Annotated in this window: 45 protein-coding genes and 8 tRNA genes (2 of these 53 running past the window's edge); 10 read left to right on the top strand and 43 right to left on the bottom strand. The window is 60.8% G+C overall.

What is annotated here, in order from left to right:
- The 22 genes from K5Y35_RS25460 to leuC all read right to left on the bottom strand — a co-directional run.
- Positions 1-454: the beginning of a c-type cytochrome gene (locus K5Y35_RS25460; RefSeq protein WP_222833276.1), read on the bottom strand. The gene continues 782 nt to the left of window position 1, outside the view; the window shows 454 of its 1236 coding nt (coding positions 1-454); the start codon lies at positions 452-454; the stop codon falls past the left edge of the window.
- A 2-nt stretch (positions 455-456) separates the two neighbouring features.
- Positions 457-996, bottom strand: a complete 540-nt coding sequence (locus K5Y35_RS25465; protein WP_025111196.1) for a (2Fe-2S)-binding protein — start codon at positions 994-996, stop codon at positions 457-459.
- The gene (locus K5Y35_RS25470) at positions 989-3820 is read right to left on the bottom strand and encodes a xanthine dehydrogenase family protein molybdopterin-binding subunit (RefSeq protein WP_222833277.1); all 2832 of its coding nucleotides are present in this window, start codon (positions 3818-3820) and stop codon (positions 989-991) included. The genes K5Y35_RS25465 and K5Y35_RS25470 overlap by 8 nt, the downstream gene beginning before the upstream one ends.
- A 482-nt stretch (positions 3821-4302) precedes the next feature.
- A tRNA-Asp gene (locus K5Y35_RS25475) sits at positions 4303-4379 on the bottom strand.
- 94 nt (positions 4380-4473) lie between these two features.
- Positions 4474-4550: transfer RNA gene (locus K5Y35_RS25480), tRNA-Asp, on the bottom strand.
- A 55-nt stretch (positions 4551-4605) separates the two neighbouring features.
- Positions 4606-4681, bottom strand: a tRNA-Val gene (locus K5Y35_RS25485).
- A gap of 168 nt (positions 4682-4849) precedes the next feature.
- On the bottom strand, positions 4850-5626 hold the full coding sequence (locus K5Y35_RS25490) for an SDR family oxidoreductase (RefSeq protein WP_123463399.1): 777 nt from the start codon (positions 5624-5626) through the stop codon (positions 4850-4852).
- On the bottom strand, positions 5623-6834 hold the full coding sequence (locus tag K5Y35_RS25495) for an O-succinylhomoserine sulfhydrylase (RefSeq protein ID WP_222833278.1): 1212 nt from the start codon (positions 6832-6834) through the stop codon (positions 5623-5625). Before K5Y35_RS25495 ends, K5Y35_RS25490 begins: the two co-directional genes overlap by 4 nt.
- Before the next feature lie 73 nt (positions 6835-6907).
- Positions 6908-8413, bottom strand: coding sequence for an amidophosphoribosyltransferase (gene purF, locus K5Y35_RS25500; protein ID WP_016773943.1), 1506 nt, complete (start codon positions 8411-8413; stop codon positions 6908-6910).
- Positions 8414-8454: 41 nt separating this feature from the next.
- Entirely contained in the window at positions 8455-9015 is a 561-nt protein-coding gene (locus tag K5Y35_RS25505) for a CvpA family protein (protein ID WP_007913461.1), read from the bottom strand.
- Positions 9016-9113: 98 nt separating this feature from the next.
- Positions 9114-9752: an SPOR domain-containing protein gene (locus K5Y35_RS25510; protein WP_222833279.1), complete on the bottom strand. Its 639-nt coding sequence runs from the start codon at positions 9750-9752 to the stop codon at positions 9114-9116.
- Entirely contained in the window at positions 9736-11043 is a 1308-nt protein-coding gene (gene folC, locus K5Y35_RS25515; RefSeq protein WP_222833280.1) for a bifunctional tetrahydrofolate synthase/dihydrofolate synthase, read from the bottom strand. Before folC ends, K5Y35_RS25510 begins: the two co-directional genes overlap by 17 nt.
- Positions 11040-11960 (bottom strand): acetyl-CoA carboxylase, carboxyltransferase subunit beta, encoded by a 921-nt coding sequence (gene accD, locus K5Y35_RS25520; RefSeq protein WP_222833281.1) that lies wholly within the window; start codon positions 11958-11960, stop codon positions 11040-11042. The genes folC and accD overlap by 4 nt, the downstream gene beginning before the upstream one ends.
- A gap of 204 nt (positions 11961-12164) precedes the next feature.
- A complete protein-coding gene (locus K5Y35_RS25525; protein ID WP_123463408.1) occupies positions 12165-12791 on the bottom strand; it encodes a phosphoribosylanthranilate isomerase in 627 nt (208 codons plus the stop codon).
- Positions 12792-12856: 65 nt separating this feature from the next.
- A complete protein-coding gene (gene truA / locus K5Y35_RS25530; RefSeq protein ID WP_177490526.1) occupies positions 12857-13681 on the bottom strand; it encodes a tRNA pseudouridine(38-40) synthase TruA in 825 nt (274 codons plus the stop codon).
- Between the two features lie 277 nt (positions 13682-13958).
- Entirely contained in the window at positions 13959-16592 is a 2634-nt protein-coding gene (locus tag K5Y35_RS25535; RefSeq protein ID WP_222833282.1) for a FimV/HubP family polar landmark protein, read from the bottom strand.
- 209 nt (positions 16593-16801) lie between these two features.
- The gene (locus K5Y35_RS25540; RefSeq protein ID WP_222833283.1) at positions 16802-17812 is read right to left on the bottom strand and encodes an aspartate-semialdehyde dehydrogenase; all 1011 of its coding nucleotides are present in this window, start codon (positions 17810-17812) and stop codon (positions 16802-16804) included.
- Between the two features lie 246 nt (positions 17813-18058).
- The gene (gene asd / locus K5Y35_RS25545; RefSeq protein WP_064363920.1) at positions 18059-19171 is read right to left on the bottom strand and encodes an aspartate-semialdehyde dehydrogenase; all 1113 of its coding nucleotides are present in this window, start codon (positions 19169-19171) and stop codon (positions 18059-18061) included.
- Between the two features lie 66 nt (positions 19172-19237).
- A complete protein-coding gene (leuB, locus tag K5Y35_RS25550; RefSeq protein ID WP_123463416.1) occupies positions 19238-20320 on the bottom strand; it encodes a 3-isopropylmalate dehydrogenase in 1083 nt (360 codons plus the stop codon).
- A gap of 55 nt (positions 20321-20375) precedes the next feature.
- Entirely contained in the window at positions 20376-21143 is a 768-nt protein-coding gene (locus K5Y35_RS25555; RefSeq protein ID WP_222833284.1) for a class I SAM-dependent methyltransferase, read from the bottom strand.
- A gap of 147 nt (positions 21144-21290) precedes the next feature.
- Positions 21291-21935 carry a 3-isopropylmalate dehydratase small subunit gene (gene leuD, locus K5Y35_RS25560; protein WP_123463419.1) on the bottom strand — a complete coding sequence of 215 codons (645 nt, stop codon included), beginning with the start codon at positions 21933-21935 and terminating at the stop codon, positions 21291-21293.
- Positions 21936-21948: 13 nt separating this feature from the next.
- A complete protein-coding gene (leuC, locus tag K5Y35_RS25565) occupies positions 21949-23367 on the bottom strand; it encodes a 3-isopropylmalate dehydratase large subunit (protein ID WP_123463421.1) in 1419 nt (472 codons plus the stop codon).
- A gap of 141 nt (positions 23368-23508) precedes the next feature.
- Here leuC and K5Y35_RS25570 point away from each other — a divergent pair, with 141 nt between their 5' ends.
- The 3 genes from K5Y35_RS25570 (at position 23509) to K5Y35_RS25580 (ending at position 29533) form a co-directional block, all read left to right on the top strand.
- Positions 23509-24393, top strand: coding sequence for a LysR family transcriptional regulator (locus tag K5Y35_RS25570; RefSeq protein WP_123463423.1), 885 nt, complete (start codon positions 23509-23511; stop codon positions 24391-24393).
- Positions 24394-24467: 74 nt separating this feature from the next.
- The gene (locus K5Y35_RS25575) at positions 24468-27746 is read left to right on the top strand and encodes a PAS domain S-box protein (protein ID WP_222833285.1); all 3279 of its coding nucleotides are present in this window, start codon (positions 24468-24470) and stop codon (positions 27744-27746) included.
- Between the two features lie 95 nt (positions 27747-27841).
- Positions 27842-29533, top strand: coding sequence for a molecular chaperone HscC (locus tag K5Y35_RS25580; RefSeq protein ID WP_186744691.1), 1692 nt, complete (start codon positions 27842-27844; stop codon positions 29531-29533).
- Here the strand turns inward: K5Y35_RS25580 and K5Y35_RS25585 are convergent.
- The 12 genes from K5Y35_RS25585 to gltX form a co-directional block, all read right to left on the bottom strand.
- The gene (locus K5Y35_RS25585) at positions 29530-32223 is read right to left on the bottom strand and encodes a DUF805 domain-containing protein (protein ID WP_222833286.1); all 2694 of its coding nucleotides are present in this window, start codon (positions 32221-32223) and stop codon (positions 29530-29532) included. The genes K5Y35_RS25580 and K5Y35_RS25585 overlap by 4 nt on opposite strands.
- A complete protein-coding gene (locus K5Y35_RS25590; RefSeq protein WP_123463431.1) occupies positions 32220-32915 on the bottom strand; it encodes a DUF1266 domain-containing protein in 696 nt (231 codons plus the stop codon). Before K5Y35_RS25590 ends, K5Y35_RS25585 begins: the two co-directional genes overlap by 4 nt.
- A gap of 186 nt (positions 32916-33101) precedes the next feature.
- A complete protein-coding gene (locus tag K5Y35_RS25595; RefSeq protein WP_123463433.1) occupies positions 33102-33548 on the bottom strand; it encodes an Hsp20 family protein in 447 nt (148 codons plus the stop codon).
- A gap of 121 nt (positions 33549-33669) precedes the next feature.
- Positions 33670-34629 carry a tRNA dihydrouridine synthase gene (locus K5Y35_RS25600; RefSeq protein WP_222833287.1) on the bottom strand — a complete coding sequence of 320 codons (960 nt, stop codon included), beginning with the start codon at positions 34627-34629 and terminating at the stop codon, positions 33670-33672.
- Between the two features lie 87 nt (positions 34630-34716).
- On the bottom strand, positions 34717-35166 hold the full coding sequence (locus K5Y35_RS25605; protein WP_222833288.1) for an acyl-CoA thioesterase: 450 nt from the start codon (positions 35164-35166) through the stop codon (positions 34717-34719).
- A 46-nt stretch (positions 35167-35212) separates the two neighbouring features.
- A complete protein-coding gene (locus tag K5Y35_RS25610; protein ID WP_123463437.1) occupies positions 35213-36046 on the bottom strand; it encodes an alpha/beta fold hydrolase in 834 nt (277 codons plus the stop codon).
- Between the two features lie 30 nt (positions 36047-36076).
- A complete protein-coding gene (locus K5Y35_RS25615; RefSeq protein WP_123463439.1) occupies positions 36077-36616 on the bottom strand; it encodes a TetR/AcrR family transcriptional regulator in 540 nt (179 codons plus the stop codon).
- 181 nt (positions 36617-36797) lie between these two features.
- A tRNA-Glu gene (locus K5Y35_RS25620) sits at positions 36798-36873 on the bottom strand.
- 78 nt (positions 36874-36951) lie between these two features.
- Positions 36952-37027, bottom strand: a tRNA-Ala gene (locus K5Y35_RS25625).
- 53 nt (positions 37028-37080) lie between these two features.
- Positions 37081-37156 (bottom strand) — tRNA-Glu (locus K5Y35_RS25630).
- A 79-nt stretch (positions 37157-37235) separates the two neighbouring features.
- Positions 37236-37311: transfer RNA gene (locus K5Y35_RS25635), tRNA-Ala, on the bottom strand.
- A gap of 203 nt (positions 37312-37514) precedes the next feature.
- A complete protein-coding gene (gltX, locus tag K5Y35_RS25640) occupies positions 37515-38996 on the bottom strand; it encodes a glutamate--tRNA ligase (RefSeq protein ID WP_123463440.1) in 1482 nt (493 codons plus the stop codon).
- A gap of 228 nt (positions 38997-39224) precedes the next feature.
- Here gltX and K5Y35_RS25645 point away from each other — a divergent pair, with 228 nt between their 5' ends.
- Both K5Y35_RS25645 and K5Y35_RS25650 read left to right on the top strand, forming a co-directional pair.
- Positions 39225-40274 carry an HlyD family secretion protein gene (locus K5Y35_RS25645; RefSeq protein ID WP_222833289.1) on the top strand — a complete coding sequence of 350 codons (1050 nt, stop codon included), beginning with the start codon at positions 39225-39227 and terminating at the stop codon, positions 40272-40274.
- Between the two features lie 49 nt (positions 40275-40323).
- Positions 40324-41814, top strand: coding sequence for an MDR family MFS transporter (locus K5Y35_RS25650; RefSeq protein ID WP_177490498.1), 1491 nt, complete (start codon positions 40324-40326; stop codon positions 41812-41814).
- Between the two features lie 210 nt (positions 41815-42024).
- Here K5Y35_RS25650 and uvrB read toward each other — a convergent pair whose 3' ends face one another.
- A complete protein-coding gene (gene uvrB / locus K5Y35_RS25655) occupies positions 42025-44040 on the bottom strand; it encodes an excinuclease ABC subunit UvrB (protein WP_123463446.1) in 2016 nt (671 codons plus the stop codon).
- A 337-nt stretch (positions 44041-44377) separates the two neighbouring features.
- On the opposite strand from uvrB, the gene K5Y35_RS25660 reads away from it, so the two are divergent.
- Both K5Y35_RS25660 and K5Y35_RS25665 read left to right on the top strand, forming a co-directional pair.
- A complete protein-coding gene (locus K5Y35_RS25660; protein ID WP_123463448.1) occupies positions 44378-45574 on the top strand; it encodes an amino acid aminotransferase in 1197 nt (398 codons plus the stop codon).
- A 224-nt stretch (positions 45575-45798) separates the two neighbouring features.
- Complete coding sequence (locus tag K5Y35_RS25665) at positions 45799-45999, top strand: hypothetical protein (protein ID WP_123448639.1); 201 nt, start codon at positions 45799-45801, stop codon at positions 45997-45999.
- On the opposite strand, the gene K5Y35_RS25670 is transcribed toward K5Y35_RS25665, so the two are convergent.
- Positions 45996-46226, bottom strand: a complete 231-nt coding sequence (locus tag K5Y35_RS25670) for a hypothetical protein (protein ID WP_123463450.1) — start codon at positions 46224-46226, stop codon at positions 45996-45998. The two genes, K5Y35_RS25665 and K5Y35_RS25670, sit on opposite strands and share 4 nt — an antisense overlap.
- A 220-nt stretch (positions 46227-46446) precedes the next feature.
- Between K5Y35_RS25670 and K5Y35_RS25675 the strand changes: the two genes are divergently transcribed.
- Positions 46447-46522 (top strand) — tRNA-Asn (locus tag K5Y35_RS25675).
- Between the two features lie 119 nt (positions 46523-46641).
- Here the strand turns inward: K5Y35_RS25675 and K5Y35_RS25680 are convergent.
- From K5Y35_RS25680 to xth, 3 genes are all read right to left on the bottom strand, one after another.
- The gene (locus K5Y35_RS25680) at positions 46642-48165 is read right to left on the bottom strand and encodes a nucleobase:cation symporter-2 family protein (protein ID WP_123463452.1); all 1524 of its coding nucleotides are present in this window, start codon (positions 48163-48165) and stop codon (positions 46642-46644) included.
- Positions 48166-48375: 210 nt separating this feature from the next.
- Entirely contained in the window at positions 48376-49203 is an 828-nt protein-coding gene (locus K5Y35_RS25685; protein ID WP_222833290.1) for an arylamine N-acetyltransferase family protein, read from the bottom strand.
- 100 nt (positions 49204-49303) lie between these two features.
- Positions 49304-50098 carry an exodeoxyribonuclease III gene (gene xth, locus K5Y35_RS25690; protein ID WP_123463455.1) on the bottom strand — a complete coding sequence of 265 codons (795 nt, stop codon included), beginning with the start codon at positions 50096-50098 and terminating at the stop codon, positions 49304-49306.
- A 128-nt stretch (positions 50099-50226) separates the two neighbouring features.
- On the opposite strand from xth, the gene K5Y35_RS25695 reads away from it, so the two are divergent.
- Positions 50227-50808 (top strand): GNAT family N-acetyltransferase, encoded by a 582-nt coding sequence (locus tag K5Y35_RS25695; protein ID WP_123463457.1) that lies wholly within the window; start codon positions 50227-50229, stop codon positions 50806-50808.
- A 10-nt stretch (positions 50809-50818) separates the two neighbouring features.
- Here K5Y35_RS25695 and K5Y35_RS25700 read toward each other — a convergent pair whose 3' ends face one another.
- Together K5Y35_RS25700 and K5Y35_RS25705 are read right to left on the bottom strand one after the other, a co-directional pair.
- Positions 50819-52261, bottom strand: a complete 1443-nt coding sequence (locus K5Y35_RS25700; RefSeq protein ID WP_186744702.1) for a mechanosensitive ion channel domain-containing protein — start codon at positions 52259-52261, stop codon at positions 50819-50821.
- 134 nt (positions 52262-52395) lie between these two features.
- Entirely contained in the window at positions 52396-53262 is an 867-nt protein-coding gene (locus K5Y35_RS25705; RefSeq protein ID WP_222833291.1) for a pirin family protein, read from the bottom strand.
- 263 nt (positions 53263-53525) lie between these two features.
- Between K5Y35_RS25705 and dkgB the strand changes: the two genes are divergently transcribed.
- On the top strand, positions 53526-54329 hold the full coding sequence (gene dkgB / locus K5Y35_RS25710) for a 2,5-didehydrogluconate reductase DkgB (protein ID WP_222833292.1): 804 nt from the start codon (positions 53526-53528) through the stop codon (positions 54327-54329).
- A gap of 4 nt (positions 54330-54333) precedes the next feature.
- On the opposite strand, the gene K5Y35_RS25715 is transcribed toward dkgB, so the two are convergent.
- Complete coding sequence (locus K5Y35_RS25715; RefSeq protein ID WP_222833293.1) at positions 54334-57552, bottom strand: ATP-binding protein; 3219 nt, start codon at positions 57550-57552, stop codon at positions 54334-54336.
- A gap of 9 nt (positions 57553-57561) precedes the next feature.
- Positions 57562-57671: the end of a response regulator transcription factor gene (locus K5Y35_RS25720; RefSeq protein WP_222833294.1), read on the bottom strand. 517 nt of this gene lie beyond the right edge of the window; only the last 110 of its 627 coding nucleotides appear in the window; its start codon lies off the right edge, out of view — the gene reads right to left on this strand; its stop codon occupies positions 57562-57564.

Raw genomic sequence — 57671 nt, forward strand, 5'->3', positions numbered from 1 at the left:
AGCCCATCAGGCCCAGGCGCACGTTGAACGGAAAGCTCAGGCTGGTGACCGGCGCGGCGCGCTCGATCGGCTCGATGGTTTTCAGGTATGCGTGGATCGCGTCGGAATCTTCCCGCGGCATCAGGTGGTACGAGGTGTACGGCATCGCCGGATACAGATTCGCCCCGTCGCGGCGCTTGCCTTCGGTCAGCGCAGCGAAGAACTCGTCATCGCTGTACAGGCCGATGCCGTGCTCTTTGCTCGGGGTAATGTTGGTGCCGTAGATCGTGCCGAACGGCGACACGATCGGTAGCCCGCCAGCAAACGGCGCGCCGCCCGGTGCGGTGTGGCACGCCATGCAGTCGGCAGCGCGGGCGAGGTATTCGCCGCGCTTGACCTGGTCGTCGGCGTGGGCAAACAGCACCGGCGCAGCCAGTCCGACCGCCAGGGTCAGACGGGTCAATAGATGCTTCATGCTCAACCCTCCTTGACCAGGCCGAGATCGGTCAGCACGTTACGGGTCGCGTTGTAGTAACGCACGTACCCGGTGCAACGGCAGACGTGATGGCCGAGGCTGTCCTCGATGACCTGTTCCAGCTTGCTCTTGGCGATCGGCTGGCGCTGCAGCTTCTCCACCAGCACGGTCGCAGCATTGACGAAGCCCGGCGCGCAGTAGCTGCACTGGAAGGCAAATTCGTCGACGAAGCGTTGCTGGATCGGGTTCAGCTCAGTGACCTGACCCTGCTCGTCACGCTTGGCGTGAGCTTCGATGGTGCGCACTTTCTTGCCTTCGAAGTAATGCGCACCGGTGATGCAGGTGCGTACTTCTTCGCTGGTGCCGTCCGGGTTATCGACAATCACCACGCAGGCGTGGCAGATGCCCTGGCCGCAGCCCAGGCGCGAACCGGTGAGGTTCTTGTATTCGTGCAGGTAGTCGATCATCGGCAGGTCATCAGGGATGTCCACCGGGCCGACGGATTGACCGTTGAGGGTCAGTTGAAGCGGACGGTTAGCCATTGAGGGCCTCCTTGATGCGCGCAGCAGTGATTGGCAGATCGCGAACACGTTTACCGATGGCGTGCGCCACGGCGTTACCGATGGCACCCACCACCGGGATCATCACCACCTCGGCGATGCCTTTGGACGGATCGCTTGGCGACAGCGGCGGCAGAATCTCCGCAGTCTGCTTCCACACCGCCACGTGGCGGGCCATCGGCAGGCGATAACGGTTGAAGTTCCAGTCACCCTCCCCCGGCCCGCCTTCATACAGCGGCATCTCTTCCATCAGCGCGTGACCGATGCCCATGGCGATGCCGCCTTCGAGCTGGCCCTTGACCAGCTCTTCGACCAGCACCCGACCGCACTCGACCCACGAATGGTGGTTGAGCACTTCGACTTCCGCCGAACCTTTGTTGACCTTCAGCTCCACCAGCGTGGCCACCGGGCTGTAGTAAGTCACCGCAGCGTTGTTCAACTGAACCACCGGGTAGTTGATGTTCTGGCGATCCAGCAGGTGGAAACCGGCGCTGTTCATCTGCGCTTTCTTCGCTTGCGGCGCACCATCGCCGTACTTCACCGCCAGACCATCGAGCGGCAGACGCTCGCGCACGCCGTCGATGCTGTACTCGGCCTCGGCCCAGCTCCAGCGATTGAAACCGTGGACGGTGGCAGCGGTGACCAGACCCCGCTCGTGAGCGCGCTTGGCCAGCTCTTCAAAGCTCAGCGGCTGCATGCCGTTAGCTGTGAGTTTGCCATCGACCCAATGCGCATCTTCGCGACGCACCACATAGGGGTTGGCCTGCCCGCCATACGGGCCCTGACGCCAGATCTCCAGCGCCGCCGGCCACAAACCGTGGTTGAACAGCACGCGCGCCGCTTCACGGGTGGCGTGGCTGAAGTAGTAAGCCGAGTTGGTCGCCGACGACGCCGAGGCCAGCTTGCCGACCCAGCGCGGGTTGCGCAGCAGGTTGTCCTGCTCGGCCTGGCTCATGATGTAAGGATTGCCGCTGGTAATCAGCTGCATTTCCTTCCATTCGGTCTCACCGGTCTTCACCTCATGCGCCGGGCTGCCGAGGAAGTCGGCCACCACCAGCGCTTGCGAAGTGGACATGCCGGTGCCGATTTCGATACCGATGTGACGCAGGCTGATGCGACCTTCAGCGGTGAATTCGATGCTGGCCATCGGCGCTTCCGAACCAGTGCCGAAGTCTTTCTGGCAAATGGCAAAACCCACGCCATACCAGTTGTCCGGGTCGGCGGCTTCACGCTGCTGCTTGATCGCGTCGCGATTTTTCCAGACTTCGTGCACCGACGCCTTGTCGAGAATCTCGTGCAGGCGCAAGGCACCGGCCGGGATCGCGCCCTGAGTGTTTTTCATGCCGGACCGCAGGGCGTTCTTGCGACGCAGGTCGATCGCGTCGACACCGAGGCGATTGGCGATTTCGTCGACCATCATTTCGGTCGAGGCCATGCTTTGCAGGGTGCCGTAGCCGCGCATCGAACCGGCTTCAACACCGCGCGAGTGGTAAGCGGTGACCTGCAGATCGTTCTGCGGCATGTAGTAGATCGACTGCGCCGCCGTGGCGCCCACTGCTGCTACCGACGGGCTGTAGTTGATCCGACCGCCGCCGTCGACGCTCATTTCGGCGCGGAAAATCTTGAAGCTGTAGTCGTTCTTGTCCACCGCCAGTTGGTAGCGGATGTCGAACGGGTGACGCTTGATCCCGCTCTGGAACTGCTCGTAGCGGTCGTTGGCCAGACGAATCGGCACACCGGCGCCGTACAGCGCAGCGAGGGCGGCGTAGTAGACGAAGATATTGTGGTCTTTGGAACCGTAACCCACGGTGTAACCCGGGTGCATGTTCAGGTTGGCCAGGCCGAAACGAGACGGCGCGATCATTTTCGCAGTCTCGGTTGCAGCTTCCAGCGGGCACTGGGTGGCCACCACGAAGTGCAGGGTCTTGGTTTTCGGGTCGTACCAGCCGTTGCCGTTGTCCGGCTCCATCGCGGCCGGCTCGATTGACGGGGTCTTGTAGCGCTCGTCGAACACCAGCCAGTTGTCCGGCGGCGTGTCGATCTGCTGCTTCATGCGGTCGGCATAGAACAGCCCACGCTCGGTCAGGTTACCGTGCAGGTTCGGCTGGGAATTCCACACCGGGCGACGGTTTTTCAGCATCGGGAACAGGATCGAGTCCTTGAGGCTGGCGAACTCGTCTTCATCGGCCGAGGTCGGACCGCCCACGCGCACGTAGCGGAAGCTGCCATAGGGGTCGCCTTCGTAGTACGGCACTTGCGCACCGTAACGAATCGCCTTGTCATTGAATTTGAGTTTGTTCTTGGCCTGGCGGAAACGCTCGAAATCGTTCCAGATCAGGATCGCTACCGGATGACCGATGAACATCGGTACCTTGCCTTCAGGCAGCAAGGGGTCCGGCGCGTGCTCTTCGGGAAACACGATGCCGTCCTTGTCCAGGTCGGCAGCGGTGACGATACGGTCAGGTTGCAAGTCGGCGCCGAGCCACGACAGGTCATAGCCGTCGTAGATACGGTCGGCCTTGATGGTTTTCAGCAGCATGGCGTGGCCTTGTTGCTCAGGCCAGCCCTGCATGTCCCTGGAGCGAATGTCGCGGGCAAATACCTTGCTGCCGCAGACCTTGGACAGGGCATCGTTACGCTGGCGCGCCTTGCCGTTGTTGCCGAGCCACTTCTCGGACGGCACGGTCACGCTGTTTTCCATCAAGGCAGCCAGCGCCTGACTGCTGAGCGGCGTGAGCGTGACGCTCACACCCGCCACCAGCCCGCCCTGGAGGAACGAGCGCCGGGATATATCACGGTTGGACATGGATCATCCTCTGGGCGGTTATGTGTCCGCCCTTCTGGTTATCTACTGGGAATCTCGAGTCTTGCAGAAGCCCTTCTTGGCTAAACAAAGGGCGTGTTGACAGTGCAAAGCTGACCGAAAGGTTAACTTTAAAGGTTTCCGGGCTCGCAGCAAACAACCAGTTACAAAAATTTGACTAAAGAATCAGAAAATCAATGCGACGTGGTACCGCAGCAGGCGGGCAGGCACTCGCAGGAGTGAGCCGCTCGCGATAGCGGAGTATCAGTCACCAGATGCGTGGCTGAACTGACGCTATCGCGAGCAGAGTATCTACAGGGATTTGTATTGGCTTCAGGAGTTGGAGCAGGAGGAAAAGAGGGGAATAGCCAAATTTCAGACACAAAAAACCCCGGTCTTTCGACCAGGGCCTTTGCTATCGAATCCGAATCAACCAAAGGCTGCTTTCGGCGCTTCAAGGCGTTCAGTGGTCCTTGAAACAGATATGGCGCAGCGGACGGGACTCGAACCCGCGACCCCCGGCGTGACAGGCCGGTATTCTAACCGACTGAACTACCGCTGCGTATCGCTTTGAGCTTGCGCTCAAGTAACTCGTTTTGATTGAAAGCTTCGGTGCTTTGCAATCGCGAACCAGACATTGTCTGACTCGTAAAATATGGCGCAGCGGACGGGACTCGAACCCGCGACCCCCGGCGTGACAGGCCGGTATTCTAACCGACTGAACTACCGCTGCGCGTCGGTGCAGGCACTTTCAGCCTACCTTCTTGCTTTCGCAAGTCACTCGGAAGTGGTGGGTGATGACGGGATCGAACCGCCGACATTCTGCTTGTAAGGCAGACGCTCTCCCAGCTGAGCTAATCACCCGTTTGCATCTCCGAGGCCGCGAAATTTACGCAGGTAGCGAACCTAAGTCAATAGCAGGATTGAAGTTTTTCTGAAAAAGACAAAATTGAGTCAATCCCGGAAAAAAGTATCAACCTTGAAACCGCTATCGCAAGCAGGCTCACTCCTACAGGATCGCGGCTTCGCCTCTTAGTCCGTATAAATCATCTTTTTCGTCATGCCGCCATCGACGACGAATTCCTGCCCGGTGACAAACCCGGCATTTCTCGACAGCAGCCACGCCACCATCGCCGCGACATCCTCGACCGTCCCCACCCTGCCCGCCGGATGCTGGGCATGATCGGTATCAGCCAGAGGCTCGGCCCGCCGCGCCGACGGATCACGCGCATCAATCCAGCCCGGACTGACCGCGTTCACACGAATTTCCGGCCCGAGGCTGATCGCCAGCGCATGCGTCAGCGCCAATAGCCCGCCCTTGCTCGCCGCATAGGCCTCGGTATCCGGCTCGGACTGCCCCGCCCGGGTCGAGGCCAGATTGACGATCGAGCCGTTATGCGCACGCAGATAGGGCGCGCAATGCTTGGCCAGCAGCATCGGCCCACTGAGGTTCACCGCCAGCACCCGATTCCAGTAAGCCAGATCAAGGCTTTCCAGGGTGATGTTGTGCGGATCAGCCACCGCCGCGTTGCACACCAGCGCGTCGAGACGACCAAACTGCCCCAGCACCTCGGCCACGCCGAGTGCGACCTGACTCTCCTCCGCGACATCCATGGCGATAAACCAGGCGTTCTCACCAAGCACCTTCGCCACTTTCGAACCGCGCACCCGATCCAGGTCGGTCAGCACCACTTGCCAGCCTTCGCTGATCAGCCAGGCCGCAATGCCCAGGCCAATCCCGCGCGCAGCACCGGTGACCAGCGCCACGCGACCATGAGTACCCGCTGTCGGCGTGGACAACTCGATCACAGCGCCGCCAGACCGCGCGCCAGGTCGGCCTGCAGGTCGGCGACATCTTCCAGACCGACCGCAATGCGGATCAGGCTGTCACGAATCCCCGCGGCTTCACGCTCCTGCGGCGCCAGACGGCCGTGAGAGGTCGTGCTCGGATGAGTAATGGTGGTTTTGCTGTCGCCGAGGTTGGCCGTGATCGAAATCAATCGGGTCGCGTCGATAAAGCGCCAGGCACCTTCTTTGCCACCCTTGACCTCGAAACTCACCACCGCACCAAAGCCCTTCTGCTGACGCTGGGCCAGTTCGTGCTGCGGATGGCTTCTGAGCCCGGCGTAATGGACTTTCTCGACACCCTCCTGTTGCTCCAGCCATTCGGCCAGTTGCTGGGCGTTGGCGCAGTGCGCCTTCATCCGCAGATTCAGGGTTTCCAGGCCTTTGAGGAAGATCCACGCGTTGAACGGGCTCAGGGTCGGCCCGGCGGTGCGCAGGAAGCCAACCACCTCTTTCATTTGCTCGCTGCGACCGGCCACCACCCCGCCCATGCAACGGCCCTGGCCGTCGATGAACTTGGTCGCCGAGTGCACGACAATGTCCGCCCCCATTTTCAGCGGCTGCTGCAGCGCAGGCGTGCAGAAGCAGTTGTCGACCACCAGCATTGCGCCTTTGGCGTGCGCGATTTCCGCCAGCGCGGGGATGTCGACCAACTCGGCCAACGGGTTGGAGGGCGACTCGACAAAGAGCAGCCTGGTGTTGGACTTGATCGCCGCATCCCAGGCCGACAGGTCAGCCAAAGGCACGTAATCGACTTCCACACCGAAACGCTTGAAGTACTTCTCGAACAGGCTGATGGTCGAACCGAACACACTGCGCGAAACCAGCACATGATCACCGGCACTGCACAGGCTCATCACCACCGCCATGATCGCGGCCATGCCGGTTGCGGTCGCAACGGCCTGCTCGGCGCTTTCCAGCGCGGCAATGCGCTCTTCGAACGCGCGCACGGTCGGGTTGGTGTAACGCGAGTAAACGTTGCCCGGCACTTCCCCGGCAAACCGCGCGGCCGCGTCGGCGGCGGTGCGGAACACGTAGCTGGACGTGAAGAACATCGGATCACCGTGTTCGCCTTCCGGCGTGCGGTGCTGACCGGCACGTACGGCCAGGGTGTCGAACGCTACGCCTTCGAGGTCGCTGTCCAGCCGACCGGCATCCCATTCCTGACTCATGCTGTCACTCCTTGCCCTGTTCTTGAAAATTGAAAGTCAGATACAAAACCGGCCCCTCAGGGCCGGTAGAAACTCAGTTGTTGTACAGATCAATGATCGCACTGACTGCCTGGGTCTTGACCTTGGAGGCATCGTTGCGCGCCTGCTCGATCTTGTTCAGGTAAGCCTCGTCGACGTCGCCGGTGACGTACTTGCCGTCGAACACCGCGCAATCGAAGTGCTCGATCTTGATCTTGCCGCCGCCGACCGCTTCGATCAAGTCAGGCAGGTCCTGATAGATCAGCCAGTCAGCGCCGATCAGATCCGCCACGTCCTGGGTCGAACGGTTGTGGGCGATCAGCTCGTGAGCGCTTGGCATGTCGATGCCATACACGTTCGGGAAGCGTACTGCCGGCGCCGCCGAGCAGAAGTAGACGTTTTTCGCGCCGGCTTCACGGGCCATCTGGATGATCTGCTTGCAGGTGGTGCCGCGCACGATCGAGTCGTCGACCAGCATCACATTCTTGCCGCGGAATTCCAGCTCGATGGCGTTGAGCTTCTGGCGAACCGACTTCTTGCGAGCCGCCTGGCCCGGCATGATGAAGGTGCGACCGATGTAACGGTTCTTGACGAAACCTTCACGGAATTTCACGCCCAGGTGGTTGGCCAGCTCCAGCGCAGCAGTACGGCTGGTGTCCGGAATCGGGATGACCACGTCGATGTCGTGCTCTGGACGCTCGCGCAGGATCTTCTCGGCAAGCTTCTCGCCCATGCGCAGACGGGCCTTGTACACAGACACGCCGTCGATGATCGAGTCCGGGCGCGCCAGGTAGACGTGTTCAAAGATGCACGGGGTCAGGGACGGGTTGGTCGCACATTGACGGGTGTGCAGCTTGCCGTCTTCAGTGATGTAGACCGCTTCGCCCGGGGCGAGGTCGCGAATCAGGGTGAAACCGAGCACGTCCAGCGAAACGCTTTCGGACGCGATCATGTACTCGACGCCTTCGTCGGTGTGACGCTGGCCGAACACGATCGGGCGAATGCCGTGCGGATCGCGGAAACCGACGATGCCGTAACCGGTCACCATCGCCACGACGGCGTAACCACCCACGCAACGGTTATGCACGTCGGTCACGGCGGCAAACACGTCTTCTTCGGTCGGCTGCAGCTTGCCGCGCTGGGCCAGCTCGTGGGCGAACACGTTCAGCAGCACTTCCGAGTCGGAACTGGTGTTGACGTGACGCAGGTCGGATTCGTAGATCTCTTTGGCCAACTGCTCAACGTTGGTCAGGTTACCGTTATGCGCCAGGGTAATGCCGTAAGGCGAGTTGACGTAAAACGGCTGGGCTTCGGCCGAAGTCGAGCTGCCCGCAGTCGGGTAGCGGACGTGGCCGATACCCATATGGCCGACCAGACGCTGCATGTGACGTTGTTGAAACACGTCACGCACCAGGCCATTGTCCTTGCGCAGGAACAACCGGCCATCATGGCTGGTCACGATACCGGCAGCGTCCTGGCCGCGGTGCTGGAGCACGGTTAGCGCGTCATACAGCGCCTGATTGACGTTCGACTTACCGACGATACCGACGATGCCACACATGCGACGCAACCCCTACTTAATGGATCTGAACTGAACAACACTCACTGTGGCGTTTTGGCCGACGGCAAGAGTTGCTCCTTGAACGGAATATCAGCGGGTACGCTGATTCCGCTGGCAAGCCACTGACTGCTCCACCCGAGAATCAGGTTTTTGGACCAGTCGGCGACCAATAGAAACTTTGGCACGAGCTGTGATTCTTTCCACCACCCGTCCTGCTGTACCGGCCCCAGGCTCAACAGCCCGACTGCCACGACCACCAGCAACACACCACGCGCTGCGCCGAAGGCCATGCCGAGGAATCGGTCGGTCCCGGACAACCCGGTGACGCGAACCAACTCGCCGATAAGATAATTGATCATTGCGCCCACGATCAGTGTGGCGACAAACATGATGGCACAGCCCGCGATCACGCGAGCCGATGGGGTTTCGATGTATCCGGCGAGGTACTCGGACAGTGAGCCACCGAACATCCAGGCAACGACTCCTGCGATGATCCAGGTCACCAGCGATAATGCTTCCTTGACGAAGCCTCGGCTCAAACTGATCAAAGCGGAGATGGCGATGATTGCAACGATCGCCCAGTCAACCCAGGTAAATGGCACAGTGCAGCCTACAGACGGATAAGGCGGCGCATTTTAGCAGAGCGCATGCCTCTCGGTAAGCTGCGATTATCAGTGCATTTCAATCGAGGCGATAGTTTTTAACCGCGCTCGGGCTGGAAGCGCACGACAAAACCCTTGAGGTTCTGCTGACGACTCAACAGATCGCGCAGACGATCGGCTTCGGCACGCTCGATCAGCGGCCCGACGAACACCCGATTCTTGCCATCGGCAGAGCGGATGTAGGCGTTATAGCCTTGGCTGCGCAGGGTTTTCTGCAGGCTCTCGGCGCTGGCGCGGCTCGACAGGCTGGCCAGTTGCACCGACCAGCTCACCGACAGGCCGTTGGCATCGACGCGGCTTTGCGTGGTGTCAGGCTTGGCTGCAGGCGCCGGAATCGGCTTGGCCACCGCTGGCGGCGCAGCCGGTTTGGCGATGGCTATGGGAGCCGCCGGTACCGGTGCAGCCGGGGCAATCGGAGCAGCAGGCGCAGTCTCTTCTGCAACTTCTTCATCGGTTGGCACCGGTTCTTGCGGCAAGGCCTGCGGCTCCGGCACCGCCACCTGCTCCATTTGCACCTGCGGCATGGCAGATGCCTGCGGAGCGGCCGGCGCCTCGACGACCACCTGGCGCTGCTCATCCTGACGGGAAAACAGCATTGGCAGGAAAATCACCGCCAGCGCCACCAGCACCAGGGCGCCGACCATGCGCTGCTTGTACGCTTTATCCAGCAAAGCCATTTGCCGCTTCCTCCGTGGAGCGCCGGGCCAGCCATTCAAGGGCCTCGGCGACACAATAAAATGATCCGAACAACAGAATCTCGTCGTCGCCGGTTGCCACTGCGCATTGCCCTTCCAGGGCGGCGGCGACACTGTCGTAAGACGTGACGGATGCGCCAAGGTTCTGCAAGGCAGCGTGTAATTCAGCCACCGGGCGAGCACGTGGCGAATCCAGCGGCGCAACCGCCCAGTGCTCGACACTAGCACTCAATTCGCCGACAACACCATCCAGATCCTTGTCCGCCAGCAGCCCGAACACCGCCAGACGCTTGCCGACCGGCGGCCGGGAGGCCAGACGACGGGCCAGATATTCGGCGGCATGAGGGTTGTGCCCCACATCCAGCAATACATTCAGGCGCTTGCCATTCCATTCGAACGAGCGGCGATCCAGACGGCCAACCACACGAGTCGCCTCCAAGGCAGCCACGATCTGCCCGGCATCCCACGGCAGTCCGAGCAGCAGATACGCCTGCAACGCCAACGCTGCGTTTTCCATCGGCAGATCGAGCAAGGGCAAATCGCGCAACTCAACGACCCGGCCTTGCGCGTCGGTACCGCGCCACTGCCAGTGCTGATCGGTAACACCAAGATCGAAGTCTCGCCCACGCAGGAAGAACGGGCACGCCAGTTCGCGCGCCTTGTCGAGCAGCGGTTGCGGAGGATTGAGGTCGCCACACAGGGCAGGTTTGCCCTGACGGAAAATTCCGGCCTTTTCGAAGGCCACGGACTCGCGGGTGTCACCCAGATAATCGGCGTGGTCGACGCCGATACTGGTCACCAGCGCCATGTCGGCGTCCACCACGTTGACCGTGTCCAGACGCCCGCCCAGCCCTACTTCCAGGACCACCGCATCCAGCCCGGCCTGCTGAAACAGCCAGAACGCCGCCAGGGTGCCCATTTCGAAATAAGTCAGGGAAGTGTCGCCACGCCCCGCCTCAACGGCCGCGAAGGCTTCGCAGAGCTGGGCGTCAGTGGCTTCGACGCCATTGAGCTGCACCCGCTCGTTGTAACGCAGCAGGTGCGGGGAATTGTAGACACCAACGCTCAGACCCTGCGCCCGCAGCAATGAAGCCACGAACGCGCAGGTCGAACCCTTGCCGTTGGTGCCGGTGACCGTAATCACCCGAGGCGCCGGCTGGCCCAGCCCCATGCGGGACGCTACCTGTTGCGAACGTTCCAGCCCCATGTCGATGGCTGACGGATGCAACTGCTCAAGGTAGGCGAGCCACTCGCCAAGGGTGCGCTCGGTCATACGTTGGCAGGCACCGGCGGAACCACGATTGGCTCGACTGGAGCAGCGACGTAGGTCGGTGTCGGCTGGCCGGTCAGTTGCGCCAGCAGATTGCCCAGACGCGGACGCAGCTCACGACGATCAATGATCAGGTCGATGGCGCCGTGCTCCAGCAGGAACTCGCTGCGCTGGAAGCCTTCCGGCAGTTTTTCACGTACGGTCTGTTCGATTACACGCGGACCGGCGAAGCCGATCAGGGCTTTCGGCTCACCGACGATAACGTCGCCAAGCATTGCCAGACTGGCGGAAACCCCACCGTAGACCGGGTCAGTCAGTACCGAGATGAACGGAATACCTTCTTCGCGCAGACGTGCCAGCACGGCCGAGGTCTTCGCCATCTGCATCAGCGAGATCAGCGCTTCCTGCATGCGCGCACCGCCGGAAGCGGCGAAGCAGATCATCGGGCAACGGTGTTCCAGGGCGAAGTTGGCAGCGCGCACGAAGCGCTCACCGACGATGGCACCCATCGAGCCGCCCATGAAGCTGAATTCAAACGCCGAAACCACCACCGGCATACCCAGCAGGGTGCCGCTGACGGAGATCAACGCGTCTTTCTCGCCGGTCTGCTTCTGTGCAGCGACCAGACGGTCCTTGTACTTTTTGCCGTCGCGGAATTTCAGACGGTCAACCGGCTCCAGATCGGCGCCCAGTTCGTTGCGACCTTCGGCATCGAGGAAGATGTCGATGCGCGCACGTGCGCCGATGCGCATGTGATGGTTGCATTTCGGGCAAACGTCCAGGGTCTTTTCCAGCTCCGGACGATACAGCACAGCCTCGCAAGACGGGCATTTGTGCCACAGACCTTCCGGCACCGAGCTCTTCTTGACCTCGGAACGCATGATCGAAGGGATCAGTTTGTCTACTAACCAGTTGCTCATGCTTTCTTTCTCCAGTACCGGCGGCCCGAACGCTCTGGTTCGCAGCCCCGCGTATGCCCTTCAGCTAAATTCATATGTGTGGCGATGGTTGGTGGACCGCCACGGTCAGCGCGAAACATGACCTGCGTGCAACCCATAAACCCTCAGCCTCGCCTGCTTTGTGCAAGTGCATTGATGGACGGCGGCAGACTGCCAGCCGTCACATCAATATGGCGCTTTGCGTGCAGCGGCGATGAACGCCCGGATCTTCGCATGATCCTTGATACCCTTGCTCGCCTCTACCCCACCGCTGACGTCGACCGCGTAGGGCCTCACCCGGGCCACGGCGTCGGCGACGTTTTCCGGCGTCAGGCCGCCCGCCAGAATCAGTGGTTTGCTCAAATCCGGCGGAATCAGAGACCAGTCGAAGGCCTCACCGGTTCCGCCGGGCACACCCTCGACATAAGTGTCGAGCAGTACGCCACTGGCACCCGGGTAAGCAGCAACAGCTGCAGCAATGTCATCGCCGGCCTTGACTCGCAACGCCTTGATATAAGGCCGACGCCATTCTTCGCAGGCTTCAGCGTTTTCATCGCCATGGAACTGCAACAGGTCCAGCGGTACGGCGTCGAGGATTTCCCCCAGCTCGCAGCGACTGGCGTTGACGAACAGGCCGACGGTGGTCACGAATGGCGGCAGGGCGCGGATGATCGCCCTCGCCTGCTGCACGTTCACCGCTCGCGGACTCTTGGCATAAAACACGAAACCAATGGCGTCAGCCCCGGCTTCGACCGCTGCCAACGCATCCTCTATGCGGGTAATCCCGCAGATCTTGCTGCGAACGGCTGACATATCGAGAAAAACTCCGAGGCAAAATCCGGGAAAGTCCCGGATGGTAACAAAAGCGTTCGAGGGCGTCAGCCGTCAAGTTCGGAGAAACCCGTAAGGAAATGTGGCCCGACAAAACGTTCAGGCAACGGGAATTCGTCGTGGTACTCGACCTGCACCAGATAGAGGCCATACGGATGCGCGGTGACGCCGCCGGAACGGCGCTCGCGACTTTCCAGCACTTCCTTCATCCACTCCACCGGCCGCTCGCCGGCACCAATGGTCATCAAGACCCCGGCAATGTTGCGCACCATGTGATGGAGAAACGCATTGGCGCGGATGTCGAGCACGATCATCTTGCCGTGACGGGTGACGCGCAGGTGATGCATCTTCTTGATGGGCGACTTGGCCTGACACTGGCCGGCGCGGAACGCACTGAAATCATGAGTACCGATCAGGTACTGCGCCGCCTCGGCCATGCGCTCGACGTCGAGCGGACGGTGGTTCCAGGTGATTTCTTCGTTCAGATGCGCCGGGCGGATCTGATCGTTGTAGATCACATAACGGTAACGCCGGGCGATAGCCTTGAAGCGCGCATGGAAATGCGCCGGCATGACTTTGGCCCAGCTGACACTGATGTCATGGGGCAAATTGATGTTGGCCCCCATGACCCAGGCCTTCAGTGAACGCTCGACCGGCGTGTCGAAATGCACCACTTGCCCGCAGGCATGCACGCCGGCATCGGTGCGCCCGGCGCATTGCAGCGAAATCGGTGAATTGGCGACTTTCGACAGCGCTTTTTCGAGTTCTTCCTGAACCGTTGCCACACCCGTCAACTGACGCTGCCAGCCGCTGTAGCGCGAGCCTTTGTACTCAACGCCCAGCGCGACGCGGTAAAAGCCGTCGGGGGCCATTTCGGCGACCGGGTTATCTATGTTTGCCAAGGTGGGACAGCCTGCTGTTTGTGCAAAGGCGGGCATTATAAGGCTGTGGTTCAGGGATGCCAGAAGGTTCTCTGTCACCTCATCGGCCCGCATCGCTGGCAAGCCGGCTCCCACAGTTTCTCTGGCGTACGCAGAACCTGTGGGAGCCGGCTTGCCAGCCGTGACAATAACCAGGACAACACACATCCCGGCCCAAACAAAAACGGCAGCCTCACTGGGCTGCCGTTTTTTTTGTTTACCGCTGAACTTACGCCAGGTTCGACAGCATTTCCTTGGCCTCGCCACGCTGCTTCTCGTCACCCTCGGTCAACACTTCATTGAGGATGTCGCGCGCGCCGTCGTTGTCGCCCATGTCGATGTAGGCCTGAGCCAGATCGAGCTTGGTGGCCGCTTCGTCAGTGCCGGCGAGGAAGTCGAAGTCATCTTCGCCCAGATCGTCACCGATCGCCGCATCGGCTTCGGTGAAGGTCGGTTCGGCGATGCTTTGCGACAGGCGATCCAGCTCGGCGTTGACGTCGTCCAGCTCGGTTGCGAACGCATCGGGTTCGGCGGGCGGGTTGGTGTCCATTTCATCCGCCAGCGACAGGTCGAAATCGGCAGGCAACTCCAGATCATCCTGCGGCACGTCGGCAACGACCGGCGGCTCGACCGGTGCAAGATCCTTCACGCCTTCGTCCAGATCCAGCAAGAAGTCGTCATCAGCCAGAGCCGCCGGCGCCGGCTCGGCACCAAGGTCCAGATCCAGGTCGAAGTCCGACAGATCGTCCAGATTGTCTTTGATCTCGGTCTGCTGCTGCAGCACCGACTCAAAGCTCAGATCGTCGTCCGCCGGGAATTCGTCCAGCTCCACCGGCGCTTGCGGCTCAACCACTGGGGCTGGTGCTACCGGAGTGATGTTGTCGAGATCGTCCAGGCTCAGGTCGAACGCGCTGTCCAGATCGTCTTCCTGCGGTGCCGGAGCCGGCGCCTCAGGCTCATCGAGCAACAGGTCTTTGACGTATTGCGCGTCCAGCTCGGCGGCAACTGCCGCTGCCGCCAGACCGCTCGCCGCCACTACGGCCATAGCCGGAAAGCGGCTTTTCAGCTCTTCGACTTTGGCAAAGTTGTCGCCATTGGCCACCAGCTGTCGTTCTTGACCGACGAACGCATCGCGATCGCCCTGCTGACCGTAGACTTCCATCAGCTTCAGGCGCAAGTCACTGCGTTGCGGTTCGAGGCTGACACCCTCTTCCAGCAGTGCGGCTGCCTGATTCAGGCGACCGGCATTGATGTGCGACTGCGCCTTGTCCAGCACGTCATCCGAGCGCTCGGCGGCAGGGGCCACCAGCGGCGCGGCAATCGGCTCAGCCATCACCACTGGCGCCACCACCGGCGCCGGCGCTGGAGCCGGAGTGTTGAGCTTGACGCTTGCCGCCGGTACTTCCAGGCCTTCGAAGCTGCTCTCAGGCAGATCCTGCTCGGCGGAGAATTCCTGCTCTTCAGATAGCGCACGCGCCATGCGCATATGCTTTTCGGCTTCCTGCTGCGCTTTGCGACGACGCGCCAGCAGCAACAGCAAGAGCAACAGAACAACCGCACCACCGCCGACCAGACCCAACAGAATCGGATTAGTCAGCAGCTCGTTGAAGGTTTTCTCATCATCGACAACCGCAGGCTTGGGTTCGACAACCGGCTCAATCGGGGTCTCGACCGGTGGCGCAATGGCCGATTCCGGTGTAGGAGAAGCCGCCTCTGCCGGCGTCGCTGGCGGCGTCGCGGCCAGTTCGGCGGTGATCGCCGGGACGGCAGGTGCTGCAGGATTCGCGGCGGGCGCAGCGCCTGGCCCTTCGGCCTGCATCTTCGCCAGTTGATTGTTCTTCAGCTCGATCAGCTTTTGCAGCTTGTCCAGCTGACTTTGCAGATCGGTCATGCGGCTTTTCAGTTCTTCGTTGTCACGACGGGTCGTGTCGAGGCTTTCCTGAGTCACCGCCAGTTTGTTGCTCAGCGCCTTGGCATCGCCTGCCGGGCCTTTGCCGCGCCCCTTGGCGTTTTCGGCGGAGACCAGGCTCAGGTTGTCCTGGGCATTCTGAGCGGTGCCGGCATTGCCGCGACCACGCCTGGTGGCATCGAGCTGCTGCTGACCGGTGCCTGGCTTGGCCACATAACGACGGCCCTGACGCCAGGCTTCGTTCTGCGCGGCAACTTCAGCAATCGCCTTCGACTGTGGCAGCGCGGTGCTTTGCACCGAGTCCGGCAAACGCAGCACCTGACCGGTTTTCAGCCGGTTGATGTTGCCGTCGATAAACGCGTTCGGGTTGAGCGCCTGAATCGCCAGCATGGTCTGCTGCACTGAACCGCCAGTGCGCGCCTTTGCAGCAATTTCCCACAGGGTGTCGCGCGGCGTGGTGGTGTACTGAGTCGAATGGGTGGCACCGGTGGTCGGCGCAGTGATGGTCTGCGTCGGCGCCGGTTGCGCGGCGGCGTCAGCGGTCTGCGGCGAGAACTTCGATGGATCCAGCAGCACGCTGTAATCGCGCAGCAGACGGCCGTTCGGCCACATCACCTGCACGAGGAATTTCACCATCGGTTCCGACAACGGCTTGCTCGAGGTCACGCGCAGCACGCTTTTGCCGCTGGCGTTGAGCACCGGAGTGAACGTCAGGTCATTGAGGAAGGCCTGACGGTCAACGCCGGCCTTGGCGAAGTCTTCAGGAGACGCCAGGCTCGGCACCACTTCGGCAGCGGTGAGATCCTTGACGTCGAGCAACTCGATCTCGGCCACCAGCGGCTGGTTCAGGGTCGACTTCAGGGTCAGCTCCCCGAGCCCGAGGGCATGCGCCATACCGGAGGACAGCGCCGAGGCGGCCGCTATTGCTAACACCAGTTTGCGAACTTGAACCATAGCCTCATCCTTTGTTTGAACGTTCCTCGGCCAGCGAGAAGATGTTGATTGCCGCTGCCGTAAGGCATTGCGCGCGACGACGACAGACTGCCGCGCGCGATCATTTCTTTGATGCCCCGGAAAGTCCCGGAGGGTGACACGTTATCAAGTGCTCCGGGCAAGCATAGCGCTCACCTAGAATCAGTCGACAAATTGTTGCCAAGTATCTTTTACAGCAGGTCTTTTATCAACAATTCAGCGACCTGCACAGCATTCAGGGCGGCGCCTTTGCGTACGTTATCTGACGTCAGCCACAGATTAAGTTCCGCCGGGTCATCGACACCAGTACGCACGCGACCGACATAGACAACATCCTGCCCCACCGCGTCACCCACTGCGGTCGGATAATCGCCGGCTTCGACAAGCTCAATACCCGGTGCGTCTTCCAGTGCCGCGTTGACCTTTTCCAGGTCGACCGCGCTCGATGACTGCAAGGTCACGCTATAGCTATCGCCAAAAAACACCGGGGCTTGAACGCAAGTTGCGGAAATCTTTAATAAAGGCTGCGCCAGCACCTGACGCAACTCGCGCACCAGACGTTTTTCCAGCAGCGTATGGCCTTGAGCATCGGGCGTGCCGACCTGAGCCAGCAGGTTGAAGGCCATTTGCCGGTCGAAGAAAGTCGGCTCCAGCGGACGCATGTTCAATAGTTCAGCGGTCTGCCGGGCCAGCTCGGTGACGGCTTCGCGACCTTGCGCGGAAACGGCCAGATTGGCGGTGACGTTGACGTATTGCAGGTCGAGCAGGTCGAGCAGCGGCGCCAGCACCACGGCCAGCGTCGTCGCCGACGGGCTTGGGCTGCTGACCTGGAACGGCGCTTTCAGGCCGGCGATCACCTCGGCGTTGGCTTCCGGCACCACTTGCGGCGCCTGCTCGGCCGGCAATGCGCCGGACAGGTCGATCAGCGAGCAACCAGCCGCGTGGGCACGTGCCACGTAGCTCAGGGAGATGGCCGGGCCGGCGGCGAAGAACACCAGTTTGACCTTGCTGAAATCGAACTCGTCGACTTCACGCACGCGCACGTTCTTGTTGCGGAACAGCACCGAGCTGCCAGCGGATTCGCTGCTGGCCAGCAAGTGCAGGTTGCCGACCGGGAAGTCGCGCTCTTCGAGAATCTGTACGAGGGTTTCGCCGACAGTACCGGTGGCGCCGACGACGGCAATATCAAGGGTCTGGGTCATGGTTCTACCTCTGGCGAAACGGGGGGAGCGGCACTTTACCGGGTGACTGGCGCACAGGCAATTTCTGCAGGATTTGTGGCGACTGCGCCTGCCCCTTCGCGAGCAAGCTCGCTCCCACAGGGGAATGCATTTCAAGGTGGGAGCGAGCTTGCTCGCGAAGGCGACAGAACATACACCCGAGAAACCTCAGGTATAAAAAAACCCGCACCTCTCACAAGGCACGGGTTCTTTCATTGCTTCAAGCGATCAACGCTCCAGCAGGATCCGCAGCATGCGACGCAGCGGTTCGGCCGCGCCCCACAGCAGTTGGTCGCCGACGGTGAAGGCACCGACGAATTGCGAACCCATGTTCAGCTTGCGCAGACGCCCCACCGGCACATTCAGGGTGCCGGTGACCTTGGTCGGGCTCAGCTCCTGCATGCTGATCTCACGCTGGTTCGGCACCAGTTTGACCCAAGGGTTGTGCTGGCTGATCAGCCCTTCGATGTCGGCGATCGGTACGTCTTTGTTCAGCTTGATGGTCAGCGCCTGGCTGTGGCAACGCATGGCGCCGATGCGCACGCAGATGCCATCGACCGGGATCGGGCTCTTGAAGCGGCCGAGGATCTTGTTGGTCTCGGCCTGGGCCTTCCACTCTTCGCGGCTCTGGCCGTTCGGCAGTTCCTTGTCGATCCACGGGATCAGGCTGCCGGCCAGCGGTACGCCGAAGTTTTCGGTCGGGTACGCGTCGCTGCGCATGGCTTCGGCCACACGACGGTCGATGTCGAGGATCGCGCTGGCCGGATCGGCCAGTTGATCGGCCACCGCCGCGTGGGTTGCGCCCATCTGCTTGATCAGTTCACGCATGTTCTGCGCGCCGGCCCCGGAGGCCGCCTGATAAGTCATGGCGCTCATCCACTCGACCAGACCGGCTTCGAACAGACCGCCCAGACCCATCAGCATCAGACTGACGGTGCAGTTGCCGCCGATGTAGTTCTTGGTGCCCGCGTCCAGTTGCTGGTCGATGACCTTGCGGTTGACCGGATCGAGAATGATCACGGCGTCATCGTTCATGCGCAGGCTCGAGGCCGCGTCGATCCAGTAACCCTGCCAGCCGGCTTCGCGCAGCTTCGGGAACACTTCGCTGGTGTAGTCGCCGCCCTGGCAGGTCAGGATCACGTCGAGGGTCTTCAGCTCGTCAATGCTGTAAGCGTCCTTGAGCGGAGCAATGTCCTTGCCCACGGACGGGCCTTGGCCACCGACGTTGGAAGTGGTGAAAAACACCGGCTCGATTAGATCGAAATCCTGCTCTTCCAGCATCCGCTGCATGAGCACGGAACCGACCATCCCGCGCCAACCGATCAGACCTACACGTTTCATCGCAACTACACCTTCTTGAAAAGTGGGCCGCTGCTTTGTATTGAATTTCGCAGCGGGCCCGAGAGATTACAGATTCCGCAGCGCGGCGACTACTGCGTCGCCCATTTCCTGCGTACCGACTTTGGTGCAACCGGCCGAATAGATGTCGCCAGTGCGCAGGCCTTGATCCAGCACCACGCTGACGGCTTTCTCGATGGCATCGGCCGCGTCATGCAGATTGAAGCTGTAACGCAGCATCATCGACACCGACAGAATGGTCGCCAGCGGGTTGGCGATACCTTTGCCGGCGATGTCCGGGGCCGAACCGTGGCAAGGCTCGTACATGCCCTTGTTGTTCGAATCCAGCGAGGCCGACGGCAGCATGCCGATCGAACCGGTGAGCATCGACGCTTCGTCGGACAGGATGTCGCCGAACATGTTGTCGGTGACGATCACGTCGAACTGCTTCGGTGCGCGCACCAGCTGCATGGCGGCGTTATCGACGTACATGTGGCTCAGTTCGACTTCCGGGTAATCCTTGGCCACTTGCTCGACCACTTCGCGCCACAGTTGGCTGGACGCCAGTACGTTGGCCTTGTCCACCGAGCACAGTTTCTTGCCGCGCACCATGGCCATGTCGAACCCGACGCGGGCGATGCGGCGGATTTCGCTTTCGCTGTACGGCAGGGTGTCGTAGGACTGACGCTCGCCGTTTTCCAGGGTACGGGTGCCACGCGGCGCGCCGAAGTAGATGCCGCCGGTCAGTTCACGGACGATCAGGATGTCCAGACCGGCAACGATTTCCGGCTTCAGGCTCGAAGCGTCGGCCAGTTGCGGGTACAGAATCGCCGGACGCAGGTTGCCGAACAGGCCCAGTTGCGCACGGATTTTCAGCAGACCTCGCTCCGGGCGGATGTCACGCTCGATGGTGTCCCATTTCGGGCCGCCCACCGCGCCCAGCAGCACGGCGTCGGCAGCACGGGCACGGTCGAGGGTTTCGTCGGCCAGCGGCACGCCGTGCTGGTCGATGGCGGCGCCACCGATCACGTCATGGCTCAGCTCGAAGCCCAGGCTGTACTTGTCGTTGGCCAATTCCAGAACCTTGACCGCTTCGGCCATGATTTCCGGACCAATACCGTCACCTGGGAGAATCAGAATCTGCTTGCTCATGCTTTCCTCGTGTCTTCAGTCGGTGCGTCTCTAACTGACGCGCCCGGAAAAATTCTTAACGCTCGGCGATCAGCACAATCACATCTGTACTGAACGAGCCGTCAGCATCAATCTCAAAATATTCGTGTACTTCACTGCCCATCGACTGCTGCAACTGGCGGATCGCCGCGCGCATCACGTCGGGTGTGCGCATGCGCTCGACCCAACTGCTGTACTCCAGACGCAGGCGCTGACGGGTGGTGCTGCGGGTATGCAGCCGCGCCTCGCTGACCTGCCGCAACCACTCGCCGGCGGAATAATCGCGCACATGGCTGGTGTCGCGCAGCACTTCGACGCTCTGCAGGTAAGTGTCGAACAACGGGCTGCCCGGTGACAACACGTCAACGAATGCCGCCACACCGCCCGGCTTCAGTACCCGACGCACTTCACGCAGGGCCACGCCGAGGTCGCTCCAATGGTGCGCCGAATAACGGCTGAACACGAAGTCGAACTCGCCATCGGCAAACGGCAGACGCTCGGCGGCGCCGTTGACCGTGGCAATGTTGGCGAAACCGCGATCCACAGCCGCAGCGGCGACCACGTCGAGCATCTGCTGCGACAGGTCGTAGGCCACCACTTCTTTCACCAGTGGCGCCACATGAAAACTCACATGACCGGCGCCGCACCCCAGATCCAGCACCCGCGCCTCGCCCTGCCCCGCCAGCTCAGCCTGTAGCAGCGCGAATTCGGTGCCTTGCGCGTGAACGGCGCTGCTCAGGTAGGCGGCGGCCTGTTCACCGAATTGCTTCTGTACGACCTGAGAGTGTTGGGCGGTGCTGGTCATGGTCACATCCTTCTGGGTTTTAGCCTTGTATTGCCTGGACTAACGCCTTCGCGAGCAAGCTCGCTCCCACACTTGAAATGCATTCCCCTGTGGGAGCGAGCTTGCTCGCGAAGAGGCCAGCCTGAACTGCATCAATTCAAAACTTGCTTATGCGTCGCGGAACAACCACGGCTGACTAACCCGATGCTTGGCTTCGAATGCCGCAATCGCATCGCCGTCCTGCAAGGTCAAACCGATATCGTCCAGACCGTTCAACAGGCAATGCTTGCGAAACGCGTCGATCTCAAAGTTGTAAACCTTGCCGTCCGGACGGGTTACGGTCTGCGCCTGCAGGTCGATCTGCAATTGATAGCCCGGCTCAGCCTCCACCTGCTTGAACAATTCATCGACTTCAGCGTCGCTCAAGATGATCGGCAGCAAGCCGTTCTTGAAACTGTTGTTGAAGAAGATGTCGGCGTAGCTCGGCGCGATAATGCTGCGGAAACCGTATTCTTCCAGCGCCCACGGCGCGTGTTCACGGCTGGAGCCGCAACCGAAGTTCTCGCGGGCCAGCAACACGCTGGCGCCTTGATAACGCTCGGCGTTGAGCACGAACTCCTTGTTCAACGGGCGCTTGGAGTTGTCCTGATACGGCTGGCCGACATCCAGGTAACGCCACTCGTCGAACAGGTTCGGACCGAAACCGGTGCGCTTGATCGACTTCAGAAACTGCTTGGGGATGATCTGGTCGGTGTCGACGTTGGCACGATCCAGAGGCGCGACAAGACCAGTGTGCTGGGTAAAAGCTTTCATGCTGCGCTCTCCTTCAGATCAATTCACGAACGTCGATGAAACGACCGTTCACCGCCGCCGCAGCGGCCATGGCCGGGCTCACGAGGTGGGTACGACCACCGGCGCCCTGACGGCCTTCGAAGTTGCGGTTGGAGGTCGAGGCGCAATGCTCGCCGGACTCCAGACGGTCCGGGTTCATTGCCAGGCACATCGAGCAACCCGGCTCGCGCCATTCGAAACCGGCCTCGAGGAAAATCTTGTCCAGACCTTCGGCCTCAGCCTGGGCCTTCACCAGACCCGAGCCCGGCACCACGATCGCCTGCTTGATGGTCGATGCCACTTTGCGGCCCTTGGCGATGACCGCAGCAGCGCGCAGGTCTTCGATGCGCGAGTTGGTGCAGGAGCCGATGAATACGCGATCCAGTTGTATGTCGGTGATCGCCTGATTGGCGCTCAACCCCATGTACTTCAAGGCGCGGACGATCGAGTCACGCTTGACCAGATCCATTTCCTTGGCAGGATCCGGCACGTTCTGGTCAACCGCCAAAACCATCTCAGGCGAAGTGCCCCAGCTGACTTGCGGCTTGATTTGCGCGGCGTCCAGCTCGACCACGGTGTCGAATTTGGCGTCAGCATCGGACACCAGATCTTTCCAGGCTTCGACCGCCATGTCCCATTCGGCGCCTTTCGGGGCGAAGGGACGACCTTTCACGTAATCGACGGTCTTTTGATCCGCCGCCACCAGGCCCACACGGGCGCCGGCTTCGATGGACATGTTGCAGATGGTCATGCGGCCTTCGACAGACAGGTCGCGGATCGCGCTGCCGGCGAATTCGATGGCATGGCCGTTACCGCCGGCGGTGCCGATCTTGCCGATCACCGCGAGGACGATGTCCTTGGCGGTCACGCCGAACGGCAATTGCCCTTCAACGCGGACCAGCATGTTCTTCATTTTCTTGGCGACCAGGCACTGGGTGGCGAGCACGTGCTCAACTTCGGAGGTGCCGATGCCGTGGGCCAGCGCGCCGAACGCACCGTGGGTCGAGGTGTGCGAATCGCCGCAGACCACGGTCATGCCCGGCAAGGTCGCGCCCTGCTCCGGGCTGATCACGTGGACGATGCCTTGGCGCACGTCGTTCATCTTGAACTCGACGATGCCGTATTCATCACAGTTGTCATCGAGGGTCTGCACCTGCAAACGCGAGACTTGGTCGGCAATCGCTTCAATCCCGCCCTTGCGTTCCGGGGTCGTCGGTACGTTGTGGTCCGGGGTCGCGATGTTGGCATCAATGCGCCAAGGCTTGCGCCCGGCCAGACGCAGGCCTTCGAAAGCTTGCGGCGAAGTCACTTCGTGGATGATGTGACGATCTATATAGATCAACGCCGAGCCATCGTCGCGCTGCTTGACCAAATGCGAATCCCAGAGCTTGTCGTAGAGCGTTTTGCCGGCCATCAGACGGTTCCTCATCAGCTTGTTTCTATGCCTTGGGCTTATCAATAACCCTTTGGCTTGTGAGGCCGATCCTATGGGGTTACATTAAATAACTCAAATTCATATTTTTTATGCTTTGGATAACCAACTGGAATACGAATCATGGATCTGGCCAACCTCAATGCTTTTATCGCGATCGCCGAGACGGGCAGCTTCTCTGGCGCCGGCGAACGCCTGCATCTGACGCAGCCGGCGATCAGTAAACGCATCGCCGGCCTGGAGCAGCAATTGAAGGTGCGCCTGTTCGACCGCCTGGGCCGCGAAGTAGGCCTGACTGAGGCCGGCCGCGCCCTGCTGCCACGGGCTTATCAGATTCTCAACGTGCTGGACGACACCCGCCGCGCCCTGACCAACCTCACCGGCGAAGTCAGCGGGCGCCTGACCCTGGCCACCAGTCACCACATCGGTTTGCACCGTTTGCCGCCGCTTTTGCGGGAATTTACTCGTCGCTACCCACAGGTGGCGCTGGATATTCAGTTCCTCGATTCGGAAGTGGCCTACGAAGAAATTCTCCATGGCCGTGCAGAACTGGCGGTCATCACCCTGGCGCCGGAACCGCACGCGCTGGTCAAAGCCACGCCGGTGTGGGACGACCCGCTGGATTTCGTGGTCGCCCCGGAGCATTCATTGATCGGCAACGGCCCGGTCAGCCTGGCCGACATTGCCGGTCATCCGGCGGTTTTCCCCGGCGGCAACACCTTTACTCACCATATTGTCCAACGCTTGTTCGAAGCCCAGGGACTGACGCCGAATATCGCCATGAGCACCAACTATCTGGAAACCATCAAAATGATGGTCTCGATCGGCCTGGCGTGGAGTGTTTTGCCGCGCACCATGCTCGATGAGCAGGTGGCGAGCATCGCTTTGCCGGGCATACAGCTCAGTCGCCAGCTAGGCTATATCCTGCACACCGAACGGACGCTATCGAATGCAGCAAGAGCCTTTATGGCCTTGCTGGATGCTCAAGTCGATCTGCCAGGGACTTAAGGCCAACTTGTGTTACTCCGAGAGAGCCGCTGCCCCTGTGCCTAACGCCAACATCAGCTCAAGGCCCGTTAACAATGCCGAAATCTGTTGACCGAATTCCGCCGATGCCGCGCATTCAAGCGATTGACCCGCGTCATTCCGAGCAGAGCTGGGAGAGTGCGCCGCAATTGCTCGCTGCCCTCAACGGCGCGCGGCTCGGTGCCTGGTACTGGGACATCGAGCGCGGGCAGATCAGTTGGTCGCGGGGCACTCAGGCATTGTTCGGCTTCGATCCACGGCAACCGCTGCCGGAAGATCTGGAATACCTCGATCTACTGCCTCCGGAAGACCGCGCGAAAACCGTGCGCGCCTTCCACGCGGTGATTGCCGGCGCACCACTGGAACAGGCGATGCACCACCGCATTCGCTGGCCGGACGGCAGCCTGCACTGGCTGGAGATCAGTGGCAGCCTGCTGCCGGACAAACACGGCCGCCCCCGAATGATCGGGGTGATTCGCGAAATCACCCACCAGCGTCAACGCGAACAGGCTTTGAGCAGCTCGGAGAAACGTTTCGCCACACTCTTTCACCTATGCCCGAACATGGTGTTGCTGACGCGCCAGGAAGACGGCCTGATCAGTGAAGCCAACCAGTATTTCGAAAGCCTGTTCGGCTGGCCGGTGCAGACCGCCATCGGCCGCACCACCCTGGAACTGGGCCTGTGGGTGCACCCTGAACAACGCGCCGAACTGGTGAAGAAAACCAAGGCCAAGGGCGAACTGATCAGCATGGAAGTGCAGTTTCGCGCCAGCAACGGTCAGGTGCATGACGGCATTCTCAGTGCGCAAAAGGTCGAACTCGAAGGCCAGCCCTATCTGCTCAGCACGTTCCTCGACACCACCGAGCGCAAAGCCGCCGAACTGGCACTGAAGGACAGTCAGGAACGCCTCGACCTGGCGCTGGATTCCGCGCAACTCGGTACCTGGGACTGGCACATCCCCAGCGGCATGCTTTACGGCTCGGCGCGTGCCGCGCAACTGCACGGGCTGGAGCCAAAACCGTTCCATGAATCTTTCGACGAGTTTTTCGAAGGCGTGCCCGGCCAAGAGCGCGACAGCATGCGCAATGCGTATCGCAGCCTGCGCGAAGGTCCGGCGGGCAACTATCAACTGACTTATCGCGTGCAACTGCCGGACGGCAGCTCACGATATCTGGAAAGCCGCGCCCGCCTCTACCGCGACGACAACGGCGCGCCGTTGCGCATGGCCGGGACGTTGCTGGACATCACCGATCAGGTCGAACGCGAACAGCGACTGGTGGCCTCGGAAGAGAAATTCGCCACGCTGTTCCAGGTCAGTCCCGACCCGATCTGTGTCACCCGCCAGGACAGCGGCGAATTCATCGAAATCAATAACAGTTTTACCCAGACTTTCGGCTGGAGCGCCGTCGACGTGATCGGCCATACCGCCGAAGAAATCGGCCTGTGGGACGCATCGGCGAAAAGCCTGCAGCGCATCGAGCGCGTGATTCGCGAACAGGGGCTGAGCAATGTCGCGATCATCGTCCAGCACAAGGACGGCCAGTCGCTGACCTGCGTGATTTCCAGCCGGCAGATCAGCGTTGGCGATCAGCCGTGCATCGTCACCACGTTGCGCGACATCACCCAGCAACAGCGTTCGGAAGCCGCACTCAAGGCCAGCGAAGAGAAATTCGCCAAGGCGTTCCACTCCAGCCCCGACGCGATCACCATCACCGAGCGCGACACCGGGCGTTATCTGGAGGTCAACGACGGTTTCTGCCGCCTGACCGGCTATCGCGCGGACGAAGTGGTGGGCAAGACCGTGTATCAGGTCGGCATCTGGGCCGAGGAGAAACAGCGCTCGGCGTTGCTCGCCGAGCTGCAGATCAAGGGCCGCGTGCATCATCAGGAAATGCTCGGGCGCAACAAGCGCGGTGAGTTGCTCACCGTCGAGGTTTCAGTCGAGCCGATCACCCTGAATGAAACCGCGTGCCTGCTGCTGACAGCCCGTGACGTCAGCTTGCTGAAAAACGCCGAGGCCCAGATTCGTCATCTGGCGTATCACGATCCGCTGACCAACCTGCCCAACCGCGCGCTGTTGATGGATCGCCTGAGCCAGCAGATTGCCCTGCTCAAACGCCACAACCTGCGCGGCGCGCTGCTTTTTCTCGACCTCGATCACTTCAAGCACATCAACGATTCCCTCGGCCACCCGGTCGGCGACACGGTGCTGAAGATCATCACCGCGCGACTCGAAGCCAGCGTGCGCATGGAAGATACCGTCGCGCGTCTGGGCGGTGATGAGTTCGTGGTGCTGCTCAGTGGTCTGGAGGGCACACGCAACGAGGTCAGCACCCAGGTGCGGGAACTGGCCGACACCATCCGCGAACTGCTGTCGGAACCGATGTTCCTCGACGGCCAGCGCCTGCAAGTGACGCCGAGTATCGGCGTGGCGTTGATTCCCGACCACGGCTCGACCCCGACCGACTTGCTCAAACGCGCCGACATCGCGCTGTACCGGGCCAAGGATTCCGGGCGCAACACCACGCAGATGTATCACAACACCATGCAGAAAGCCGCCAGCGAACGGTTGCGCATGGAGACCGACTTGCGTCTGGCGCTGTCGCGCGGCGAATTCAACGTGCACTTCCAGCCGCAGGTCGACGCCCGGGACAACCGCATCATCGGCGCTGAAGCGCTGGTGCGCTGGCACCACCCGGAGCTGGGCACACAATCGCCGACCGAGTTCATCAAAGTGCTGGAGGACAGCGGCCTGATTCTCGAAGTCGGCACCTGGATCCTCGACGAAGCCTGTGACGCGTTCAAAGAGCTGATCGCGCTGAAACTGGTCGACCCGCTGAATTTCAGCCTGTGCGTGAACATCAGCCCGCGACAGTTCCGCCAGAACGATTTCGTCGAACGCATCGAACACAGCATGTCCAGTCATGGCCTGCCGTGCTCGCTGTTGAAACTGGAGATCACCGAAGGCATCGTCATCCAGAATCTGGAAGACACCATCAGCAAGATGCGCCGCCTGAAAAAACTCGGGGTGAGCTTCGCCATGGACGATTTCGGCACCGGCTATTCGTCGCTGACCTACCTCAAGCGCTTGCCGGTGGACACGCTGAAAATCGATCAGTCGTTTATTCGCGATGCAACCACCGACCCGAACGACGCCGAGATCATTCGCGCGATCGTCGCCATGGCGCGCAGCCTGGAGCTGGAGGTGATCGCCGAAGGCGTGGAAACTCCGGAGCAACTGGCGTTCCTGCAAGGTCTGGGTTGCCATTTGTATCAAGGCTATCTGCACAGTCGGCCGATGGCGCTGGAGGCGCTGAAAGGGCTGCTGCCCTGAAGCAGGCAACGGCGCAGGCTGCAACAGAACCCTGATTGCCACGGTTTGCGGCAACCTGTAGGGTCGCGTTTTTTTGCGCCGTTTCGAGAACGATCATGCAGGATGCAACCCTCCCCCGCCCGGCCCTGCTGGGCATTGACCTTGGCACCACCAACAGTCTGATCGCCGTCTGGCAGGACGGTCAGGCCCGGTTGATTCCCAACGCCCTCGGTGACGTGCTGACCCCGTCGGTGGTCAGCCTCGATGAAGATGACACCATTCTGGTCGGCAAAGCCGCCCGCGCCCGCCTGACCACCCACCCTGACCGCACGGCCGCTGCCTTCAAGCGCTTCATGGGCAGCGACAGGCAGATCGAGCTCGGCAGCCGCCATTTCAGTCCGGAAGAGTTGTCGGCGCTGGTGCTCGGCTCACTCAAGCAGGACGCCGAGGCCTTCCTCGGCCACCCGGTCTCTGAAGCGGTGATTTCCGTGCCCGCGTACTTCAGCGACGAGCAACGCAAGCGCACCCTGTTCGCCGCCGAGCTGGCCGGTCTTGCCGTCACGCGCCTGATCAACGAACCGACCGCCGCCGCCATGGCCTACGGGCTGCACGAGCAAAAGTTCGAACGCACACTGATTTTCGATCTGGGTGGCGGTACGTTCGACGTCACAGTGCTGGAATACGCGCTCCCGCTGATTGAAGTGCATGCGTCCACCGGCGACAACTTCCTCGGTGGCGAAGACTTCACCGCCGCGCTGTTGCAGGCGTGCCTGAAAAACTGGCAACTGAACCCGTCAATGGTTGATGCGCAAGGCATGGCCAGCCTTGGCGACGCGCTGGAACAACTCAAGTGCAAACTCGGCGAAGGGACACAGCAGCTGAGCTGGCGTCACGGCGACACGACGTTCGAATGGTCACTGGACGAAGCCGCTGCCGTGAAGATCTGGGAGCCGCTACTCGCCCGACTGCGCGCACCGATCGAACAGGCCCTGCGCGATGCGCGGCTCAAACCCCGCGATCTCGACAGCCTGGTATTGGTCGGTGGCGCCACGCGGATGCCGGCGGTGCAGCAAATGGTCGCCACGCTGTTCGGGCGCCTGCCGTACCGGCATCTCGACCCGGACACCATCGTTGCGCTCGGGGCGGCCACGCAAGCCGCGTGCAAGGCGCGCGATGGCGCGGTGGAAGAGCTGATTCTGACCGACGTCTGCCCTTACACGCTGGGCATCGCGACCATGCGCGGCAACGGCATCGACGGCGCTTTTTCGCCGATTATCGAACGCAACACCATCATCCCGACGTCACGGGTGGAGCGTTATCACACCACCCACCCCCGTCAGGAACAGATCCGTATTGCTGTCTATCAGGGTGAACGACCGTGGGTACGCGACAACATCCTGATTGAGGCTTTCGATGTCGACTTGACGCCCTGCGATCATATTCAGGAACTGGATGTACGCTTCAGTTATGACATCAATGGTTTGCTCGAAGTCGACGTCACGTTGCTCGAGACCGGTGATCGCCACAGCCACAGTATCGACCGCAGTCCTACAGGGCTGGATGAGCAGGCGCGCCGGGACAGCCATAACCGGCTGTCCACATTGAAGGTCCACCCACGCGACGCATTGCCCAACCGCACCTTGCTGGCCCGTCTGGAACGGGCATGGATGCAGAGCCTCGGAACGCAACGCGAACGCATTGCCGAATGGCTGCACAGCTTCACCGCGATCCTCGGTGGCCAGCAATCATCCGAGATCGCGAGCCACCGCTCAGAGCTCAACAAGGCGCTGGACCAACTGCGCCTCTAGCCATTGAGTCGGCGCAATGCGGCCTGCAGGCCGCCGGACAGTGTTTCGCCACCCCCGCTGTCCGGCGGCACGCCATAGCGGTTGGGCAACTTGTCCCCTGGAAAGCCGAACAGCACCAACGGCAAAAATGGCAGCACCGGTGACAGCGCCATGAATATCAGCAACGTGGGAATGCCCCGCCCCATGTCATGCAAGCGGCGCAGAATGGCGCCGAGCAACACCAGAACAGCGAGCAACAGGATAAGAATGCCAGCGGCCGTGGTGCCACTGATCAGACCCGCCACCGGTGCGATCACCAAACACCCCAGGACCTGAGCGATAAAAGCCTTGCGCCCCAGTCGCGATCCGAGGCGCCAGATCGCACCTGCCGGTACCGGTTGAATATCACTGTTGGCCAATAGCAAACGCTCCGACCAGGACAGCAACGCACACAGCGCCAGCCGCAAGCCGACGCTGTTCTGCACGTCATCCTTGCCCTGCTGCAATTGGCGCAGTACTCGCGTTTTCGGCACACCGGCAGCGCCATAACGAATCAGGCCCTTGAGGGCATCGAGCGCCTCATACGCCAGTAGTTTGTCGACGCCAAAATCCGTCAACACCTTGCGCGGTGGCCACACCGGCTCGCCTTTGATCAATCCATCGCGAAAACCTTCGAACCAGTCGTCTTCGCAACTGACCGCCGCGATGGATTGCAACAAGGCCCGGTGCTGCTCGGCGCTCAGGCTCGGGTCGTGATAGAGCACGCCCCAGAACATCAACAACCCCAGCAGATCGTCGCCGCAGGCATCCCGGTCGCTTTCGACACAAGTGTAAAGCAAGGTATTGGCAGGCAACCTGGCGCTGTCGAGGGCCTGTTGTACGCTGAACAATTGTTGCACCAACAAACCGTGAACCGGGTCATCGCCTTGCAGCCATCCCAGCAAGCCGTCGCAGTTGCCTTGCTCACGCTGCAAACGCTGCAACAATGGCTGCAGCCGAGCCAGAGGATGAGCGGGGTTGAACGACAGACGCTCCAGGCACCGCGCATCAATCAATTGCAACCAGCGTTCCGGCTGCTCCAGCAACGCCAGCAAAAACAGGCTCTGGGCATGCCACTCCCATGCAGCTGCGCCCAGGCCGACCGGCGGCAACTCAATTGCGCGACGACTCAACTGCAGAAGCAAATCGAGTTCGGACAAGTCACAGTCATCTTTGACAGCACTCAGTCTGAACGCTTCGGCCATTCGCTCCAGCGCTGCGCTGCTGTAAGGCCGCAAGCGTCGCAGCCACAAACGACAGACCTTGTGCGGCTCGCCTTGTGTCAGCACCTCCGGCAACTGCCGCGAGTTCGAATCCGCCTCGCAGAAAGCGTCCATCGCCTGCGCAATCGGCGCCCTGCTCAACCAGCGCAGATGCTGCCCAGCCTGATATTTGAAGCCGCTCAAGACCAGGCTTTCGAGCGCATCGACCGGCAGCGGTGCATCCAGAATCTGCTGCAGCAACAGCGAATCGCCCCGATGCAACGCCCAGGCGTGTCGGTAAAGCTGCAGCAATCGGCTGTCGGCATTCTCACCCAACAGTTGTGCGAGCAATGGAAGCTCATCACCCGTCATGCGCCAGTCGACAAAACTCTGGGCCAGACTCTCCAGTTGCAGCCGCCCGACACCCAACCAACGATTCAGCGTCTCAGGGCGTTGCGACGGGCTGCCAGACACCTGGCATTCATCCCCGAGATCCTCTGACCAGTCAGCGCAGTCCTGCAGACGATCGAACGCCTGAATCAGCAGCGGCAGAAAGGTCGGCTGGCGCTTGGCACACAATTCCAGCAGACGACTTTCCGCCATCGGATGACGGTGTTCGTTCCAGAGCCGGATCCAGCAAGGCAGTGCCTGATCGTCCCGCCCCAACAAGCTGCTCTGACACGCCAACAGGTACAACCAGTCCACATCATCCGGAGCTGCAAGTTGCTGTTCGACGCAGCACTGCAAAAATGTCGACACTCCGATGCCCGCCTGCGTGAACTGCACCAGCAGACGTTTGATGAACGCAGCATCATCCGGCAACGGCAGGCACGTGTGCTGACTGGCGAAGTCGGCGAACTCATGGAGCGGGCGCTGGGTGAAAATGAAGTCCAGGCTCCGCGCGTACCACAGCGATTCAGTCTGCGCGGCCTCCGACCAGGCGCTCATCAGATCCGTGTCGAACGGGTCGGGGCCCTCGATTCGCCGCAGAAAGGCTTCAACCCGCTGGGCGTCGTTGAACTCCAGATCCAGCAACTGTTGATCCCAGGCCATACGCTTGGCCAACAGGTTTGCGCAACGGTAGGACAACGGACCGGCGTCGGCCAGCCGGTGGTACAGCCCCCAGCCGAGTTCATCCAGTGCATCCAGCGACAGTTCATCCAGTGCCTGGACAAAGGCCTGCCACGCCGCGAAATTGAAGCGTCGCGCAGGATCGTCAAGCAGTTCGCAGAAATCCACGAACGTCTGCGGGACCTCCTTGACCGTCGGCTCTGCTGCTTCGGGCTCTGGCTCGGATTCCTCCTCGTCTGCACGGGCCAGACGCAGGGCGTTTTCGTAGGCCATGCGCAGTGCCTGAAAGCCTTCCGGGTCAGTCTCCGGATGATGCGCCGGCAGGCGTGCACGGTAGGCATTGCGAATCAGGGTTTCGTCAGTCGTAGGCTCGATGCCCAGTCGGATCCAGCAACTCATGACCAGTCGAACTCCTTGAGCGATATCGGACGTGGCGGCGGATCAATGTCCATGTGCCAAGGCAAATCGGCCAGAAAGTGCGGAATGTTCTGCGCAAGACCGCGACTGATCCGCAGGTTATGAGCGCTGTTGCCTTGCCGGTCCAGCGCGCCAGCGAGCTCGTCATCGCTGGCGCTCAAGCAGCACCAAAAAGTCCGCCCCACCACAAAGCCATTGAAATATGCCATCCAGCTGCCGTAGTGAAATTGCGCCCTGATGGCCAGGCGACTGTGCAGCCAGTTGCTCTCGACCAGATCGATCCACTGATTGCGCACCGCGCAACGCAAGAGGAAGCCCATGCGCCCATAATCCCAAGACAAAATCCCCCCGGGACCGCAGCTGCCGAATGTACGGCTGGCGAATTCATGCAGGACACGTTGGCGGGGGCTCAGGTCTGCAAGCAAGGCCTGCCATTCGCTCGGCAGACAACGCTGCCAGGCCATATAGGCCGCGCTGAGATGCCTGGCATGGCCATCATCGGTCATCCCTTCGAGCATCTCGAACAATTGCCGCCGATCATCGATCCCCCAGCTGTCTCGCAGATCAATGTAGCGGTCGTCGCAGAAAGCGGGGTCGGCATACCCGGCGCCGGTATTGAGCGCTGCCATCGGCGCAGAAAGGGCGCACAGCCAACGCTGCTGAATATCGTCCATGAAAAAGGCTCCAGGCCGACCGCCAGGGAGTGGGGTCGGCAAAACTGCGGCGGATTGTAGAGAAACCGTTGTCGGCGGCAAAGTCGCACAACGCTTTTCTTACGCCCACAAAAAAAGGCCCCGACGTATCGGGGCCTTCATTCAGCGGCTCAGCGCCTGCTCAGACATTTTGTGTCTGCAAGTGAATCAATGTTGCAGAGCCGGCTTCTGCGCCCCGTTGATCGGGATGCGCTTGGCCTTCGCTTCTTCCGGGATCACCCGCAACAGGTCGATGCTCAACAGACCGTTGCTCAGATCGGCGGCCTTGATCTCGATGTGATCGGCCAGCCGGAAGGACAGCTTGAAGGCTCGCTGGGCAATGCCCTGATGCAGGAAGGTCACGCCTTCGTTGGCATCACGCTTGCCGCCACTGATGGTCAGCACACCTTTCTCGACTTGCAGCTCCAGGTCTTCTTCCTGGAAACCGGCTGCGGCCACGACGATGCGGTATTGGTCATCACCGTGCTTTTCGACGTTGTAAGGTGGGTAGCTGCTGCCTGGCTCGTTGCGCAGCGCGGTTTCGAACAGGTCGTTGAAGCGGTCGAAACCCACCGAGGAACGGAACAGTGGTGCGAGGGAAAATGCAGTACTCATGGTTCAAATCTCCTGAAAACAATCAGCAAGTTTTTGTGTCTCCGCGACCCGAATTCGGCATCGCGTACCCCTTAGATAGGGACCGCTGAAATGATTTCAAGAGAGTATTTGCAGATTTTTTTCAGGCCGCTTCGGCGACTGGCAGGCCGAGCAAACGCGAGACCTGGTCTGGCTCGGTTTCACGACGGAGCACGGTAAACAGCTCGGTGGCCTCGGGATAATTGCGTGTCAGCATTGCCAGCCATTGCTTCAAACGGCCCGGCGACTGACGCGCGGTCATCTGCGCCTTGGCTTGCAGCCAGAAGTCCTGGATCAGCGGCATCAGCTCGGCCCAGGTCATCTCGATCACGTCCTCTCCAGCACGGGCAGCCGCGATCTGCCTGGCCAGATCCGGCCGCGACACCAGGCCTCGACCGAGCATGATGTCCTCGACACCACTGATCTCGCGGCAACGCCGCCAGTCCTCGACACTCCAGATATCACCGTTGGCAAACACCGGCACCTTGACCACATCCTGCACCCGCGGAATCCACTCCCAGTGTGCCGGCGGCTTGTAGCCATCGACTTTGGTCCGGGCGTGAACCACGATGTGCTCGGCACCGCCTTCGGCCAGCGCAGTGGCACAGACCAGCGAGCCGTCCGGGCTGTCGAAGCCGAGACGCATCTTGGCGGTGACCGGGATGTGCGCCGGCACGGCGCGGCGCACGTGCTCGACAATGGTATTGAGCAGTTCCGGCTCCTTGAGCAGCACCGCCCCGCCCCGGGATTTGTTGACGGTCTTGGCCGGGCAGCCGAAGTTGAGGTCAATCACTTCGGAACCGAGTTCGCAGGCCAGCGCCGCGTTTTCCGCGAGGCATACCGGGTCGGAGCCGAGCAACTGCACGCGCAGCGGGACACCAGATCGGGTACGGGCACCATTGAGCAACTCCGGACCGAACTTGTGGAAATAGGCCGGTGTGAGCAACTGATCGTTGATCCGAATGAATTCGGTGACGCACCAGTCGATGCCGCCAACACGGGTCAGCACGTCGCGCAGGATGTCGTCGACCAACCCCTCCATGGGCGCCAGAGCAATTTGCATGGGGAAAACACTACTTGAAGAAAACGTGCGGCAGTTTACTGGATTACGAGAAAAACCGCAGATCCCCTGCAGACTCACTCCTACAGATTAGATTTGCGCAGATTCTGAGGCCTGAATTGCGGGACCGTAGCCCTCGATAAACTCCGCCGGCATGCGCTTGGGCTTGCCGGTGGACAGCTCGATGCAGACGAACGTGGTTTGCGCGCGCAGCAGAGTGGCGTTATCGCTCGGGCGTTTCAGCTGGAAATGCCGGGTCATTTTCAGCCGTTGATCCCAATCGACGATCCAAGTCGCCAACTGCAGCTCATCGCCTTCGTAAGCGGCGGCCAGATAATCGATCTCGTGACGCACCACGGCCATCGCCCGATCCAGCCGACGGTACTCGACCAGATCCAGCCCCAGACGCTGCGAGTGGCGCCAGGCACAGCGTTCCAGCCAGGTCACGTACACCGCGTTATTCGCGTGGCCCAACCCGTCGATGTCCTCGGCGCCGACTTGCAGATCAATGGTAAACGGCGTTGCCCGATCCCAACCCATGCCCCACTCCCAGTCAATTGATTCAACCGGGGCAGTGTAACGGAGCTCAGGCCGATTGGCGCGCCTGAAGGCTGCGCCCGGCCAACAGTGATAACACGCCATCCACCACCCGAGGGTCAGCCAGCACGCGCTGGTGGCCACCGCTTTCCAGGCGCAGCAGACGGCTGTCGAACCATGATTCGTGAATCAGCTGCGATTCCTTGACCGAAACGAAGGTGTCGTCCTCGGCATGCACGATCAGCCCCGGCATATCCAGTTGATAGTGCGCGACATCCAGAGTGGCGGCGCGCATGCCGACGTCCTGCTCGACCTGCCGGATAAAGGCGGAACGCGCTCTGGGCGGCAAGCCGACATAGCGCGCGAAACCGCGTAACACGCCGAGAATTCGGGCCGGCGCGGCAATGCTGACGAGGGTTTCGGTGCGCAACCCCAATTGCACGGCGAGCATCGCGCTGGCGCCACCCATGGAGTGGCCGATGACCGCTTGCAACGGCGGCAGCTCGGCAGCGGCTTCGAGCATGGCACGAGCGAACAGCACGACATTGGCCTCTCGCCCCGGCGAACGACCGTGGGCCGGACCATCGAGGGCCACAACCGTGTAACCGGCCTCGACCAATGCCGTGATCAGCGCGGCAAACTGGGTTGGCCGCCCTTCCCAGCCATGCATCAGCAGCACGGTCGGGCCTTGGCCCCAGCGCAACGCTGAGAGACCAAAGCGCAAAGTGATTCGTTCGGAATTGGCCAGCAGCGGCAATTCCCAATCACGCAAAGGCAGCGTGCGTGGCGTCATGAACGCCAGGCGCATTTTGCTCGCTACCCGTTTCGGTGCAATCCAGCCCAAGGTGCCATTAACGCCACGAATCCACTTCAACGTGTTCATCGCTCTCTCCTCAGGCGAATTGCCTTCAGGTCAACGCACCGCCGACTTGGCCGCGCGCAGCAATCGATCGGATAAATCTCCCGGCCCCAGGGCCCTTGCGAGCGCCAGCCCGCCCACCATCAAGGCCACGTCGGCCAGGGCTTTGTCGGTGTCCTCGGGGCTGGACGCCAACTGCGCAATCATCAACTCCAAATGCTCGTTCAGTGCCACGCGGAACGACTCCGGCAAACGGCCCAGTTCGCCGATGGAGGCTGGAATCGGGCACGCCGCGTCGCTGGAATCACGATGCTTGCGCGACAGATAGAAGGCCGCGACCAAGGCGCGACGCTCTTCCCCGGTCAGGTCGGCGTCCATGTCGGCAATCAGGTCGCGTCGGCGACCCAGGAGCTGCTTGAACGCTTCGAGCATCATCGCGTCCTTGCTTTCGAAGTGCGCATAGAAGCCGCCGACGGTCAGGCCGGCCGCGCCCATCACTTCGCCCACGCTCGGGTCTGCCGGGCCACGCTGAATCAATGCGGCGCTGGCAGCCTTGAGGATGCGTTCGCGGGTTTGAGCTTTTTTATCGTTCATCGTTGCCTCCGAATATTACGACTAGAATATTATTCGCATAATAATATTCTGCAAGTCAAGGATATGACCGCTGGTCTGAAGCACAGTGTAAGGAAAAAGGAGAATTGGCCAAACGCCAGACAAACAAAAGGGCCATTCAATAATTGAATGACCCTTATAAATCCCGCATAGCGGGTAATCGTGGCGTCCCCTAGGGGACTCGAACCCCTGTTACCGCCGTGAAAGGGCGGTGTCCTAGGCCACTAGACGAAGGGGACACAAACCTTCTATACAACTGATCAGCGCTGAGAACTGATCTATTCAAGGCCGGTGTGGCCAGACCTTGAACTGTAAATTGGTGGAGCTAAGCGGGATCGAACCGCTGACCTCCTGCATGCCATGCAGGCGCTCTCCCAGCTGAGCTATAGCCCCGGATTTTTCGCCTCGCGGCGGAGCAACGTTTTGCAACATCACTTCTGTAAAACTGGCGTCCCCTAGGGGACTCGAACCCCTGTTACCGCCGTGAAAGGGCGGTGTCCTAGGCCACTAGACGAAGGGGACGCAAACCCTTCTATACAACTGATCAACGCTGAGTGTTGATCGCTTCGAAGCCGGTGTGGCCAGGCTTCGAAGTGTAAATTGGTGGAGCTAGACGGGATCGAACCGTCGACCTCTTGCATGCCATGCAAGCGCTCTCCCAGCTGAGCTATAGCCCCTCATCGTTGATGTCATCGCTGAGGACGGGGCGAATCTTAAGGGCGTATCGAAAGCCTGTCAAACTTATTTTTGAAAAATTTCAAAGTTTTTTGTCGGCATAACAATCACTTACCGCCCTCCCCCCGAAAATCCGGGGGAAAAACGCCGAAGGCCGGAATCAAAAGATCCCGGCCTTCGGCGGTTCCTGCAGAGTCAGACGTGCTTAAGCAATCGCGCCCAGCAGCTTTTCCCACTCTTTGTTTTCTTTCTTCGACACACCGCCCAGCAGGTCGATCGCCTGGCGCAGACGGAAACGGGTCAGGTCCGGGCCGAGGATTTCCATCGCATCGAGCACCGACACCGAACTCGCCTGCCCGGTGATCGCGGCAAACATCAGCGGCATCGCGTCACGCAGTTTCAGCTCAAGGGATTCGACCACCGCCTGAATCGTCGCGGTGATGTTGTCCTTCTCCCACTGACGCAGGCTTTCGAGTTTCCACAGGATCAACTGCATCAACTGGCGAACCTGATCACCGGAAAGCTTTTTCGATTCGAACAACTTGGCATCAGGGTTCACGCCACCGGCGAAGAAGAACCCGCCCAGCGGTGCAACCTGACTGAAGGTTTCCACACGCCCCTGAACCAGCGGCGCGATCTTCATCATGTACTCAGAGTTGAACGCCCATTTCTGTACGCGTGCGGCGAACTCTTCCACCGGCAGATCGCGCAGCCACTGGCCGTTGAGCCATGACAGCTTCTCGATGTCGAAGATCGGCCCGCCGAGGGACACACGCTTGAGGTCGAAGTTGTCGACCATTTCCTGCAGCGAGAACTTCTCACGCTCGTCCGGCATCGACCAACCCATGCGGCCCAGATAGTTGAGCATCGCTTCCGGCATGAAGCCCATGCGCTCGTAGAACGTCACCGAGGTCGGGTTCTTGCGCTTGGACAGCTTGCTCTTGTCCGGGTTACGCAGCAGCGGCATGTAGCACAGTTCCGGCTGTTCCCAGCCGAAGTACTCGTACAGCAGAATCAGTTTCGGCGCCGACGGCAGCCACTCTTCGCCACGCAGCACGTGGGTGATGCCCATGAGGTGGTCGTCGACCACGTTGGCGAGGAAGTACGTCGGCAGGCCGTCGGTCTTCATCAGCACTTGCATGTCCATGCGATCCCACGGGATCTCGACATCACCACGGAGCATGTCCGGCACTACGCAAACGCCTTCGCTCGGCACCTTCATGCGGATCACGTGGGGTTCGCCAGCGGCCAGGCGGGCGGCGACTTCTTCCTTGGACAGCAGCAGCGCGCGACCGTCGTAACGCGGGGTTTCGCCGCGCGCCATTTGCTCGGCGCGCATCTGATCCAGTTCTTCAGCGGTGCAGAAGCACGGGAACGCGTGGCCCATGTCGACCAGTTGCTGGCAATACTTCTGATAGATATCGCCGCGCTCGCTCTGCCGGTACGGACCGTGTGGGCCGCCAACGTCCGGGCCTTCGCTCCAGTCGATACCCAGCCAGCGCAGGGCGTCGAAGATCTGCTGTTCGGACTCGCGGGTCGAACGCAACTGGTCGGTGTCTTCGATGCGCAGGATGAACTCACCGCCATGCTGCTTGGCAAAGCAGTAGTTGAACAATGCGATGTAAGCGGTACCTACGTGGGGGTCCCCGGTAGGCGATGGCGCGATGCGAGTGCGGACGGTGGTCATGGCATGTCTCGAAAAGAATGAAAAGCAAAACAATCAAGCGGCGAATGGTAACAGGCGACACCCGCCCCGCTCCAGCGGGCAGGGCATTTAAGCCAAGTTTGCGGCTGGAACGCCCATACAGCGCGGTGAATGGCTGAATATCGGCGGATGGCATTTACCGTTTATCGGCTTCGTGCCAGATTCGCGTACTGATACCTTTCCTTACAATTCCTCGACTACAGTTTGCCCATGCCTGCCCAACTCAAGCGTCGCCTGTTTATTTTCCTGCTGCTGGTTCTGTTGATTGCCGGGGGTTTCTTCGCCCATTGGTTTTTCAAGGGGCGCTTTTATGAAAGCACCGATAACGCCTATGTCCAGGGCGAAATCACTCGCGTCTCCAGCCAATTGAGCGCGCGCATCGACGAAGTAATGGTGCAGGACAATCAACACGTGGAAAAAGGCCAGTTACTGGTGCGCCTTGAGCCCAATGACTTTCGCCTCGCTGTCGATCGCGCCAATGCGGCTCTCGCTACCCGCGAGGCCGAGCGCTTGCAGGCGCAGAGCAAACTGACCCAGCAATCGAGCCTGATCGCCGCCAGCGACGCGCAAGTGGCGACCACCCAAGCCACCCTCGGCCGTTCGCAGATGGATCTGTCGCGTGCGGAAACCTTGCGCAAACCCGGCTACGTTTCCGAAGAACGGGTAACCACCCTTTCCGCCGATGCCCACATCGCCCGCTCGCAGGTGGCCAAAGCCCAGGCCGATGCGCAGAGTCAACGCCAGCAAGTCAACGCACTGACCGCCGAGATCAAGCGCCTAGACGCACAGATCGCCAACGCCCGCGCCGATCTCGCCCAGGCCGAACTTAACCTGACCCGCAGCGAAATCCATGCGCCGATCAGTGGCCTGGTCGGCCAGCGCGCCGCACGCAACGGCCAGGTCGTACAGGCCGGCGCCTATCTGTTGTCGATCGTCCCCGATGAAGACATCTGGGTTCAGGCCAACTTCAAGGAAACCCAGATCGGCCACATGCAGCCCGGACAGAAAGCCGAGCTGACCTTCGACGCCTACAGCGACACCCCCATCGAAGCGCGGGTCGACAGCCTGTTCGCCGCCTCCGGTGCGCAGTTCAGCCTGTTGCCACCGGACAACGCCACCGGCAACTTCACCAAGGTCGTACAGCGGATTCCGGTGAAACTGACCTTCAAGGCCGACAACCCGCTGCACGGCAAGATCCGCCCGGGCATGTCAGTCACCGCCACCGTGAACATCAAAGACGCCCCGGACAATGGCCGGTGATTCGCTGATCCGCCCGGTCGGTGAACCGACCCGGCGCGACTGGATCGCGGTGATGAGCGTGATGCTCGGCGCCTTTATGGCGGTACTCGACATCCAGATAACCAACTCCTCGCTGAAAGATATTCAGGGCGCACTCTCGGCGACGCTGGAAGAAGGCTCGTGGATTTCCACCTCGTACCTGGTCGCGGAAATCATCATGATCCCGCTGACCGCGTGGCTGGTGCAGTTGCTCTCGGCGCGGCGGCTGGCAGTGTGGGTGTCGCTGGGTTTTCTGGTTTCGTCGCTGCTGTGCTCGATGGCCTGGAGCCTGGAAAGCATGATCGTGTTTCGTGCCATGCAGGGTTTCACCGGCGGTGCGCTGATCCCGCTGGCGTTCACCCTGACCCTGATCAAACTCCCCGAGCACCACCGCGCCAAAGGCATGGCGATGTTCGCCATGACCGCGACGTTCGCCCCGTCCATCGGCCCGACACTGGGCGGCTGGCTCACGGAAAACTGGGGCTGGGAGTACATCTTCTACATCAACATTCCGCCGGGGCTGATCATGATCGCCGGGCTGATGTACGGGTTGGAGAAGAAGGAAGCGCACTGGGAACTGCTGAAAAGCACCGACTACACCGGCATCCTCACCCTCGGTGTCGGCCTCGGTTGTCTGCAGGTATTTCTCGAAGAAGGCCACCGCAAGGACTGGCTCGAATCGAACCTGATCGTGACTCTGGGCAGCATCGCCCTCATCAGCCTGATCACCTTTGTGATCGTGCAGATTTCCAGGCCCAACCCGCTGATCAACCTCGGCATCCTGCGCAATCGCAACTTCGGCCTTTCGAGTATTTCCAGCCTCGGCATGGGCGTCGGGCTATACGGTTCGATTTATCTGCTGCCGCTGTATCTGGCGCAGATCCAGAACTACAACGCCCTGCAGATCGGCGAAGTGATCATGTGGATGGGCGTGCCGCAGCTGTTTCTGATTCCACTGGTGCCGAAGCTGATGAAGTTCGTGTCGCCGAAATGGCTGTGCACGCTGGGCTTCGGACTGTTCGGGCTGGCGAGTTTTTCGTCGGGGGTGCTCAACCCGGACTTTGCCGGGCCGCAGTTCAATCAGATCCAGATCATCCGCGCCCTCGGCCAGCCGCTGATCATGGTGACCATTTCCCTGATCGCCACGGCGTACATCCTGCCGCAGGACGCGGGGTCGGCGTCGAGCCTGTTCAATATCCTGCGTAACCTTGGCGGTGCGATTGGCATTGCTCTGCTCGCGACGCTACTGGATGCGCGAACCAAAACCTACTTCGATTATTTGCGCGAGGCGGTGGTGCCGACCAATCCGCAGGTGGCTGAGCGCCTGGCGTCAATGACCGACAGGTTTGGCAGCGACACGGCGGCGTTGGGCAAGTTGAGTGAGATCGTCCATCAGCAGGCGGCGATCATGGCCTACAACGATGCGTTTCACTTTGTCGGGATTGCGCTGGGGATCAGCATGCTGGCCATTCTGTTGACCAAGAAATTGCCGCAAGGGCTGAAGGCTGGGGAAGCCCACTGATTTTTGTGCCGCCTGTAGCGGCCTTATCGCTGGCAAGCCAGCTCCCACAGGGATTGATGGTGTACACGAAATGTGTGAGCACCAAAGCAAACCAAGGAGCTGGCTTGCCAGCTCCTATAGGGATTGATGGTGTACACGAAATGTGTGAGCACCAAAAGAAACCTGTGGGAGCTGGCTTGCCAGCGATGAGACCCTATCAGGCAATATCAATCAAACAGCCAAAAGCCGCTCGCGCAATTTGGCAATCTCATCACGCATCTGCGCCGCTGCTTCAAACTCCAGATCCCGCGCCAGCTGATACATCTTCTCTTCCAGTGCGCGAATACGTTTGGCGATCTCGCTCGGCGAGCGCAATTCGGCCTCGTACTTGGCGCTTTCTTCGGCCGCCTTGGCCATGCCCTTGCGCTTCTTGCTGCGCGAACCCGGCACGGTGGCGCCTTCCATGATGTCGGCAACGTCCTTGAACACGCCTTTGGGCGTGATGCCGTTCGCAAGGTTGAAAGCGATCTGCTTGTCGCGACGACGTTCGGTTTCACCGATCGCCCGCTCCATCGAACCGGTCATGCGATCGGCGTAGAGAATCGCCCTGCCGTTGAGGTTACGTGCCGCACGGCCAATGGTCTGGATCAGCGAGCGTTCGGAACGCAGGAAGCCTTCCTTGTCCGCATCGAGGATCGCCACCAGCGACACTTCCGGCATGTCCAGGCCTTCGCGCAGCAAGTTGATCCCCACCAGCACATCAAACGTGCCCAGGCGCAGATCGCGGATGATCTCGACCCGCTCGACGGTGTCGATGTCCGAGTGCAGATAACGCACGCGCACGCCGTGGTCGGCGAGGTAATCGGTCAAGTCTTCGGCCATGCGTTTGGTCAACGTGGTGACCAGCACCCGCTCCTCGACCGCCACGCGCTTGGTGATTTCCGAGAGCAGGTCATCGACCTGAGTCAGCGCCGGACGCACCTCGACTTGCGGGTCGACCAGACCGGTCGGCCGCACCACTTGCTCAACCACCCGCCCGGCGTGCTCGGCTTCGTAGTTGCCCGGTGTCGCCGAGACGAAAATGGTCTGCGGGCTGACCCCTTCCCACTCATCAAAGCGCATCGGCCGGTTGTCCAGCGCCGACGGCAGGCGGAAGCCGTATTCCACCAGCGTCTCTTTACGTGAGCGGTCGCCCTTATACATTGCGCCGACCTGCGGCACGCTGACGTGGGATTCGTCGATCACCAGCAAGGCGTCGGCCGGCAGGTAATCGTAGAGCGTTGGTGGTGCAGCACCGGCCGGACGGCCGGACAGATAGCGCGAGTAGTTTTCGATGCCGTTGCAGTAGCCCAGCTCGAGGATCATTTCCAGGTCAAAACGGGTGCGTTGCTCCAGACGCTGAGCCTCGACCAGTTTGTTGTTGCTGCGCAGGTATTCAAGGCGTTCCTGCAATTCGACTTTGATATGTTCGATCGCGTCGAGCAGGGTTTCCCGTGGCGTCACGTAGTGACTCTTCGGGTAGAAAGTGAAGCGCGGCATCTTGCGGATGACTTCGCCCGTCAGCGGGTCGAATGCGGAAATGCTTTCGACCTCGTCATCGAACAGCTCGATGCGGATCGCTTCCAGATCGGATTCCGCCGGGTAGATGTCGATCACATCGCCGCGCACCCGGAAGGTTGCCCGGGCAAAATCCATGTCATTGCGGGTGTATTGCAGATCGGCCAGACGCCGCAGCAGTGCGCGCTGGTCGAGTTTGTCGCCGCGATCGACGTGCAGCACCATCTTCAAATAGGTTTCCGGACTGCCCAGACCGTAAATGCACGATACCGTGGTGACGATGATCGCGTCCTTGCGTTCCAGCAATGCTTTGGTCGCAGACAGGCGCATCTGCTCGATGTGGTCGTTGATCGACGCGTCCTTCTCGATAAAGGTGTCGGACGACGGCACATAGGCTTCGGGCTGGTAATAGTCGTAGTACGAAACGAAGTATTCGACGGCGTTGTTCGGAAAGAACGCCTTGAACTCGCCGTACAGTTGCGCAGCGAGGGTCTTGTTCGGCGCCAGCACCAGCGTCGGACGCTGTACCTGAGAGATGACATTGGCGATGCTGAACGTCTTGCCCGAGCCGGTCACACCGAGCAGCGTCTGGTGCGCCAGCCCGGCTTCGATGCCCTCCACCAATTGGCGGATGGCTTGCGGCTGATCGCCGGCGGGCTCGAAGCGGGTGACTAGCTGGAATTCGGACATACACACCTCTGGGATCGCAGCGTTCCGAGCAAAGCGGAACACCACGGGGACGACCGCAAACGACCGATGTCGCGCAAGAAAAAACCTGGATTGTGCTCAATGTGGAGTCGATTGCCTCGGCTTTCAAGGTAAACGTCCTACATCCGGCAAAGTCTCTGACAGGGTCAATCGACTAACGGTCAAGAAATAATCGGAAAAACTTACCCGAAATGCCGATTCCGCTGTCGCCATTGCTCAGTGATGGCCTCTATACTAGCTCCCCGTTTGTGCACCGCTCTAGTGCATTCGGCTGGAGCGCTACACGTCCCTCCACTCTCCATTCAGAGCCGCCGTAATAATGAGCCTGTTCTCCGCTGTCGAAATGGCACCCCGCGATCCAATCCTGGGCCTTAACGAAGCTTTCAACGCCGATACCCGGACCACCAAGGTCAACCTGGGCGTTGGCGTTTACTGCAACGAAGAGGGGCGAATTCCACTTCTGCGCGCCGTGATCGAAGCCGAAACCGTTCGAGCTGCTCAACACGCTTCGCGCGGTTACCTGCCGATCGATGGCATCGCTGCCTACGACCAGGCCGTACAGAAGCTGCTGTTCGGTAACGACTCGCCGCTGATCAGCGCCGGTCGCGTCATCACCACTCAGGCCGTCGGCGGAACCGGCGCACTGAAAATCGGTGCTGACTTCCTCAAGCAACTGCTGCCGAACGCTGTTGTGGCAATCAGTGACCCGAGCTGGGAAAACCACCGCGCGCTGTTCGAAACCGCCGGCTTCCCGGTGCAGAACTATCGTTACTACGACGCCGCCACCCACGACGTGAACCGTGCCGGCATGCTCGACGACCTCAACGCCCTGCCGAACGGCTCGATCATTGTCCTGCACGCCTGCTGCCACAACCCGACCGGCGTCGACCTGACCCCGGCCGACTGGAACAACGTGCTGGACGTGGTCAAGGCCAAAGGTCACGTGCCGTTCCTCGACATGGCCTACCAGGGCTTTGGTGACGGCATCGACGAAGACGCCGCCGCTGTGCGCCTGTTCGCCGAGTCCGGTCTGACCTTCTTCGTCTCGAGCTCGTTCTCCAAGTCGTTCTCGCTGTACGGCGAACGCGTTGGCGCCCTGTCGATCATCAGCGAATCGAAAGAAGAAAGCGCGCGCGTGCTGTCGCAGGTCAAGCGCGTGATCCGCACCAACTACTCCAACCCGCCGACCCACGGTGCAAGCATCGTCGCCGCTGTGCTGAACAGCCCGGAACTGCGCGCACAGTGGGAAGCCGAGCTGGCGGAAATGCGCCTGCGCATTCGCGGCATGCGCGAGCAGATGGTTGCCCTGCTGGCGGAAAAAGCCCCGGGCCGCGACTTCAGCTTTGTCGGTCGTCAGCGCGGCATGTTCTCCTACTCCGGCCTGACCACTGAACAAGTGCATCGCCTGCGTAACGAGTTCGGCATCTACGCCCTGGACACCGGTCGCATCTGCGTGGCGGCGCTGAACCAGAGCAACATCAAGGCCGTGACGGATGCGATCGTTCAGGTCATCTGATTACGCTTTGCGATGAAAAACGGGAAGCCTTGCGGCTTCCCGTTTTTTATTGTCACGAAACAATCCCTATCCCCTCTAAACTGCACACATGTCCAAATGTGGGAGCGAGCTTGCTCGCGAAAGCGATCTGTCATTCAACATCGTTGTCGACTGACATGACGCCTTCGCGAGCAAGCTCGCTCCCACAGGTGATGAGTACATTCCAGAATTTTGTGAGATCAGATATGAAAAACGACAACCTGCGCGCCGACCGTGACGATCTGGATGACTTCATCCCGCGCACCCCGGCCAAGCGCGAAAAAAGCCTGGTGCTGCAAGTGGCCACCGGCGTCTTCCTCGGCGGCCTGGTCCTGTGGCTGGTGCAACTCGCAGCCACTGCGGCTTACGCCAAACTGATGATGGGCACCATCACCTTCGGCAGTTAAGCCAGTTCGGTCGCACGCTGACTCGCGGCGTCGTCATAAACGACGTACAGCGATTCGGCGATCTGGCTTTTGATCGCCTTGGTGCTTTCCAGGCCCAGAACAAAACCTTCGGCCTTGCCACCGGCGCGGTTCAATTCCTCAGCGGTGCTGGCCTGGGTGATTGCATCGAAGAGTTTTTCGGCGTGGGGACCGACGCCCTTGGGCAGGCTGATTTGCGCGATGCTCATGCGAACACCTCGCTGTTGCGGGACAAATGGTTCATGGCGCGGACCTTTTTCGGCGAATGGCCGGCAGCGCGTGTGACCACTTCCGGGCGGCCATGGTAGACCTCTGCTGCAGTTCTGGTAACCGCCAATCGCTGACAAGTCACCGCCCATCCAGAAGATTCAGTGTTTTTTATAACTGATGCTTGACTTCTCTTTTTGAATCAGTAACATACGCACCAATTCCGCAATAGCTCAGTTGGTAGAGCAAATGACTGTTAATCATTGGGTCCCTGGTTCGAGTCCAGGTTGTGGAGCCAAATAGCAAAGCCCCTGAATCGAAAGATTCAGGGGCTTTTTTGTGGGCGCTCGAAAAGATCAAACAAAAAGGGCCGATCTGCGCTTAACAGATCGGCCCTTTTCTATTCACAGGCAGCTGTCAGACATGCTCACCGCTTTTGGCATGCACCTTCGGCGCACCTTGCCCATGATCGTGATCATCAGGCTCGATCACCGGCACTTCCTTGCCATCGCAATCATGCAGCTTGCCGTCGCTGAAGTAATCGCCTTCACGCAGCGCTGCCAGATCGCGATAGCGCAGGGTCCGCTCTTCCGCCGCGGCAAACACCGACTGCTGGTCCGAGTTGCCGGCGGTGAAGTGGTTGAACGCCAGGTTGAGCAGGATCGCCATGATCGCCGACGAGCTGATGCCCGAATGGAAAATGGTCGCGAACCAGCTCGGGAAGTGATCGTAGAAGTTCGGCGCGGCAATCGGGATCATGCCGAAGCCGATCGAGGTGGCAACGATGATCAGGTTGACGTTGTTGCGGTAATCCACCTTCGACAGCGTGCGAATACCGCTTGCCGCCACCGTACCGAACAGCACGATACCGGCGCCACCCAATACTGACGTCGGTACGGCGGCAATCACCCGGCCCATGAACGGCAGCAGACCGAGAATCACCAGGAAGATACCGCCAGTGGCGACCACGTAACGGCTCTTGATCCCGGTCACCGCCACCAGCCCGACGTTCTGGGCGAAAGCACTTTGAGTGAAGGAACCGAAGATCGGCGCGAACATGCTCGACAGCATGTCTGCCCGCAAGCCATTGCCCAAGCGCTTGGAATCGACCTTGGTGCCGATGATTTCACCGACCGCGAGAATGTCCGCCGAAGTCTCTACCAGAGTCACCATCACCACGATGCACATCGACAGGATCGCGGCGAAGTGGAAAGTCGGCATACCGAAGTGGAACGGCGTCGGGAAGCCGAACATCGGCCCCGTGGTGACGCTGGAGAAATCCGCCATGCCAAGGAACACCGCCAGCACCGTGCCGATCACCATGGCCAACAGGATCGACAGACGCGAGATGGTCGAACTGCCGACTTTGCTCAGCAGCAACACCAGCACCAGCGTGACCGCCGCCAAACCGATGTTCTGCATGCTGCCGAAGTCCGGGGCATGGCTGTTACCGCCCATGGCCCAGCGTGCGGCCACCGGCATCAGCGTCAGGCCGATGGTGGTGATTACGATGCCGGTGACCAACGGCGGGAAGAACTTGGTGATGCGCGAGAACACCGGCGTGATCAACAAACCGATCAAGGACGCCGCAATCACCGCGCCGAGCACCGACTGGAAACCGCCCTCGCCGCCACTGCTGACGATCGCGACCATGGTCGCCACGCCGGAGAACGACACGCCCTGCACCAGCGGCAACTGACAACCAAAAAACGGCAGACCCAGGGTTTGCAGCAGTGTCGCCAGCCCCCCCGCAAACAATGAAGCAGCAATCAACAAACCAATGTCCGCCGGCGACAGCCCGGCAGCCTGACCGATGATCAGTGGCACCGCGACGATACCGCCATACATGGTCAGAACATGTTGCAGGCCGTAAGCCATATTCGCGCCGACCCCGAGATTTTCGTCCTCGGGCCGTTGGTGTGAAACATGGGGCGTTTTCATGGTGGGGGGTTCCCTGGTTTTTGTTATGCGCACACTGTATTCAATACTCGTGACAAATGTCCATAGAGTTGTATACAACTTATTGGTCACATAATGGCCAGGTAGCCACCCATCCTGCTAGCCCGCTGCTGCCAGCGCCCACAAATCCGGCAACACATTCCCTCCTGTCAGTGTGGATGTGAGCACTCGTGTGAAGTGTTCACGGCGACCTCAGGCCGGGACGATCATCCGTTCAAGGGCATGCCGCACATGCGGAAGATCAGGCAGGCGCAGATCAAATTCGCCAGCCAGCAACGCGATCAACTCATCGACATCCGCCACTTCCCGACGCTCACTCTCGGCGCCCACGCGATGAAGCGCGAAGCTGCCGTTGTTCAACGTCTTGCGCCAGCCGTCACCGGTTCGCGCAACCATCAGGCGCTGGGTGAACGGTGATTGCGGATGGGTCGAGACGTACCAGTTGCCGATGGTGTAGTCGATGTCTTCCTGGCGTTGCAGATCGAACAGGTACATCGACCGCCACTCACCCGCCACCCTGGCGCGCAGCATGTAGCCATCGGTCTGTTTTTCGATGCGGTAGGGTTCGTGCGGCGTGGACTGCTCGTGTTCGCTGTCGAGGACCAGCGGTGCGGTTGGCACCATGCCGCCGAAGCCGACGTCGGTGATGTAACGCACGCCGTCGAGGGTCACCAGGCTCAAGCGGTGAGTACGGGCGGTCCAGCTGCCTTCGGGTTGATTCATCACCACCCGGCCGCTGATGGCGCGAGCATCGAAGCCCAGTTCAAGCAACAGGGCGAAAAACAGGTGATTGAGTTCGTAACAGTACCCGCCACGGCCATGGTCGAATACCTTTTGTTCAATAGAGGCGAGATCAATCAGCACCGGCGCCCCAGTGATCGTGGCCAGGTTCTCGAAGGGAAAGGCGCCGGTGTGACGTAATTGCAGCTGACGCAGGGTGTCCAGGGTCGGTGCAGGCGGCGTATCGAAACCCAGGCGTTGCAGGTACAGCTTCAGATTCGTCAGGCGTGGTTCGCTCATTGCTCAGTCCTTTTGCATGGGCCGCAGATCACTGCGTTAATGGTCGCCATGTATACGGGATCAGGCACTGTTTTCGACAATTGATTTCGCCAATCACCTGCTAGCGCTTCTTGCGCGAACCGATGCGAATCCACGTCGGCGCATGGTCACTGGCGTGCGGTTCGTTGCGCACCCAGGCGTCTACTCCGGCCTCGTGCAGATACGGACTCAGCGCCGGGTTGAGCAAGAGATGATCAATGCGCAGCCCGGAGTTGGTTTGCCAGTGTTGGCGGAAGTAATCCCAGAACGTGTACAGCCGATCTTCGGGGTACAGATGCCGCAGTGAATCGGTCCAGCCCTGATCGAGCAAGCGCTGATAGCACTCACGGCTTTGCGGTTGCAGCAACGCGTCCTTGAGCCATGAACGGGTGTTGTAGATGTCCATGTCGGTGGGCACCACGTTGTAGTCGCCGGCCAGCACCACCGGGTGGTCGCTGCTTTGCAGGTCCTTGGCGTAACGGATCAGGCGCTCGAACCAGGCCAGTTTGTAGTCGAACTTCGGCCCCGGCTGCGGGTTGCCGTTTGGCAAGTACAGGCACCCGACCAGCACTCCATGCACTGCGGCTTCCAGATAGCGGCTGTGCTTGTCATCGGGGTCGCCGGGCAACCCACGGCGGCTCTCCAGCGGCTGCGCATCGCGGGCAAGAATCGCCACGCCGTTCCACGACGCCTGACCCTGCCAGATTGCGCCATACCCGGCGGCTTCCAGCTCGGCGACAGGAAACGCGCTGTCGACGGATTTGAGTTCCTGCAGGCACGCGATGTCCGGCTGTTCGCGCTTGAGCCAGTCCAGCAGGTTCGGCAGCCGTGCGCGCAGGCCGTTGACGTTGTAGGTGGCGATCCGCAGGTTTTTCATCGGCTGAGGCTCCTGCCCAAGGCATGTAAAAATTGTGACCGTGTGCCCCTCGCGCAGGTTGCATCGGATCACTGCGCTGCGGCGTAATAGGCGCTCGCCCTTCGCCCGCACTGCCGAGACCTGAATCCATGCAAACCACGCTGCGAGGTCAGCGCATTCTTCTGCGCCCGCTGCAATATTCCGACGCCGCCGCCCTGCTCGATGCCGCCGCTGACGGCGAACTGTGGAACCTCACCGTCACCGTGGTGCCTTCGGCGTCGACCATCGACAGTTATCTGAAAAAGGCCCTCGATGGCCGCGAAGCCGGTACGGTCATGCCATTTGTCATCGTATTGAAAGACACCGGCGAGGTGATCGGCTCGACCCGCTTCTGGAAGATCGACCGACTCAATCGCAAGCTGGAAATCGGCAGCAGCTGGATCGCGGCGCGCTGGCAGAAGTCGTTCGTCAACACCGAAGCCAAATACCTGATGCTGTGCCACGCCTTCGACCTGCTCGACTGCGTGCGCGTGCAATTCACCACCGACGAAAACAACCAGAAGTCACGCAACGCGATCCTGCGTCTGGGGGCGCAGCAGGAAGGCATCGTCCGCCATGAACGGATCATGCCCGACGGGCGCAAGCGCAACTCGGTGCGTTTCAGCATCATTGATGACGAGTGGCCACAGGTGCGCCTGCACCTGGAACAGAAACTCGCCGCTTACGCCTGAGGCCCGTCGTTCACACGCGATGGCGCAGCCACTGCAGAAAGCCTTTTTTCGCCACGACCACGGGCTCGTCCTGCGTCAGGGTCTGCGCTTTGTGCAGGCGATAATCGAGCAGGGTTTTCATCGCTTCACTGATGTCGTGACGAGCGTCCAGGCACGGTTTCAAATAGGATTTTTCGATACGGTACATGGCGCAGAACGTTTTCGCGGCGAAGGTGGCCGGCACCGATGAATCGGAAAGAATACCGGCCTCGCCAATCACTTCCCCCGGCCCCATGCGTCCGGATTCGAACGGTTTGCCATGACGGATCAAGGTCACCGTGACCACACCGGACTCGATGATGAACAGGTGATCGCTGACCTCTCCAGCCCCCAGAATCTGCTCGCCGGCGCGGAAGGTTTGCAGGGTCATGTTCTGGCTGAAGGTGTCTTTTTCTTCCTGACGCAAGGTCGAGAAAATCGGTGAACTGTCGAGCAACGCCCGTGGCCGCGAAAGGTTCGTCGGCGCGTTGCTTTCATCGCTGGACAGCAGGTTTACCCCGGACGCCTGCAAGTGCCGATAAGCCAGATCGAACAGTTGATTGCGCACCACACGTTTCTCGCCCATTGAGGCGACGAAGCCGCTGATCTCGTATTCCGCGCCGCTGCTGCCGGAGCTTTTCAACGCGACGCTCGGCGCCGGCGTGTCGAGCAACTGGCGACAGCCCTGCATCGCCCGCTCCAGTGCGTCGATCACCGAGTTGGGCCGGGCATGAGGGCTGACCTGCACACTGACTGCCACACCGAACATGTTGCTCGGTCGACTGAAGTTGATGATCTTGGCCTTGGCCGCCAGTGAGTTGGGGATTACCGCCATGCTGCCCTGACTGGTTTGCAGACGCGTGGCGCGCCAGTCGATGTCGGTGACCCGGCCTTCGGTGCCGTCGATGGAGATCCAGTCATCCAGCTGATAGGGCTTGGTGGTGTTGAGGACGATCCCGGAGAACACGTCGCTGAGCGTGCTCTGCAAGGCCAGACCGACGATGATCGCCAGCGCGCCGGACGTCGCCAGCACGCCTTTGACCGGCAGATCCAGCACATAAGCGAGCGCTGCGATAATCGCGATCAGGAAAATCACCGCGCCGAGCAAGTCCTGCAACAAGCGCCCGGTGTGCCCGACCCGCTGCATCATTACCGCGCCGATCAACACCGTCAGGGTGCGAGCGCCGAACAACCACCAGCCGATCTGCAAACCGGTCGCCGCCAGGTGCAGCGGCACGTTGTCGGCCCACGGCGCCGGCTCCATCGGGTTGAGGCCTTCGTTGAACAGTACGGCGCTGAACAGGCTGAAAATCAGCACCCGCACCAGCAGCTTCCACTCGCTGCCACGGGAGCTGATCAGGCGCCACAGCCCCAGATCGAGGAGGATCAGGATCAACGCGCAAAACAACGGATGTTCGCTCAGCAGAGACAGCATCAAACAACTCCGACGGGGGCCAATCGCGAGAAGATCGCACAGATTGGGCAAGTGTAGGAGCAATTGATTTAAGAGGACGAACACGATCTCACTGGGAACAAAAAAACCTGCCACAGCCCCTACACAGCTTTAGGCTAGGAATGCATCTGGCCGAAACGTCCGGACTGGAAGTCGGCGAAGGCCTGGTGGATTTCCTGCTCGGTGTTCATCACGAACGGGCCGTGACCGACGATCGGTTCGTCGATCGGCTCGCCACTGAGCAGCAACACCACGGCGTCTTCGCTGGCTTCGAGGGTCAACTGATGGCCGTTACGCTCGAACAGCGCCAACTGCCCTTCGCGCACCGACTCCAGGCCGTTGACCTGCAGCGAACCTTTCAACACCACCAGCGCGGTGTTACGGCCTTCATGCAGATCCAGCGTCAGCAACTTGCCGGCATTCAGGCGCAGGTCCCAGACGTCGATAGGGGTGAAGGTGCGCGACGGCCCTTTGCGGCCATCGAATTCGCCAGCGATCAGGCGCAGATGGCCGGCGTCGTCCTTGAGGGCGATGCTCGGGATGTCGCCATCGAGAATCGTCTGGTAACCCGGCGCGGCCATTTTGTCCTTGGCCGGCAGGTTGACCCACAACTGGACCATCTCCAGGTTGCCGCCGGTTCTGGCGAAGCGATCCGAGTGGAACTCCTCGTGCAGGATCCCGGAAGCGGCGGTCATCCATTGCACATCGCCCGGGCCGATGGTGCCGCCACTGCCGGTGGAGTCGCGGTGCTGCACCTCGCCCTCGTACACGATCGTCACGGTTTCAAAACCACGGTGCGGATGCTGACCCACGCCACGTCGCTCGGTGGTCGGGGTGAAATGCGCGGGACCGGCATGGTCGAGCAGCAGGAACGGGCTGATGTGTTTGCCCAGGTTGTCGTAGGAAAACAGCGTGCGAACCGGGAAACCATCGCCGACCCAGTGGCCGCGCGGGCTGGTGTAGATACCGATGATGTTTTTCATGGTTGTCTCCAATTTGATGAATGACGCATTGAATTGAGCTTATATTCATGAACATTCATGCACTAGACGGCAAAAAACAGTTTTTGCGTTCCACAAACAGGACAATTCGCGAACCTGCTCGCGAGGGGGTCTGCCCGGACGACACAACTCCCGAAAAAGATTCGTGCCTCGCGGTCAACAGTGCTTTGCCTCACCGGCGGTTTTTCTCAAGGAAGCCGACGCGGATACTCCGGCCCATTCCCACTGCAACCCTGGAGTCATCAATGTCTGTTCCCGCTTTTGGTCTGGGTACGTTTCGCCTGCAAGGTCAGGTGGTCATCGATTCGGTGAGCACCGCCCTTGAGCTCGGCTATCGGGCCATCGACACCGCACAGATTTACGAGAATGAGGCCGAGGTCGGCCAGGCCATCGCCGCCAGCGGCATTGCGCGCGATGAGTTATTCATCACCAGCAAGATCTGGATCGCCAATTTCGCCGGGGATCGCCTGATCGAAAGCCTCAAGGAAAGCCTGCAAAAACTGCAGACCGACTACCTCGATCTGACACTGATCCACTGGCCATCGCCTGACGATCAGGTGCCGGTCGCCGAATTCATGGGGGCATTGCTGGAAGCCAAGCGTCTGGGCCTGACCCGGCAGATCGGTGTCTCCAACTTCACCATCGAACTGATGCAACAGGCGATTGAAGCCGTGGGCGCCGACAACATTGCCACCCTCCAGATCGAACTGCACCCGTACCTGCAAAACCGCAAAGTCGTCGAGTTTGCCAAAAGCCAGGGCATCCACATCACCTCGTACATGACCCTCGCGTATGGCGAAGTCCTGAAAGACCCGCTGATCCAGCAAATCGCCGAACGCCTGCAGGCCACACCGGCACAAGTCACCCTGGCCTGGGCCATGCAATCGGGGTATGCGGTGATTCCATCGTCAACCCGACGCGCCAACCTGCAGAGCAATATGGGGGCCGTTGCGCTGACCCTGAGTGACGCGGACATGGCGCAGATCGCCACGCTCGAACGCGGTCATCGCCTGACCAGCCCGAAAGGCATTGCGCCGGTCTGGGATTGATCGCTCAGGCCTGAAGACGCTGCGCGAGAGCGTTCATGGCCTCGCGCAACACACGGACCGCCCTGACTACAGGTTCGGTATCGGCGCCGCGACTGACCTGCTCAAGTTCGTCGCACGCCGCCACCAGCCGCGCCGCGCCGACCATGCGGGCGGCGCCCTTGATGTGATGCGCCAGCTCGCGCAGCCCTTCCGGATCCCGCCCGGGCCTCAGCCGTTCAAGGCGTTGCAGGTCGTGATGCAGACTGTTCAACACTTCTTCGCGCAGACGCGCAATCAGCGCGTGATCCTCGCCGGCCATCTGTTCCAGCGTACTCAGATCAATGTCTACCGGAACAATGTCCTCGGTGGGTTCAAGCTGTCCGTCGTCATGACTGGCGCCCTCGAGCGCCTGTGCCAGATCGTGCAAGCGAATCGGTTTGAACAGGCATTCGTCCATACCCGCCGCAAGGCAGCGACGCTTCTCCTCGACCTGGGCATTGGCGGTAAACCCGAGGATCAGGCAGGGCCGGCGCCCCGTCGTAGTCTCTTCGGCACGGATGGCCCGGGCGAGTTCATAGCCATTGCGCCGCGGCATGTTGCAATCGGTGATCACCACATCGAATGACTGCGCCCGCCAGCGTTCCAGACCTTCATGACCATCCTCGGTGTCGACCGTGCGGTGCCCCAGTTCACTCAGTTGCCAACACAACAACAGCCGATTCACCGGATGATCGTCGACTACCAGCACCTGCAGCGAGCACGATGCCTCGCGCAGTGTTTCAGGCGTCGCGGGGCGCTGCTCCAGTGTCGTCAATACTGGCAACTCAAGGCTGACCTCCACCTGCGTCCCCTGGCCCGGCTCGCTGTCGAGGCGCAACGTACCGCCCATCATTTCGCACAGCGTGCGACTGATCACCAGGCCCAGTCCGGAGCCGCTGCGCGCCGACTGGGGACTATTGCGCGCCTGGACGAACGGGTTGAACAGCCGCTGCCGATCCTGCGCTGCGATGCCGATGCCGCTGTCTTGAATGACCACGTTCACCGCCAGTCGCTCGGCCGTCGAGGGCCTTACCGCCAGCCACAAGCTCACCTCGCCGGTGTCGGTGAACTTGATCGCATTACTCAGCAGATTCGACAGCACTTGCTTGAAACGCGTCGGGTCGATCAACACCTCAACGTCGCTGTGTGCATCGAGTTCGATGTGCCACAGCAAGCGTTTCTGCCGGGCCAGGCCTTCGAATACCCGACAGACCGACACCACCAGTTCACGCAGATTGGCCCGTTCCGGGGCGATGGACAAATGCCCGCTCTCAATGCGGGCAATGTCGAGAATGTCGCCGATCAGCGCCAACAATTGCTGCCCGGCATTGGAGGCCACCTGAATCGCCAGGCGATCGGTCACGCCCTCTTCGGCCCGTTTCAGGGCCAGTTCGAGCATGCCGATCAAGGCGTTCATCGGGGTGCGGATTTCATGGCTCATGGTTGCCAGAAACGTGGTCTTGGCCCGATTGGCGTCGTCGGCGATGTCCTTGGCATCCTGCAATTGCTGCAACCATTGCTGGCGCTGACGAATCTGCCAGCGCTGAAAACCGATCCAGCCCAGCGCCAGCACCAACAGACCCGCCGCACCGGCAAAACCCAGCACAATGGTGCGGCGATGACGCAGCCAGTAACTGTCCTCCACCACCACATCATTGCCCCAGCGTTCGACCAGTTCGTCCATCTGTTGCGGGGCGATGCTCAGCAGGGCCTTGTTCAGGATCGAATGCAGCAGCGGCGCCTGCGGAGCAGTGGCCAGGGCAATGCGGGCCGGCTGGTCGCCGACGGTGCCAATGATGCGCAGGCGCTCGCGGTACTGGTGGGCAATCAGAAAACGCGCAACCAGCAATGAACTCACCGTCGCATCGACCTGGCCCTTGGCAATCCACTCCATGCCTTCGGCAGGGCTTCTGACGTCGACCAGACGAATGCGCGGTACCCGTTCCAGCAGATAGTTGCGTAACGGGTGACCGCGATAAATCGCCACGCGTTTGCCCACCAGATCGTCGAGGGTGCGCGGACTCTGCGCCGCTACCGCACTGACCAGCACAAACGGATTGTTCAGGTAGGCGCGGGTGAATTGCAGCTCGTTTTCGCGCTCGCTGCTGGGCGTCACCACAGGCAACACATCGAGGTCGCCGGCCTTCAGTTGCTCGATCTGGCGATCCAGCGAAGCACCGCGCACGATCGCGAATTGCAACCCGCTGCGCTGGCTGATCAGGTTCAGCAGTTGTGCGCCCAACCCGCTGAAACGACCGTCGGCATCAAAAAAAGTCAGCGGCGCGAAATCTTCGATGGCGCCGACCCGCACCAGCGGATGCTGATCCAGCCATTGCTGCTCGGTCGCACTGAGCTGAACCCGGGACTGCCCCGCCATCTCGGCAGGACCGGCGCTCCAGCGCAGCTCAATGCGTTGCCGCTGCTCGCCGGGAATCGCCGCCAGTGCCTTGTCGACGATGCGTTTGAGGCGCACATCGCTGCGCAACAAGGCAAAACCGAAGGGGTTGGCGTCAAGCCCCGCAGGCCCGGCCAGGTGCAGGTCGTTGCGGTAATTGGTGTTGATCAAGTAGTTGGCGCTGATCAGATCGCCCAGATAAACGTTTTCTGCGCCAAACGCCACGGCCCCCAGCGCATCCATCGCCGAGGCATAACGCTGTATTCGTGCGCGTGGGTATAACGCCTGCACATTCGCCAGCGGCAAATAGTCTTCGACCATGGCGACGCGTTTGCCTTCGAGGCCCATCGTTAACAGTTCGTCGAACCGGGTGACCAGCATGGGCTGATCTTCGGCATAGGCGCGGGACAGAACGATGTCCGGGTCGGCAGTTTCAAACGAATTGGAGGTGCCCAACAGATCGAGATCTGCGCGCTTGAGCGCGCTCATCAGCGCCTCCCGGTCGGCGTACCGGCGCACTTCGATCCGCACGCCGAGCAGTTGCGCCAACAGGTCAGCGTAGTCAGCCGTGAGTCCCTCCAGCTCATGTTGATTGCGGCTGATCTCGAACGGCGGGTAGTCGGGCCCGGAAATCCCCATGCGCAATACGGGATGCTCGCGCAGCCATTGCCGGTCCTGTTCGTCCAGGGGCAGCTGGACATGCTCCAGACCGCTGCGGGTGAGGATGTCCAGTACCGGTGGCGCCTCGCTCGCCCAGCAGGCCCCCGCCACCATCAGCCACAGCCAGACAACACCACCTGCGAGCTTCATGTGTCTGGCTCAGATCAAATGATTGCGCTTGGCGAAGTCACGCAAGTGCACCGCCGAGCTGATCCCGAGCTTTTTCATCAGCCGGGTTTTGTAAGTGCTGACGGTTTTATGGCTCAGGT

Origin of the sequence: Pseudomonas sp. SC3(2021) (assembly GCF_019856535.1) — a bacterium.
Lineage (GTDB): Bacteria > Pseudomonadota > Gammaproteobacteria > Pseudomonadales > Pseudomonadaceae > Aquipseudomonas > Aquipseudomonas monsensis.

Coding starts and splice junctions, on each gene's coding strand:
- K5Y35_RS25660 (WP_123463448.1), top strand. CDS start 44,378: ATGAGCCTGTTCTCCGCTGTCGAAATGGCACCCCGCGATCCAATCCTG.
- folC (WP_222833280.1), bottom strand. CDS start 11,043: ATGACCGAGCGCACCCTTGGCGAGTGGCTCGCCTACCTTGAGCAGTTG.
- K5Y35_RS25600 (WP_222833287.1), bottom strand. CDS start 34,629: ATGCAAATTGCTCTGGCGCCCATGGAGGGGTTGGTCGACGACATCCTG.
- K5Y35_RS25680 (WP_123463452.1), bottom strand. CDS start 48,165: ATGAAAACGCCCCATGTTTCACACCAACGGCCCGAGGACGAAAATCTC.
- K5Y35_RS25610 (WP_123463437.1), bottom strand. CDS start 36,046: ATGAACACGTTGAAGTGGATTCGTGGCGTTAATGGCACCTTGGGCTGG.
- K5Y35_RS25585 (WP_222833286.1), bottom strand. CDS start 32,223: ATGAGTTGCTGGATCCGACTGGGCATCGAGCCTACGACTGACGAAACC.
- K5Y35_RS25555 (WP_222833284.1), bottom strand. CDS start 21,143: ATGACCAGCACCGCCCAACACTCTCAGGTCGTACAGAAGCAATTCGGT.
- gltX (WP_123463440.1), bottom strand. CDS start 38,996: ATGACCACCGTCCGCACTCGCATCGCGCCATCGCCTACCGGGGACCCC.
- K5Y35_RS25470 (WP_222833277.1), bottom strand. CDS start 3,820: ATGTCCAACCGTGATATATCCCGGCGCTCGTTCCTCCAGGGCGGGCTG.
- K5Y35_RS25525 (WP_123463408.1), bottom strand. CDS start 12,791: ATGTCAGCCGTTCGCAGCAAGATCTGCGGGATTACCCGCATAGAGGAT.
- K5Y35_RS25510 (WP_222833279.1), bottom strand. CDS start 9,752: ATGGCTTTGCTGGATAAAGCGTACAAGCAGCGCATGGTCGGCGCCCTG.
- K5Y35_RS25575 (WP_222833285.1), top strand. CDS start 24,468: ATGCCGAAATCTGTTGACCGAATTCCGCCGATGCCGCGCATTCAAGCG.
- K5Y35_RS25540 (WP_222833283.1), bottom strand. CDS start 17,812: ATGACCCAGACCCTTGATATTGCCGTCGTCGGCGCCACCGGTACTGTC.
- xth (WP_123463455.1), bottom strand. CDS start 50,098: ATGAAAAACCTGCGGATCGCCACCTACAACGTCAACGGCCTGCGCGCA.
- uvrB (WP_123463446.1), bottom strand. CDS start 44,040: ATGTCCGAATTCCAGCTAGTCACCCGCTTCGAGCCCGCCGGCGATCAG.
- K5Y35_RS25615 (WP_123463439.1), bottom strand. CDS start 36,616: ATGAACGATAAAAAAGCTCAAACCCGCGAACGCATCCTCAAGGCTGCC.
- leuD (WP_123463419.1), bottom strand. CDS start 21,935: ATGAAAGCTTTTACCCAGCACACTGGTCTTGTCGCGCCTCTGGATCGT.
- K5Y35_RS25570 (WP_123463423.1), top strand. CDS start 23,509: ATGGATCTGGCCAACCTCAATGCTTTTATCGCGATCGCCGAGACGGGC.
- asd (WP_064363920.1), bottom strand. CDS start 19,171: ATGAAACGTGTAGGTCTGATCGGTTGGCGCGGGATGGTCGGTTCCGTG.
- K5Y35_RS25465 (WP_025111196.1), bottom strand. CDS start 996: ATGGCTAACCGTCCGCTTCAACTGACCCTCAACGGTCAATCCGTCGGC.
- K5Y35_RS25495 (WP_222833278.1), bottom strand. CDS start 6,834: ATGAGTCAGGAATGGGATGCCGGTCGGCTGGACAGCGACCTCGAAGGC.
- K5Y35_RS25665 (WP_123448639.1), top strand. CDS start 45,799: ATGAAAAACGACAACCTGCGCGCCGACCGTGACGATCTGGATGACTTC.
- K5Y35_RS25590 (WP_123463431.1), bottom strand. CDS start 32,915: ATGGACGATATTCAGCAGCGTTGGCTGTGCGCCCTTTCTGCGCCGATG.
- dkgB (WP_222833292.1), top strand. CDS start 53,526: ATGTCTGTTCCCGCTTTTGGTCTGGGTACGTTTCGCCTGCAAGGTCAG.
- K5Y35_RS25700 (WP_186744702.1), bottom strand. CDS start 52,261: ATGCTGTCTCTGCTGAGCGAACATCCGTTGTTTTGCGCGTTGATCCTG.
- purF (WP_016773943.1), bottom strand. CDS start 8,413: ATGTGTGGCATCGTCGGTATCGTCGGTAAGTCGAACGTCAATCAGGCG.
- accD (WP_222833281.1), bottom strand. CDS start 11,960: ATGAGCAACTGGTTAGTAGACAAACTGATCCCTTCGATCATGCGTTCC.
- K5Y35_RS25685 (WP_222833290.1), bottom strand. CDS start 49,203: ATGAGCGAACCACGCCTGACGAATCTGAAGCTGTACCTGCAACGCCTG.
- K5Y35_RS25595 (WP_123463433.1), bottom strand. CDS start 33,548: ATGAGTACTGCATTTTCCCTCGCACCACTGTTCCGTTCCTCGGTGGGT.
- K5Y35_RS25695 (WP_123463457.1), top strand. CDS start 50,227: ATGCAAACCACGCTGCGAGGTCAGCGCATTCTTCTGCGCCCGCTGCAA.
- K5Y35_RS25705 (WP_222833291.1), bottom strand. CDS start 53,262: ATGAAAAACATCATCGGTATCTACACCAGCCCGCGCGGCCACTGGGTC.
- K5Y35_RS25535 (WP_222833282.1), bottom strand. CDS start 16,592: ATGGTTCAAGTTCGCAAACTGGTGTTAGCAATAGCGGCCGCCTCGGCG.
- leuC (WP_123463421.1), bottom strand. CDS start 23,367: ATGGCCGGCAAAACGCTCTACGACAAGCTCTGGGATTCGCATTTGGTC.
- K5Y35_RS25715 (WP_222833293.1), bottom strand. CDS start 57,552: ATGAAGCTCGCAGGTGGTGTTGTCTGGCTGTGGCTGATGGTGGCGGGG.
- truA (WP_177490526.1), bottom strand. CDS start 13,681: ATGGCCCCCGACGGCTTTTACCGCGTCGCGCTGGGCGTTGAGTACAAA.
- K5Y35_RS25580 (WP_186744691.1), top strand. CDS start 27,842: ATGCAGGATGCAACCCTCCCCCGCCCGGCCCTGCTGGGCATTGACCTT.
- leuB (WP_123463416.1), bottom strand. CDS start 20,320: ATGAGCAAGCAGATTCTGATTCTCCCAGGTGACGGTATTGGTCCGGAA.
- K5Y35_RS25605 (WP_222833288.1), bottom strand. CDS start 35,166: ATGGGTTGGGATCGGGCAACGCCGTTTACCATTGATCTGCAAGTCGGC.
- K5Y35_RS25670 (WP_123463450.1), bottom strand. CDS start 46,226: ATGAGCATCGCGCAAATCAGCCTGCCCAAGGGCGTCGGTCCCCACGCC.
- K5Y35_RS25645 (WP_222833289.1), top strand. CDS start 39,225: ATGCCTGCCCAACTCAAGCGTCGCCTGTTTATTTTCCTGCTGCTGGTT.